The sequence below is a fragment of the Actinoplanes sp. NPDC026623 genome, assembly GCF_040638275.1.
GTDB lineage: Bacteria > Actinomycetota > Actinomycetes > Mycobacteriales > Micromonosporaceae > Actinoplanes.
Map to the genome: position 1 here is coordinate 1 of NZ_JBEZXZ010000002.1, position 54808 is coordinate 54808.

The 54808-nt window shown below is 70.5% G+C and carries 63 protein-coding genes (1 of these 63 cut by a window edge); 32 read left to right on the forward strand and 31 right to left on the reverse strand.

Features of this window, described 5'->3' with window-relative positions; all coding sequences use genetic code 11:
- The 17 genes from AB0F10_RS00675 to AB0F10_RS00755 all read left to right on the forward strand — a co-directional run.
- Positions 1–706: flagellar hook-length control protein FliK (locus AB0F10_RS00675; protein WP_360619520.1), on the forward strand; the 706-nt coding region annotated here is incomplete at its 5' end.
- 85 nt (positions 707–791) lie between these two features.
- Positions 792–1280 (forward strand): flagellar hook capping FlgD N-terminal domain-containing protein, encoded by a 489-nt coding sequence (locus tag AB0F10_RS00680; RefSeq protein ID WP_360619522.1) that lies wholly within the window; start codon positions 792–794, stop codon positions 1278–1280.
- 82 nt (positions 1281–1362) lie between these two features.
- On the forward strand, positions 1363–2562 hold the full coding sequence (locus tag AB0F10_RS00685) for a flagellar hook protein FlgE (protein WP_360619524.1): 1200 nt from the start codon (positions 1363–1365) through the stop codon (positions 2560–2562).
- A 188-nt stretch (positions 2563–2750) separates the two neighbouring features.
- Positions 2751–3056, forward strand: a complete 306-nt coding sequence (locus AB0F10_RS00690; protein ID WP_360619526.1) for a flagellar FlbD family protein — start codon at positions 2751–2753, stop codon at positions 3054–3056.
- Complete coding sequence (locus tag AB0F10_RS00695) at positions 3056–3847, forward strand: flagellar motor protein (RefSeq protein ID WP_360619528.1); 792 nt, start codon at positions 3056–3058, stop codon at positions 3845–3847. Before AB0F10_RS00690 ends, AB0F10_RS00695 begins: the two co-directional genes overlap by 1 nt.
- A gap of 2 nt (positions 3848–3849) precedes the next feature.
- A complete protein-coding gene (locus AB0F10_RS00700) occupies positions 3850–4863 on the forward strand; it encodes a flagellar motor protein MotB (RefSeq protein ID WP_360619530.1) in 1014 nt (337 codons plus the stop codon).
- 20 nt (positions 4864–4883) lie between these two features.
- Positions 4884–5348, forward strand: coding sequence for a flagellar basal body-associated FliL family protein (locus tag AB0F10_RS00705; RefSeq protein WP_360619531.1), 465 nt, complete (start codon positions 4884–4886; stop codon positions 5346–5348).
- Between the two features lie 110 nt (positions 5349–5458).
- Positions 5459–6394: a flagellar motor switch protein FliM gene (locus tag AB0F10_RS00710; RefSeq protein WP_360619532.1), complete on the forward strand. Its 936-nt coding sequence runs from the start codon at positions 5459–5461 to the stop codon at positions 6392–6394.
- On the forward strand, positions 6391–7131 hold the full coding sequence (fliN, locus tag AB0F10_RS00715; protein WP_360619533.1) for a flagellar motor switch protein FliN: 741 nt from the start codon (positions 6391–6393) through the stop codon (positions 7129–7131). Before AB0F10_RS00710 ends, fliN begins: the two co-directional genes overlap by 4 nt.
- A gap of 3 nt (positions 7132–7134) precedes the next feature.
- Positions 7135–7539 carry a flagellar biosynthetic protein FliO gene (locus AB0F10_RS00720; RefSeq protein WP_360619534.1) on the forward strand — a complete coding sequence of 135 codons (405 nt, stop codon included), beginning with the start codon at positions 7135–7137 and terminating at the stop codon, positions 7537–7539.
- Position 7540: 1 nt separating this feature from the next.
- On the forward strand, positions 7541–8389 hold the full coding sequence (gene fliP / locus AB0F10_RS00725) for a flagellar type III secretion system pore protein FliP (RefSeq protein WP_360619535.1): 849 nt from the start codon (positions 7541–7543) through the stop codon (positions 8387–8389).
- A 46-nt stretch (positions 8390–8435) separates the two neighbouring features.
- Positions 8436–9161: a flagellar biosynthetic protein FliR gene (fliR, locus tag AB0F10_RS00730; RefSeq protein WP_360619537.1), complete on the forward strand. Its 726-nt coding sequence runs from the start codon at positions 8436–8438 to the stop codon at positions 9159–9161.
- A 3-nt stretch (positions 9162–9164) separates the two neighbouring features.
- Complete coding sequence (locus AB0F10_RS00735) at positions 9165–10256, forward strand: EscU/YscU/HrcU family type III secretion system export apparatus switch protein (RefSeq protein ID WP_360619539.1); 1092 nt, start codon at positions 9165–9167, stop codon at positions 10254–10256.
- Positions 10257–10365: 109 nt separating this feature from the next.
- Entirely contained in the window at positions 10366–12408 is a 2043-nt protein-coding gene (gene flhA, locus AB0F10_RS00740; protein WP_360619540.1) for a flagellar biosynthesis protein FlhA, read from the forward strand.
- Positions 12386–13918, forward strand: a complete 1533-nt coding sequence (locus AB0F10_RS00745) for a hypothetical protein (RefSeq protein ID WP_360619541.1) — start codon at positions 12386–12388, stop codon at positions 13916–13918. Before flhA ends, AB0F10_RS00745 begins: the two co-directional genes overlap by 23 nt.
- Positions 13919–13921: 3 nt before the next feature.
- Entirely contained in the window at positions 13922–14161 is a 240-nt protein-coding gene (locus AB0F10_RS00750) for a hypothetical protein (RefSeq protein ID WP_360619542.1), read from the forward strand.
- A 110-nt stretch (positions 14162–14271) separates the two neighbouring features.
- Entirely contained in the window at positions 14272–15270 is a 999-nt protein-coding gene (locus AB0F10_RS00755) for a sulfotransferase (protein WP_360619544.1), read from the forward strand.
- A 79-nt stretch (positions 15271–15349) separates the two neighbouring features.
- Here AB0F10_RS00755 and AB0F10_RS00760 read toward each other — a convergent pair whose 3' ends face one another.
- From AB0F10_RS00760 to AB0F10_RS00805, 10 genes are all read right to left on the reverse strand, one after another.
- Positions 15350–15835 (reverse strand): hypothetical protein, encoded by a 486-nt coding sequence (locus tag AB0F10_RS00760; RefSeq protein WP_360619546.1) that lies wholly within the window; start codon positions 15833–15835, stop codon positions 15350–15352.
- A gap of 7 nt (positions 15836–15842) precedes the next feature.
- Positions 15843–16205 carry a response regulator gene (locus AB0F10_RS00765; RefSeq protein ID WP_360619548.1) on the reverse strand — a complete coding sequence of 121 codons (363 nt, stop codon included), beginning with the start codon at positions 16203–16205 and terminating at the stop codon, positions 15843–15845.
- Positions 16202–16681 carry a chemotaxis protein CheX gene (locus AB0F10_RS00770; RefSeq protein ID WP_360619549.1) on the reverse strand — a complete coding sequence of 160 codons (480 nt, stop codon included), beginning with the start codon at positions 16679–16681 and terminating at the stop codon, positions 16202–16204. Before AB0F10_RS00770 ends, AB0F10_RS00765 begins: the two co-directional genes overlap by 4 nt.
- A complete protein-coding gene (locus AB0F10_RS00775; protein WP_360220349.1) occupies positions 16678–17055 on the reverse strand; it encodes a response regulator in 378 nt (125 codons plus the stop codon). Before AB0F10_RS00775 ends, AB0F10_RS00770 begins: the two co-directional genes overlap by 4 nt.
- Positions 17056–17070: 15 nt before the next feature.
- Complete coding sequence (locus AB0F10_RS00780; protein ID WP_360619550.1) at positions 17071–17916, reverse strand: protein-glutamate O-methyltransferase CheR; 846 nt, start codon at positions 17914–17916, stop codon at positions 17071–17073.
- Positions 17913–19097, reverse strand: coding sequence for a chemotaxis response regulator protein-glutamate methylesterase (locus tag AB0F10_RS00785; protein WP_360619552.1), 1185 nt, complete (start codon positions 19095–19097; stop codon positions 17913–17915). Before AB0F10_RS00785 ends, AB0F10_RS00780 begins: the two co-directional genes overlap by 4 nt.
- Positions 19098–19113: 16 nt before the next feature.
- Positions 19114–19986, reverse strand: coding sequence for a hypothetical protein (locus AB0F10_RS00790; RefSeq protein ID WP_360619553.1), 873 nt, complete (start codon positions 19984–19986; stop codon positions 19114–19116).
- Positions 19986–20423 (reverse strand): chemotaxis protein CheW, encoded by a 438-nt coding sequence (locus tag AB0F10_RS00795; protein WP_360619554.1) that lies wholly within the window; start codon positions 20421–20423, stop codon positions 19986–19988. The genes AB0F10_RS00790 and AB0F10_RS00795 overlap by 1 nt, the downstream gene beginning before the upstream one ends.
- A 1-nt stretch (position 20424) precedes the next feature.
- Positions 20425–22752 (reverse strand): chemotaxis protein CheW, encoded by a 2328-nt coding sequence (locus AB0F10_RS00800; protein WP_360619556.1) that lies wholly within the window; start codon positions 22750–22752, stop codon positions 20425–20427.
- Positions 22753–22837: 85 nt separating this feature from the next.
- Positions 22838–23536 carry a response regulator transcription factor gene (locus AB0F10_RS00805; protein ID WP_360619558.1) on the reverse strand — a complete coding sequence of 233 codons (699 nt, stop codon included), beginning with the start codon at positions 23534–23536 and terminating at the stop codon, positions 22838–22840.
- Positions 23537–23721: 185 nt separating this feature from the next.
- Here AB0F10_RS00805 and AB0F10_RS00810 point away from each other — a divergent pair, with 185 nt between their 5' ends.
- Together AB0F10_RS00810 and AB0F10_RS00815 are read left to right on the forward strand one after the other, a co-directional pair.
- Positions 23722–24441 carry a HAMP domain-containing sensor histidine kinase gene (locus tag AB0F10_RS00810; protein WP_360619560.1) on the forward strand — a complete coding sequence of 240 codons (720 nt, stop codon included), beginning with the start codon at positions 23722–23724 and terminating at the stop codon, positions 24439–24441.
- Between the two features lie 114 nt (positions 24442–24555).
- Positions 24556–25077, forward strand: a complete 522-nt coding sequence (locus tag AB0F10_RS00815) for a CAP domain-containing protein (RefSeq protein ID WP_360619561.1) — start codon at positions 24556–24558, stop codon at positions 25075–25077.
- Between the two features lie 12 nt (positions 25078–25089).
- Here the strand turns inward: AB0F10_RS00815 and AB0F10_RS00820 are convergent, their stop codons facing one another.
- Positions 25090–26187, reverse strand: coding sequence for a UDP-N-acetylmuramate dehydrogenase (locus tag AB0F10_RS00820; protein ID WP_360619563.1), 1098 nt, complete (start codon positions 26185–26187; stop codon positions 25090–25092).
- Positions 26188–26244: 57 nt separating this feature from the next.
- Between AB0F10_RS00820 and AB0F10_RS00825 the strand changes: the two genes are divergently transcribed.
- From AB0F10_RS00825 to AB0F10_RS00835, 3 genes are all read left to right on the forward strand, one after another.
- The gene (locus AB0F10_RS00825) at positions 26245–27006 is read left to right on the forward strand and encodes a maleylpyruvate isomerase family mycothiol-dependent enzyme (protein ID WP_360619565.1); all 762 of its coding nucleotides are present in this window, start codon (positions 26245–26247) and stop codon (positions 27004–27006) included.
- 183 nt (positions 27007–27189) lie between these two features.
- Positions 27190–28617: a GH1 family beta-glucosidase gene (locus AB0F10_RS00830; protein WP_360619566.1), complete on the forward strand. Its 1428-nt coding sequence runs from the start codon at positions 27190–27192 to the stop codon at positions 28615–28617.
- Between the two features lie 4 nt (positions 28618–28621).
- Complete coding sequence (locus AB0F10_RS00835; RefSeq protein WP_360619568.1) at positions 28622–29638, forward strand: LacI family DNA-binding transcriptional regulator; 1017 nt, start codon at positions 28622–28624, stop codon at positions 29636–29638.
- A gap of 12 nt (positions 29639–29650) precedes the next feature.
- Here AB0F10_RS00835 and AB0F10_RS00840 read toward each other — a convergent pair whose 3' ends face one another.
- On the reverse strand, positions 29651–30454 hold the full coding sequence (locus tag AB0F10_RS00840) for an EI24 domain-containing protein (protein WP_360619570.1): 804 nt from the start codon (positions 30452–30454) through the stop codon (positions 29651–29653).
- Positions 30455–30495: 41 nt separating this feature from the next.
- Positions 30496–30942, reverse strand: coding sequence for a hypothetical protein (locus tag AB0F10_RS00845; protein WP_360619571.1), 447 nt, complete (start codon positions 30940–30942; stop codon positions 30496–30498).
- Between the two features lie 130 nt (positions 30943–31072).
- On the opposite strand from AB0F10_RS00845, the gene AB0F10_RS00850 reads away from it, so the two are divergent.
- Positions 31073–32107, forward strand: a complete 1035-nt coding sequence (locus AB0F10_RS00850) for a hypothetical protein (protein WP_360619573.1) — start codon at positions 31073–31075, stop codon at positions 32105–32107.
- A 52-nt stretch (positions 32108–32159) separates the two neighbouring features.
- Here the strand turns inward: AB0F10_RS00850 and AB0F10_RS00855 are convergent, their stop codons facing one another.
- From AB0F10_RS00855 to AB0F10_RS00890, 8 genes are all read right to left on the reverse strand, one after another.
- A complete protein-coding gene (locus AB0F10_RS00855) occupies positions 32160–32969 on the reverse strand; it encodes an alpha/beta hydrolase (RefSeq protein ID WP_360619575.1) in 810 nt (269 codons plus the stop codon).
- Positions 32950–33264 carry a DUF2516 family protein gene (locus AB0F10_RS00860; protein ID WP_360619576.1) on the reverse strand — a complete coding sequence of 105 codons (315 nt, stop codon included), beginning with the start codon at positions 33262–33264 and terminating at the stop codon, positions 32950–32952. Before AB0F10_RS00860 ends, AB0F10_RS00855 begins: the two co-directional genes overlap by 20 nt.
- Positions 33265–33333: 69 nt before the next feature.
- On the reverse strand, positions 33334–33786 hold the full coding sequence (locus AB0F10_RS00865; protein WP_360619577.1) for a hypothetical protein: 453 nt from the start codon (positions 33784–33786) through the stop codon (positions 33334–33336).
- Positions 33787–33789: 3 nt separating this feature from the next.
- Complete coding sequence (locus AB0F10_RS00870) at positions 33790–34284, reverse strand: helix-turn-helix transcriptional regulator (protein WP_360619579.1); 495 nt, start codon at positions 34282–34284, stop codon at positions 33790–33792.
- 69 nt (positions 34285–34353) lie between these two features.
- Complete coding sequence (locus AB0F10_RS00875; protein WP_360619580.1) at positions 34354–35289, reverse strand: asparaginase; 936 nt, start codon at positions 35287–35289, stop codon at positions 34354–34356.
- A complete protein-coding gene (locus tag AB0F10_RS00880; RefSeq protein WP_360619582.1) occupies positions 35286–36119 on the reverse strand; it encodes a 3-keto-5-aminohexanoate cleavage protein in 834 nt (277 codons plus the stop codon). Before AB0F10_RS00880 ends, AB0F10_RS00875 begins: the two co-directional genes overlap by 4 nt.
- A gap of 28 nt (positions 36120–36147) precedes the next feature.
- Positions 36148–37209, reverse strand: coding sequence for a folate-binding protein (locus AB0F10_RS00885; RefSeq protein WP_360619584.1), 1062 nt, complete (start codon positions 37207–37209; stop codon positions 36148–36150).
- A gap of 37 nt (positions 37210–37246) precedes the next feature.
- The gene (locus AB0F10_RS00890) at positions 37247–37672 is read right to left on the reverse strand and encodes a Fur family transcriptional regulator (protein WP_360619586.1); all 426 of its coding nucleotides are present in this window, start codon (positions 37670–37672) and stop codon (positions 37247–37249) included.
- 38 nt (positions 37673–37710) lie between these two features.
- On the opposite strand from AB0F10_RS00890, the gene AB0F10_RS00895 reads away from it, so the two are divergent.
- Complete coding sequence (locus tag AB0F10_RS00895; protein ID WP_360619588.1) at positions 37711–38520, forward strand: aminotransferase class IV; 810 nt, start codon at positions 37711–37713, stop codon at positions 38518–38520.
- A 2-nt stretch (positions 38521–38522) separates the two neighbouring features.
- Here AB0F10_RS00895 and AB0F10_RS00900 read toward each other — a convergent pair whose 3' ends face one another.
- Together AB0F10_RS00900 and mtfM are read right to left on the reverse strand one after the other, a co-directional pair.
- Positions 38523–39080, reverse strand: a complete 558-nt coding sequence (locus AB0F10_RS00900; protein ID WP_360619716.1) for an FABP family protein — start codon at positions 39078–39080, stop codon at positions 38523–38525.
- A 38-nt stretch (positions 39081–39118) separates the two neighbouring features.
- Positions 39119–39223, reverse strand: coding sequence for a small membrane protein MtfM (gene mtfM, locus AB0F10_RS00905; RefSeq protein WP_275410578.1), 105 nt, complete (start codon positions 39221–39223; stop codon positions 39119–39121).
- A 14-nt stretch (positions 39224–39237) separates the two neighbouring features.
- Between mtfM and AB0F10_RS00910 the strand changes: the two genes are divergently transcribed.
- Positions 39238–39612, forward strand: coding sequence for a DsrE family protein (locus AB0F10_RS00910; protein WP_360619590.1), 375 nt, complete (start codon positions 39238–39240; stop codon positions 39610–39612).
- On the opposite strand, the gene AB0F10_RS00915 is transcribed toward AB0F10_RS00910, so the two are convergent.
- From AB0F10_RS00915 to AB0F10_RS00945, 7 genes are all read right to left on the reverse strand, one after another.
- A complete protein-coding gene (locus AB0F10_RS00915; protein ID WP_360619592.1) occupies positions 39609–42431 on the reverse strand; it encodes an RICIN domain-containing protein in 2823 nt (940 codons plus the stop codon). The two genes, AB0F10_RS00910 and AB0F10_RS00915, sit on opposite strands and share 4 nt — an antisense overlap.
- Before the next feature lie 128 nt (positions 42432–42559).
- Positions 42560–43435: a hypothetical protein gene (locus AB0F10_RS00920; protein WP_360619594.1), complete on the reverse strand. Its 876-nt coding sequence runs from the start codon at positions 43433–43435 to the stop codon at positions 42560–42562.
- A gap of 96 nt (positions 43436–43531) precedes the next feature.
- A complete protein-coding gene (locus AB0F10_RS00925) occupies positions 43532–43861 on the reverse strand; it encodes a DUF1416 domain-containing protein (RefSeq protein ID WP_360619596.1) in 330 nt (109 codons plus the stop codon).
- A 2-nt stretch (positions 43862–43863) separates the two neighbouring features.
- Positions 43864–44712 carry a sulfurtransferase gene (locus AB0F10_RS00930; RefSeq protein ID WP_360619598.1) on the reverse strand — a complete coding sequence of 283 codons (849 nt, stop codon included), beginning with the start codon at positions 44710–44712 and terminating at the stop codon, positions 43864–43866.
- A 163-nt stretch (positions 44713–44875) separates the two neighbouring features.
- Positions 44876–45004: an Ms5788A family Cys-rich leader peptide gene (locus tag AB0F10_RS00935; RefSeq protein ID WP_360619600.1), complete on the reverse strand. Its 129-nt coding sequence runs from the start codon at positions 45002–45004 to the stop codon at positions 44876–44878.
- A gap of 24 nt (positions 45005–45028) precedes the next feature.
- On the reverse strand, positions 45029–45811 hold the full coding sequence (locus tag AB0F10_RS00940) for a DUF2993 domain-containing protein (RefSeq protein WP_360619601.1): 783 nt from the start codon (positions 45809–45811) through the stop codon (positions 45029–45031).
- An 80-nt stretch (positions 45812–45891) separates the two neighbouring features.
- Complete coding sequence (locus AB0F10_RS00945; RefSeq protein WP_360619603.1) at positions 45892–46914, reverse strand: hypothetical protein; 1023 nt, start codon at positions 46912–46914, stop codon at positions 45892–45894.
- Positions 46915–47245: 331 nt separating this feature from the next.
- Between AB0F10_RS00945 and AB0F10_RS00950 the strand changes: the two genes are divergently transcribed.
- The 6 genes from AB0F10_RS00950 to pstB all read left to right on the forward strand — a co-directional run bounded on the left by AB0F10_RS00950 (position 47246) and on the right by pstB (position 53271).
- Positions 47246–47962 (forward strand): response regulator transcription factor, encoded by a 717-nt coding sequence (locus AB0F10_RS00950; protein WP_360619718.1) that lies wholly within the window; start codon positions 47246–47248, stop codon positions 47960–47962.
- 13 nt (positions 47963–47975) lie between these two features.
- Positions 47976–48839, forward strand: coding sequence for a mycothiol synthase (gene mshD / locus AB0F10_RS00955; RefSeq protein WP_360619720.1), 864 nt, complete (start codon positions 47976–47978; stop codon positions 48837–48839).
- Between the two features lie 308 nt (positions 48840–49147).
- Entirely contained in the window at positions 49148–50236 is a 1089-nt protein-coding gene (gene pstS / locus AB0F10_RS00960; RefSeq protein WP_360619605.1) for a phosphate ABC transporter substrate-binding protein PstS, read from the forward strand.
- A 49-nt stretch (positions 50237–50285) separates the two neighbouring features.
- On the forward strand, positions 50286–51371 hold the full coding sequence (gene pstC / locus AB0F10_RS00965) for a phosphate ABC transporter permease subunit PstC (RefSeq protein WP_360619607.1): 1086 nt from the start codon (positions 50286–50288) through the stop codon (positions 51369–51371).
- 28 nt (positions 51372–51399) lie between these two features.
- A complete protein-coding gene (gene pstA, locus AB0F10_RS00970) occupies positions 51400–52482 on the forward strand; it encodes a phosphate ABC transporter permease PstA (protein WP_360619608.1) in 1083 nt (360 codons plus the stop codon).
- Positions 52483–52494: 12 nt separating this feature from the next.
- The gene (gene pstB / locus AB0F10_RS00975; RefSeq protein ID WP_360619610.1) at positions 52495–53271 is read left to right on the forward strand and encodes a phosphate ABC transporter ATP-binding protein PstB; all 777 of its coding nucleotides are present in this window, start codon (positions 52495–52497) and stop codon (positions 53269–53271) included.
- Between the two features lie 28 nt (positions 53272–53299).
- On the opposite strand, the gene AB0F10_RS00980 is transcribed toward pstB, so the two are convergent.
- Positions 53300–54085 (reverse strand): NUDIX domain-containing protein, encoded by a 786-nt coding sequence (locus tag AB0F10_RS00980; protein WP_360619612.1) that lies wholly within the window; start codon positions 54083–54085, stop codon positions 53300–53302.
- A gap of 87 nt (positions 54086–54172) precedes the next feature.
- On the opposite strand from AB0F10_RS00980, the gene AB0F10_RS00985 reads away from it, so the two are divergent.
- Positions 54173–54808, forward strand: partial view of a Gfo/Idh/MocA family oxidoreductase gene (locus AB0F10_RS00985; RefSeq protein WP_360619613.1) — the 5' portion only. 342 nt of this gene lie beyond the right edge of the window; the window shows 636 of its 978 coding nt (coding positions 1–636); its start codon is at positions 54173–54175; the stop codon falls past the right edge of the window.

The following is a 54808-nucleotide window of genomic DNA, read 5'->3' on the forward strand; positions in this document are numbered from 1 at the left end:
CGCGCAGCCCGCGAACGACCAGCCGGCGGAGGCTCCGGCCACCGCCGAGCGGGCCGCGACGACCGGCGGCGAGACCGGCACCGAGGGCGAACCGACCGGCCAGGGATCCGGCGGGCAGGGATCCGGCGCGAACGGCACGTTCACCCCGTTCACCGCCGCGGCGACACCGGGCACCGACGCGCCGATCGGCATGCCGCAGTTCGGCGGCGTCGGCGCGACAGCACCGGCCGCGCCGGCGGCCCCGGTCGCAAACACCGCGCCGCCCGCACCGCCGATGCCCGGTCCGCTCGCGACCCAGCTCGCCGCGCGGATCACGCCGCTGCGGCTGGACGCCGACGGTGTGCACCGGTTGACGGTCAACCTGCATCCGGTGGACCTCGGTCCGGTGCAGGTCATCGCCGAGATCCGCAACGGCGAGATCAACGTGCAGCTCTCCAGCTCGACCGACGCGGGCCACGACTCGCTGCGCGACGCGATGAATGAGCTCCGGCGCGAACTTCAGCAGGCCGGTTTCTCGAACACGTCGCTCGACCTGCGTCAGGGGACTCAGCAGGATCAGGCGCGCCAGCAGTTCGCCTTCATGGGCGAGAAGAACGGATCCCAGGCCGGGAACCGGGCGGGCGGCAACGCGGCCGAGCCGCCGGCTCCCGCCGAGCCGAGCCTCCCGCGTACCACCGGCAACAGCAGAATCGATGTCCGGGCATAAGCCGGAGATAACCGCTAAGTGAACCAGCGGACCGGCCGAACCTCAGTGCGAGGGCCACCGACACGCACTCAGGAGGACTTGTTAGATGACCCAGGAATTCGGTGTCACGAGTAAGACCCCGACGTCGCTGTACACGAGCAAGACCACGACGGACGTCGGCAGCAAGTCGGTCGCGGACCAGGACACGTTCCTGAAGCTGCTGGTGGCCCAGCTCAAATATCAGGACCCCAGCAACCCGGCCGACTCGACGCAGTTCCTCGCGCAGACCGCGCAGTTCACCCAGGTGGAGAAGCTCGGTCAGATCGCGGACATGCTGCAGGCCCAGCAGTTGATCGGCGCGAGCGCGCTGGTCGGCAAGCCGGTCACCTTCCAGGACGCTAACGGCAATACGCACACGGGCATCGTCGCCAAGACGAAGCTCAACGGAGGCAGCGAACCGACGCTCGTGGTCGGGAACATGGATGTGCCGCTGTCCAGGGTCACGGAAGTCCTGCACCCCGCCCTCGCGGCGCCGCCGGCGGCACCGCCCGCGGCACCCGCCGCGGACCCGGAACCCACGCAACTTCCGGCGTAGTCCACGCCTTCGGGCGAGGGCACCTGAACGGCGCACTCAAACCACATCCGATGATCCCGCTACAACGAAGGACAACTGACTTATGCTGCGCTCCCTTTTCTCCGGCATCAGCGGCCTGCGTGCTCACCAGCAGATGATGGACGTCACCGGCAACAACATCGCGAACGTCAACACCACCGGTTACAAGTCGAGCCAGACGGTATTCCAGGACACGCTGTCGCAGATGATCAACGCCGCCGGTGCACCGCAGAACGGCTCGGGTGGCACCAACCCCGCCCAGGTCGGCCTGGGCGTGCGTACCGCCAGCATCAACGCGAACTTCAGCCAGGGCGCCGCGCAGACCACCGGCAAGGCCGGCGACATGATGATCCAGGGCGACGGCTTCTTCGTCGTCAAGAGCGGCAACGAGTCCGTGTACACCCGCGCCGGATCGTTCACCTTCGACGCCAACGGCTCGCTGACCACCCCGAACGGCCAGATCGTGCAGGGCTGGGGCGCCGACACCAACGGCATGGTCAACACCGCCGGAGCGCCCGGCGACATCAAGCTGCCGATCGGCATCAGCCTGGCACCGGAGGCGACCACCAAGTTCACCCTGACCGGAAACCTCTCGTTTGAGGCACCGGTCGACGCGACCGGTTTGACCCCCGGCAGTTCCAAGGTGATCCCCATTCCGGTGATCGACGCGAACGGCGCCTCCGGCACCCTGAACGTCACGATGACCAAGACGGGTGTCGACGAGTGGACCGCGTCGACGCCATCCGGCTCGAGCGTCGTGATCAATTTCGTGAACGGCAAGCCCGAGGTCGGCGGCGTACCGGTAACCAACATCGCCCTGGACGGGCTCGACGTCGACATCACCGACGTCACCCAGTACAGCGGCAGCACCGAGGCCAGGGTCAGCGCGTCGGACGGTTCCGGGGCGGGCATCCTGAGCTCGTACACGGTGTCGAACACCGGTCAGATCGTCGGTGTGTTCTCCAACGGCCTCAAGCAGACCCTCGGTCAGCTCGCCCTGGCGAACTTCAACAACGTCAACGGCCTGGAGAAGATCGGCGACTCGATGTTCCGCAGCACCGTGAACTCGGGCCTGGCCCAGGTCGGCTCGGCCGGCTCGGCGGGCCTCGGCCTGATCACCAACGGCGCGCTGGAGATGTCGAACGTCGACCTCGCGCAGGAGTTCACCAACCTGGTCATCGCGCAGCGCGGCTTCCAGGCCAACAGCCGGATCATCACCACCTCCGACGAGATCCTCCAGGAACTCGTCAACCTCAAGCGCTAGCAGGTAGCAACACCGGTGTGAAGCCGGGACGGGCCGACAGCCCGCCCCGGCTTCGCTATATCCGGGCCACGCCGCACCCGTATGGCGACCAACTTGCGCTCAACGGCAACCGGCACAGGGCCGAAATGACATAGGACAGGCCACGGACGGTTCCGCCAGCCAGCTCTGACGCCCCAAGGACGGATGTCTTGATCCTCGTAACCCGCCTCAACGGTGCCGTGTTCGCACTCAACCCGGACCTCGTCGAGCGTGCCGACTGCACACCCGACACGGTCATCACGCTGGTGGACGGGACCAAGTACGTCATCGCCGAGTCCGTGCCCGAGTTCATCGACTCGGTGCGCCACTACCGCGCCTCGCTGATCGCACAGGCGAGCCGCATCGAGTCCGAGCCCGCCCTGCTGGCCGGCAACGGTACCGCCGACAGCGGGACCGACGACAACGACGACCAGAGCGCTGCGAACGTGCTGCAGCTGCACCGGAAGGACCGCTGATGGATATCGCCGCTCTCGTCGGTGTAATCGCAGGACTGGCCATCGTCTTCATCGTCCAGTTCCTGGACGGTGGCAGCGCCGCCTCGATCATCCTGATCCCGGCGATGCTGCTGGTGTTCGGTGGCGCCCTCGCCGCCGGCATGGCCGGTGGCGTCCTCAAGGACACGCTGGGCATCGGCACGCTGCTGAAGAAGGCGTTCCTGGCCAAGGTCACGCCACCGAACAAGCTCGTCGAGGACGTCGTCAAGCTCGCCGAGCGGGCCCGCCGCGAGGGCCTGCTGGCCCTCGAGGACGCGGTCAAGACGGTCGAGCACCCGTTCCTGAAGCGTGGCCTGCAGCTGGCCATCGACGGCACGGACCCGGAGGAGCTGCACGACATCCTGCACGCGGAGGTCGGCGCCAAGAAGAAGGCCGACAAGGCCGGGATGAAGCTCTTCGAGAGCATGGGCGGCTATGCGCCGACCATCGGCATCATCGGCACGGTCATGGGCCTGGTGCACGTGCTGGAGAACCTCGACAAGCCCGAGCAGCTGGGCCACTCCATCGCCGCGGCGTTCGTCGCGACCCTCTGGGGTGTGCTCTCCGCCAACCTGATCTGGCTGCCGCTGGCGTCCCGCCTGAACCGGCTCTCCTCCCTCGAGGTCGAGGAGATGGAGCTGGTCATCGACGGTGTGCTCGCCATCCAGGCCGGCTCCAACCCGCGCCTGGTCGCCCAGAAGCTCCGTAGCCTGCTGCCGCCGGACGCCGCCAAGGCCGCCGAGGCCGCCGCCGCGAACAAGAAGGCCGCTTAGTCATGAGCTCCGGGGGCGCGGGACGCCGTAGGAAGGGCCAGCACGAGGAGCACGAGGAGCACGTCAACCACGAGCGCTGGCTCGTGTCGTACGCCGACATGCTCACGCTGCTGTTCGTCCTGTTCGTGGTGCTGTACTCGATGAGCAGCGTCGACCAGAAGAAGTTCTCCGAGCTGGCCTCCGGCCTCTCGCAGGGCTTCGGCGCGCAGAACGCGGCGGTCACCGGCAACCTCTCGAACCTGGACGGCTCCAGCGAGGCCGCCGACATCGTGCCGATCGACCCGGGCCAGGACCCGGGCGACGGCGCGAGCGGCACGGACGGCATGACCAAGGGCAAGGTCGTGGAGGTGGACCGGGCGCTGCGGGCCATCGATCGCAAGAAGGCCGCGGAGAAGGCCCGGGCGGCCACCAAGGAGGCGGAGGACCTCGAGGCGATCGAGCACAAGATCGCCGACGCGCTCGTGCGGGCCAAGCTGCTCGGCCAGGTCCAGTTCACCATCGACCAGCGCGGCCTGGTGGTCACGGTCGTGACCAACGAGGTGGTCTTCGCGGGCAACCGCGCCGACCTGCAGCCCGGCGGCGAGGCGATCCTGAACGCCATCGCGCCGGCGCTGGCCAAGCTGCCGAACAACGTCGAGGTCGACGGCCACACCAACCAGCTCAAGGCGGCGACCACGTTCTACCCGAGCGGCTGGGAGCTGTCCGCGGCCCGGGCGTCGACGACGGTCCGGTACCTGATCGGGCACGGGCTGGCGAAGGACCGGATGAGCGCGGTGGCGTTCTCGGACACCAAGCCGCTGATCGACCCGCGCGACCCGCGGGCGGTGACCATGAACCGCCGGGTGGACGTCATCGTCCTGACCATGCTCCCCGCCGAGCAGGCCGCGCTGCTGCCGTCCGCCGCGGGCGACGAGTCGAAGCCGCACACCGGAGTGACCTCGGCGCAGGCGGCGGCCGCTAAGGCCAGGGCCGCAGCCGCCGAATCAACCGGCGAATTCGCAACTACGCACGGCTGACCACGACAGGAGGAGTTCCGATGAGCAAGGACGACAAGGACACTGCGGCGGATGCGCCGAAGAAGTCCAAGAAGATGCTGATGATCATTGTGCTCGCCGTCGTGCTGCTCGGCGCGGGCGGAGGCGCGGCCGGGTACGCCTTCCTCAACAAGGGCGACTCAGCTGCCGCGAAGCCGCCGCCGGAGCGGGGCGTGGTCGTTGCGATCGAGAACACGATGACCATCAACCTGGCCGACGCGCACTACCTCAAGCTCGGCTTCGCGCTGCAGATGACCAAGGACGCCGGCGAGGAGGAGATCGACACCGCCGAGGCGCTGGACCTGGCCATCGACCAGTACACCGGGATGAACATCGCGGCGCTGGAGACCGAGAAGGGCCGCGCGAAGGCCAAGGACGAGCTGCTCGCGAAGATCGAGAAGGCCTACACCGTGGATGACAAGCAGCTCGTGATGGGCATCTACTTCACCAGCTTCGTCACCCAGTGACCCGCGGGAACGGGCAGGTCCGGTCGACCCGGATCTGCCCATTTCCCGTAGATTAGGAAAAAACACCCTCTCCGGCTCAGCGGTCGTGCAACCGAGCCGATGAGGACGACGTGACCACATCTCCGCCCCGCTCCCCCGGGAAGATGTCCCGGCGCGGCAACACCGGCCCCACCTCGTACGACTTCCGCCGGCCGATCAAGCTGTCCCGCGAGCACATCCGCACGCTGCAGATCGCCTTCGAGACGTACGCGCGCAGCTGCGGCACCCTGTTCACCACCCGCCTGCGCGCGGTGAGCAGCGTCTCCCTGATCTCGATCGAGCAGCTGAACTACGACGAGTACGTCGCCACGCTCTCCAACCCGACGGTCATCGCCGTGGTGCACATCGAGCCGCTGAGCGGCACGGTGCTGATGGAGATCTCCACCTCGGCGGTCATGACCGCTATCGACCACATGCTCGGCGGCCCCGGCGGCGCCCAGCCGGAGCGGCCGCTCACCGACGTCGAGATGCCGCTGCTGCGCGGGCTGCTGGAGCGGATGCTCGGCGAGCTCCGGTACGGCTTCGAGACGCTCGTCGACATCAACCCGAAGCTCAAGGAAATCGAGTACAACGCCCAGTTCCTGCGCACCCACCAGCCGGGCGACGCGGTCGTCGTCGCCTCGTTCGAGGTGCGCATCGGCACCGAGGAGTGCGTGGCCAGCATTTGCCTGCCATTCGGCACGATCCTGCCGGTGCTCGAGATGCAGGAGACGATCGAGCTGACGGCGGCCGACCGGATGGTACGCGACGCCTCGCTCCGCAACCTCACGGCCGGGCTTTCCGCCGCGCCGATTGACGTAGCCGTCCGATTCCAGCCCATTCGCATGCGTACCGATGACATCGTGGAGCTACGGCCCGGCGATGTGCTGCCGCTGGGGCACCCGACCAGTGTGCCGCTCGAGGTAACCGTCAACGAGACCGTTTTCGCACACGCAGTTCCCGGCAACCAGGGTGCCCGGCTCGCCTGCCTCGTGGTGCCGTCGCCCAAGGAGGAAGAGCGCCGATGACCGCGCCCACGATCACCGTGCCGCAGCTGGCACTGGTCCGGACCGCCGCCGCGGCGGCGTTGGCCGTCCTGCCGACGAGCCGGGAACTCCTGGTCGGCGCGCCCGCCATGGCGAGCGCCGACATGCTGACCACCGGGCAGGCGGTCACGGCGAAGTTCAGCGGCGCGGCAACCGGCGAGGTCGTCGTCGTGGTCGGGCAGGACCTGGCGGACGCGCTGAAGGAGAGCCCGCTCGGCGAGCTGGACCTGACCGCGGCCGTACGCCCCGCGCTGGAGGCCGCGGCCCGCGCGTTCGGGCCGGTGATCCTCGACCCGGGACAGCTCATGGAGCCCGGGGTGGCGCTGAGCGCGATCGCGGCGAAGGACGAATCGGTCGCCGTGCCGCTGCTCGACGGCGGCGTGGTCCGCGCGGTTCTCGCGATGGTGCTCACCCCGTGGCCGTCGTCCGAGGTGGCGCCCGCCGTGCAGAGCGCCGGGCCGGTGATCCGCGGCGGCCTGGACATGCTGCATGACGTCGAGATGGAGGTCTCGGCCGAGCTGGGCCGGACCAGGATGAGCGTGCGGGAGCTGCTCTCGCTGATCCCGGGCGCCATCGTCGAGCTGGACCGTGCCGCCGGCAGCCCGGCGGACCTGCTGGTCAACGGCCGGCTGATCGCCCGCGGAGAGGTCGTCGTCATCGACGAGAACTTCGGAATCCGGATCACCGAGATCATCTCTCCCGGCAGTGAACGGGAGTAAGCCTTGTTCGAGCTCGTCCTGCGGATCGGCTTCTCGCTGCTGGTCGTCTTCGGCCTGATGTGGGGACTGGCCAAGGTGGCGCGGCGCGGCGGCATGGCCAAGCGCGGGTCGGGCAATCTGGCGCTGCTCAACCGGCAGCACCTGACCCGCGGCTCCTCCGTGGCGATCGTCCAGGTGGCGGACCGCGCACTGATCCTGGGCGTCACGGACACCCAGGTCAGCCTGCTGGGCGAGACGGACCTGGACGCGTTCGGCGCCGAGCCGCAACCGGTGCACGAGAAGCACGACGCGCTGCCGGCCCTGCCCGTCCTGCCGGAACACGGCGGCAAGCTCGACGGATCGATCCTGTCGCCGCGGACCTGGGGCTCGACGCTGGACTTCCTGCGCGACCGGACGACGAGGCGCTGACATGTGGCGGCGGACCCTGCTGATCCTGCTCTTCGCGCTGGCCGCGCTGGTGCCGGCCGCCGCGGCGCAGGCGGCATACCCGCAGCCGATTCCACAGCCCGCACCGGTCGCCGTGCGGTACGAGATGCCGAGGGCGCCGGGGCCGACCACGCCGGTGGCGCCGACCGTGTCACCCACCGCCGGCATCAGCGTCAACATCGACGGCACGAATCCCGACGGCAGCAAGCCGTCCACCGCGCTGGTGATCGTGCTGGGCCTGACGATTCTCTCGGTGGCCCCGGCGGTCCTGCTGCTCACCACGTGTTTCACCAAGGTCTTCATGGTCCTCGGCATCAGCCGGAACGCGCTGGGCCTGACCGCCATGCCACCCAACCAGGTGCTGGCCGGCCTGGCGCTGTTCATCAGCCTGTTCATCATGACGCCGACGCTGACGCAGATGAACGAGCAGGGCCTGCAGCCCTACCTGGCCGGGGAGAAGACCCAGTCGCAGGCGTTCGAGGACGGCATGGTGCCGCTGCGCAAGTTCATGCTGGAGAACACCCGCCCGGACGAGCTGGCATTGCTGATCAAGGTCGCGGACCAGGAGAAGCCGGCGAGCCCGGAGGACGTGCCGACGACCACGCTGATCCCGGCGTTCGTCCTGTCCGAGCTGCGGGCCGCCTTCATCATCGGCTTCGTCATCTTCATCCCGTTCCTCATCATCGACATGGTCGTCTCCGCGTCGCTGATGTCCCTCGGCATGATGATGTTACCGCCGGTAACAGTGGCGATGCCGTTCAAGCTCCTGCTCTTCGTGCTGGTGAACGGCTGGGGGCTGATCATCACGGCACTCGTGGGGTCGTACCAATGAGGCCCGGGTGAACTGGGACGTACCCGTCACGGAAATTGTGGCGATCATGCTTGGCGCCACCCGCTGCGGCGCCTGGCTGATGCTCTGCCCGCCGTTCAGCTCCAGGCTCATCCCCTCGCAGGTCAAGGTCCTGCTCTCGATCGGGCTGTCGCTGCCGATGGCGCCCTACCTGGTCGCGTCGACGCCCTCGATCGAGACCTGGTCGATCATCGCGAGCGCGGCGCTGCAGGTCTTCGTCGGCGCGACGCTCGGCTTCATCACCTATCTCTACTTCGCCGCGGTGCAGGCGGCCGGCGACCTGCTGGACGTCTTCGGCGGCTTCGCCCTGGCCTCGGCGTACGACCCGCTGTCGCAGAATCAGAGCTCGGTGTTCGGCCGCTTCTACAACCTCGTCGCGGTGACCCTGCTCTTCGCCAGCGACGGCCACCAGATGATCATGCGGGGCTTCCTGCAGTCCTACAAGACGCTGCCGCTGGACGCGACCTTCTCCACGGCGACGCTCAGCGAGGTGCTCACCGAGGGCGTCTTCGAGATGTTCGTGGCCGCCCTGCAGATCGCCGGCCCGCTGATTGCCGTCCTGTTCCTCACCGACGTCGCGTTCGGCCTGCTGAACCGGGTGGCCCCGGCGCTGAACGCGTTCCAGCTCGGCTTCCCGGCGAAGATCTTCCTGACCCTGACCCTTTCCGGTACGGCGATCGCGGTCCTGCCCCGAGCCCTGGAAGAACTGATCGACCAGGCGGTCGTCGCCGTCGTCAAGCTGACCGGGGGGTGATCCGTGGCCGGGGAGAAATCCGAACAACCGACAGCGCAGAAGCTGAAGAAGGCCAAGAAGGAAGGCCAGATCGGGCGCACCCCGGACATCGGCGCCTGGGTCGGCATGCTGGCCGCCAGCATCGTGCTGCCCCGGACCCTGGGCTCGGCGATGGACCACTCCCGGGAGCTGATGACGAAGATCCCGGACGTGATCGCCAACCCGGACCCGCAGATCGCGCTCGGCATCCTCAAGGACGGCCTCATGAGCGCCGGCTGGGCGGTGCTGCCGCTGGCGCTCACGATGATGGCGGTCGGCATCGCCGCGGCCGCCGCCCAGGGCGGGATCCGGGTCGCCACCAAGCTGTTCATCCCGAAGTTCAGCCGGCTCAACCCGCTGCCCGGCATCAAGAAGATGCTCGGGCCGCAGTCGCTCTGGGAGGGCACGAAGGCGCTGGTCAAGACCGGTGTGCTGGCCGCCATCCTGTACCTGACGATGAAGGACATCGTGCCGCTGCTGATGACCGCGGGGCGGCTGCAGATCGGCTCGCTGCTCGGCGTGATCAACGACGCCGTGCTGTCGCTGATCCGGGGCGCGGCCACGGCCGGCATCGTGATGGCCGCCGCCGACTACTTCGTGGTCCGCCGGCGCACCAACAAGCAGTTGCGGATGACCAAGCAGGAGGTCAAGCAGGAGCACAAGAACACCGAGGGCGACCCGCACGTCAAGGGGCAGATCCGGGCCCGCCAGCAGGCGATGGCCCGCAACCGGCAGATGGCCGACGTCCCGACCGCCGACGTGGTGCTGGTGAACCCGACCCATGTCGCCGTCGCCCTGCGGTACGACGCGGAGAAGGGCGCGCCCCGGGTGATCGCCAAGGGGCAGGGCGCCATCGCCCAGAAGATCCGCGAACTGGCCGCCGAGAACCGGATCCCGATGGTGCAGGACGTGGCGCTGGCCCGGGCGCTGGAGAAGAGCGTCGAGGTGGGCATGGAGATCCCGGCGGACTTCTACGGCGCGGTGGCCAAGGTGCTGGCGTTCGTGATGAGCCTCAAGTCGAAGGGCTCGGCGGCCGGCCTGCACCGCAACCCGAACCCGGCACCGGCGGCCGTCTGAGCCGCCAATTCGGTTGCCACCGCGAATTCGGGCGGCATGCTCTCAATCTAGGAGATTTCCTCACATCACACACCTCGCTGCGGGAGTATCGGCAGGTGGAGGGGGTGCTGTGAAGAACCGCAACCTCAGCAAGCTCGCCGTGCCCATCGGGGTCATCGGCATCATCGTCATGATGGTCGTGCCCCTGCCGACCTTCCTGCTCGACATGCTGATCGCGCTCAACATCACCGGCGCCCTGCTCATCCTGCTGATCGCGATGTTCGTTCAGCGCCCGCTCGACTTCTCCGTCTTCCCGGCCCTGCTGCTGGTCGCCACGCTGTTCCGGCTCGCGCTCAACATCAGCGCCACCCGGCTGGTGCTGCGCGACGGCGACGCCGGCAAGGTCATCCATGCGTTCGGCAGCTTCGTGGTCGGTGGATCGCTCGTCATCGGCCTGGTGATCTTCATGATCCTGATCATCGTGCAGATCGTCGTGGTGACGAAGGGCGCCGAGCGCGTCGCCGAGGTCGGGGCGCGCTTCACCCTCGACGCCATGCCGGGCAAGCAGATGGCGATCGACGCCGACCTGAACGCCGGGCTGATCGACGAGGCCGAGGCGAAGCAGCGGCGCGCCGACGTCTCCGCCGAGGCCGACTTCTACGGCGCGATGGACGGCGGCTCCAAGTTCGTCAAGGGCGACGCGATCGCCGCGATCATCATCACCGTCATCAACCTGGTCGGCGGCTTCGCGATCGGCATGATCCAGGAGGGCATGTCGCCCGCCGAGGCGATGAACCACTACAGCCTGCTGACCGTCGGCGACGGCCTGGTCTCGCAGATCCCGGCCCTGCTGCTCTCGGTCGCCACCGGTCTGATCACCACGCGCTCGGCGACCTCGGGCGACATGGGCAGCAGCGTCACCACCCAGCTGAGCCAGAACAAGCTGGCCCTGCGCATCGCCGGCGGCGCCGCGCTCGGCATGTGCGTCATCCCGGGCCTGCCCAAGGTGCCGTTCCTGGTGATCGGCGCGGGCGTGCTGCTGGTCGCCCAGCGGATCAAGGACCCGGTCCCCGAGGGCGAGGGCAAGCCGGTCGCCGAGATCGAACGCCCCTCGCCGGACTCCCCCGAGCAACTGCTGGGCGAGATGCGCGTCGACCCGCTCGAACTGGCGCTCTCCCCCGACCTGGTCGACCTGGTCGACACCAACGGCGGCGACCTGCTGGACCGGGTCCGCGCGCTGCGCCGCAAGATGGCGCTCGAGCTGGGCATGATCATGCCGCCCGTGCGCACCCGGGACGACCTCGACCTTCCGCTCTCCTCGTACGCGATCCGGATCAGCGGCGTCGACGCCGGCACCGGCCAGGCCCCGCCCGGCACCGTGCTGGCGATCGGCGACGGCCTGCAGGCGCTGCCCGGCCGGGCCGGCGTCGAGCCGGTCTTCGGCCTGGCGGGCAAGTGGATCCCGGCGGAGCTGCACTACCAGGCGGAGCTCTCGGGCGCGACGGTGGTGGACCGGGCGTCCGTGATCATCACGCACCTGGCCGAGATCGTCCGGCAGAACGCCAGCCGCCTGCTCGGCCGCGAGGACGTGCGGTCGCTGACCGAGATGGTCAAGCGCACCCACCCGGTCGTGGTCGAGGAGCTCACCCCGTCGGTGCTGAGCCTCGGCCAGATCCAGCGGGTGCTGCAGGCGATGCTGGACGAGAGCGTGCCGATCCGCGACCTGGTCCGGATCTTCGAGTCGCTGTCGCTGCGCGCCAAGGTCTCCGTCGACCACGACGGCCTCGTCGAGGCGGCCCGCGCGGCGCTGGGCCCGGCCATCGCCGCCCAGTACGCGACCGGCGGCCGGCTCACCGTCATCACGCTCGACCCGATGCTCGAGCAGAACCTGCTCGAATCCCTGCGGCCGAGCGAGACCGGCGCGTTCATGGCGATCGACGGCATGCGCGCCGAGGCGATGGTCACTGAGGCCGGCCGGCTCGTCGAGGCCGCCGAACAGCAGGGCATCACACCGGTGCTCGCCTGCTCACCGCAGTTGCGGCTGCCGTTGATGCGTCTCCTGCGCGCGGGTTCACGCCGCGTGCAGGTGCTGTCCTATTCCGAGATCTCTGGTTCTTCCGCACAGATCGAGACCATGGGGGTGGTGAACGGTGCCTACGCGGGTGCTGCTTGAGGGGCCGGCGATCGAGCCGTTGCTGGCGCAGGTGCGCGATGAGTACGGCTCATCGGTCCGCATCATCTCGGCCGACAAGGTCCGTACCGGTGGTTTCGGCGGTTTCTTCGCCAAACAGCGCTACGAGCTGTCGGTCGAGGTACCGGACGCCGATGAACGCGACGGGCCGCAGAATCGACCAAGGGCGGCCGAGGAGCCACCACGGACGCTGGAGCAGTTGCTGGCCCACGCCGAGTCCGGGGACCGGATAGCGCCGGATGCCGGCCCGGCCGACGTCGACCGCCGGACGGGCCGCGACGCGGGCATGGGCGACGCCGCCTCCGCCGTTGGCAGGCCCGGCTCCGGTGGCGGACGGGAGGTCGACGATCCGGGTGCCGCCTTCGCCGAGCTCATGGCCGGCCTCGACAAGGCGGACAGCGCAGCGTGGGCCCGGCCGCGGCCGCAGCCCGGGGAGCCGGAACAGGACGACAGCCCGACGGTACGGCCGTTCCGCCCGGCGAAGGCCACCGGCTCACCGGTCAACGGCGGCGCCACCGGCCCCGGTTCCGGGGTGAGACCGGTGCCGCCCGTGCCGTCGCTCGCCGAGCTCATGGGCGGCCTGGGCGTGAGCGGGGATCCCGCCGCTCCCGCGAACTACCCGGTGCCGCCCCGCACCGCGGCCGCGGCCTACGGCCTCGCGCCGGCCTCCACCGCCAACGACCTGGCCGAGACGCTGGCCGGTCTCGGTCTCGGCGCGCCCGGCAGCGCACCCCCCGGGACGCTGCAGGCGACGACCAGGGCCGGCGCGCAGCCGCCGGCCATGATGCGGCAGATGCACCCGGATCCGGTGCAGCGCAACCTGCTGATGGTGGGCATGCCGGAGGAGATGGTCGCGCAGGTCGTCGGCGGCGACACGTACGCGGGCGTACTCGGCGTGCTGGCTGCGCGCCCCGCGGCGCCGGGCATTCCGGACGCGCCCGGTGAGATCCTGGTGCTCTGCGGCGACCTGGACCACGCGCTGCCGCTCGGCAAGATGCTCTGCGAGCAGGCCGGCATCGACCAGGCGCACCTGCTGCTCGGCGGGCACTCCGCCGCCGGGACCGGGCTGCACTCGTCGCGGGTGCTCGGCGACCCGCCGGCCGCCGCGACCAGGGCGGACCGGATGCAGAACGCCGACCATGCCTGGATCGTGGTGGTCGACGCGAAGGTCGGCGGAACCGACCCCATCTGGGTCAGCGACATGTGCGACGCGCTCCGCGCCACCGCCGTGTGGGCGGTCGTCGACGCGACCCGCAAGACCGGGGACACGGCCCGGCACCTGCGGACGCTCGGCGACATCGAGGCGCTCGTGGTGCACAGCCTGGACCTCACCGCGGACCCGGCGACGGTGCTCGGCCTGGACCGGCCGATCGTCTCGCTGGACGGCAAGCCCGCCACCCCGCACACCTGGGCGGCGATGCTGTGCGCCCGGATCGCCTCGGACGTGGTCCCGATGGCCGCCCTGCCGCGGCGGCCCGCCCGGGGCCGGTAGCCCGTGATCCGGCCCTCCGTCCTGCTGTTCGCGCTGCTCATGAGCGCACCGGCGGTGTACCGCTACGTCGTCGACGAACTCGACCTCAGCCAGGTGCTGATCCGGTTCCTCATCGCCGTGCCGATCGCCGCGGTCCTGCTCGCCGGTTTGCGCTTCGTGACGGCCGGATACGGCAGGACGGAGGAGCAGGGCACCTCGGCGAACTCCACCCCGGCGGAGCCGGAGGCGGGCTCCGCGCCCTGAGGGGCATGTCCGCTTAAGGACGATTAGCGACACGCCTTGACAGTTCGTTAATAATTTACGATTCGTACGATATGTTACCGCTGGTGCGCGACTGCCCACCGGAGGTAACGGTGACCACTGACCGTCCGATCATCGTCGTCGGTTGCCCACGCTCTGGCACGACGATGCTCCAGCTCATGCTGCACGCACACCCGCGGATCGCGATCCCGCCGGAGACGCGGTTCATGCTCGCCGCGTACTGGGAACGGCGGAACTTCGGGGACCTGTCGGTGGCCGCCAACCGGCGCGCGCTGGCCGACTGGATCATCCATCGGCGCGAGACCCGCTTCTGCGACCTCGGGCTCGACGCCGACGACATCGCCGAGCGGATCACCGCCGGCCCGGGCACCCTCGGCTCCGCGCTGGGCACCGTCTTCCAGCGGTACGCGGCCCGTTTCGGCAAGCCGCGCTGGGGCGACAAGCGGCCGGCGTACCTGAACAACGTCGACATCCTGCTGCAGCTCTTCCCGGACGCCCAGTTCATCAACATCGTCCGGGACGGCCGGGACTGCGTGGCCTCGCTGAAGGAGATGTCCTGGCACCGCGAGGACATCTACGCGACCATCGCGGCCTGGTCCCGGGCCGTGGACGACGCCCGCCGGGCGGCCCGTCGCCTCGGCGCCGCGCAGTGGCACGAGGTGCGCTACGAGGACCTGGTCGCGGACCCGCACACCGTCCTCGCCGGCATGTGCGCCTACCTCGGCGAGGAGTACGACCCGGCCATGGCGCAGCCCTCGGCCGTGGCGGGCGTCGCGGTGCCGTCGTTCAAGACCTGGCACGCGCGTACGCACACGCCGGTGACGACGCAGCGGGTGCAGAGCTGGCAGACCCGGCTGACCGCCGAGGAGATCGCGCTCTGCGAGGCGGCCCTCGGGTCGCGGCTGGTGTCCCGCGGCTACGAGCTGTCCGGCACCGTACGCCCGGCCCCGGCGGAGCTGCTGCGGTACGGCCTGACGGCGGCGCCGCAGCGGTTCATCCCGGCGCGCCGCGGCCTGAGCCGGGCGGCGAACCGCCTGCGCGGCGACGACCTCGCCTACCTGCCGGGGCCGATCCCGCCCCAGCGCACCTGAACCTCGCGGGCAGATACGCCGAAGGGTGGAGGCACGGCGCCGTCCTCATCGCCGTGCGTCCACCCTCGAAGTATTTGCGTCAGACCAGCGAGAGCGAGAGCTTGCCCTTGCCGTAGCGGGCCACCTCAACGGTGAGATCGAGTCGCTTCCCGAGGGCGAGCAGATGCGCGCGCGCGTCGTTCGGCAGCTCCATGCCCGGATAGATCACCTGGTACAGCTTGACGTGCGGCGCGCCCTCCCGGTTGAGCAGGCTGGTCAGCACGTTGCACAGCTCGAAGACGTTCTCGGCCAGGTTCGGGAAGAGTTTCTCCTCCTCGATGCTGTCCTCCGCGGCGCCGGCCGGGAGCAGGCCGAGGGCGGCTCCGGCGTTGGCGGCCAGCGAGAGCTGCATGCCGAGCACCGCGTACAGCTGCTGGGAGGTGTCGGTATATACGGCGATCACACCGGTGGGCAGGTCCTCCGCGGTCATCGGGTCGCCCGAGGAGACGTTGACGTCCCTGCCGAGCAGGTCCTCGAAGAGATTGCGGACGGTGATGGAGGCGGGGATAACCGAGGTGTCAGACATAGCTATATCATCCCAAAATAGGTGAGAAGACCTCGTCAAAACGTTCGGCCGTGAACGGCTTCACGATGAAGAACGCCGAACCTGCGGCCTCTGCCGCCTGCTGCATCTCCGGCGTGCACTCCGACGTGACGAAGCCGAACTTCACGTCGTTGCCGGCCGCCCGCAGCTTGCGCAGGACCTCGATCCCGGTCAGCTCCGGCATGTTCCAGTCGGAGATGATCAGATCCGGCTTCTCCGAGTTCGCCTTGTCGACCGTCTCCTGGCCGTCGGCGGCCTCCACCAGGTCGTGATCGCCGAAACCCGCCTGCCGCAGGGTTCGAGTCACAATCTGCCGCATCACCCGGCTGTCGTCAGCGATCAGGATCTTCATGCTTTCGCCTCCTGCTTCACGCTCTGCCACATCGAGATCGACACCGGCTCGCCGTCCCAGACGCCGTAGAGGCCGGTGATCCGCTCGGCCGTCGGGTAGTACGACGCGGTGTCCGGCGCCAGCACCACCGTGGGCAGCGACAGGTAGCACCCGGCCGGCAGCATCGCCTTGACGTTGCCGCCGACGATGTTCGCCAGCTCACCGAGCACGTCGGAGAGATCGTCCTGGCTGACCTCGTCGGGCTCCATGGCGAGGAAGGCGGCGGCGGCCTTCTTCGCGGCGTCGCGCGTCGAGGCGAAGACCAGATGCCCGTGCCAGCTGCCGGTGATGGACACCGTCGAGTGCACCTCCGACAGCTGCTTCGCGTCTCCGTTCAGGACCAGCGGGTTGATGCCCTCCGGATCGAGATAGGAGACCCAGACCTGCTCCACCATCTCGGCAAGGTCGTCCTCGCCCACCAGGATTTCGGCACTCATGAGTTCGCTCCGGTCGGGACTAGGCCCAGGAGGGCCAGCTTTTCGATCATTGCCCCCTCGGTGAAGGGCTTGATCACATACTCGTGCGCTCCGGCGGCGAGTGCGCGGACGATCTGGCTTTGTTCACTCTCCGTCGTGACCATGACCAGCGTCATCTCACGCAGCCGCGGTTCGGCACGTACCTTGGTCACGAACTCGAGCCCGTTCATGTTGGGCATGTTCCAGTCGATGAGGGCCAGGTCCGGCACCTCGGTCATCGTGGCGAGCAGGTCGAGAGCCTCCTGACCGTCCCCTGCCTCGATCGCCTCGAAGTTCAGCTTGGCGACAATGCGCTTGAGAATCATGCGCATCGCGCGGGAGTCGTCGATCACCATGGCTCGCACCGCGGCTCACCCCTTCCTGGCGGCGCCGGCTGGCACCGCGCTACGCACTCGGTAGGCAGAGGTCCGGCCGGCCGCTACCCGTTCATAATTTTCGTCGATTCCGATGGTCGTCTCGGCCGCTCCGAGGAACAGCCAGCCGTCCGGTCGCAACAGCCGGGCGACGTTGTGCAACACCGACTTCTTCGTCGCGACGTCGAAGTAGATGAGTACATTTCTGAGAAAAATCACGTCGAACGGCGGCATCGACGGCAGCGGCGCGGTCAGGTTCATCAACCGGAACGAGACATTGCGCCGCAGCGCGGGGGTAATCCGCCAGTGCGCGCCCGCACGCTCGAAGTACTGGACCAGCTGCGCGGCCGGCAATCCGCGGTTGACCTCGACCTGGCTGTACTCGGCCGCCTCGGCCCGCTTGACCATCTCGGTGGAGATGTCGCTGCCCATGATCTCGTACGACCAGCCGGCCGGCAGGTTCTCCTGCAGCAGGATCGCGAGGCTGTACGCCTCCTGACCGCTGGAGCTCGCCGCCGACCAGATCCGCACCCGGCGGTTCGACGACCGGCTGCGCACCAGTTCCGGCAGCACCACGTCGGACATGGCCGTGAACGGCTCCCGGTCGCGGAACCACGAGGTTTCGTTGGTGGTCAGCGCGTCGATGATCCGCCGCTGGTCCGCGGGGTTCGGGCGGCGCTGCAGGTTCGCCAGGAACGCGGCGACGCTGGCCGCGCCGACCTGCCGGGCCACCGGGATGAGCCGCGCCTCGACCAGGTACTCCTTGCCGGGGGCGAGCACGATCGCCGCCTCCCGCCGGACCATGGCCGAGACGAACGCGAAGTCGGCTGCGGAGAGCGTCACCGGCTCACCGCCGTCGGCCGGGAGACGCGGCCCGTCTGGACCCGCTTGATCAGCACTGCGGCGATCCGGTCCAGGGGCAGAATCTCGTCGGCGAGACCCGCGCCGACCACCGCGCCGGGCATGCCCCAGACCACGGAACTGGCTTCGTCCTGGGCCATGATCTCGGCACCAGCCTCACGCAGCACCTTTGCACCACCCCGTCCGTCGTATCCCATGCCGGTAAGCACCGTGGCGAAAGCCGAGGCGCCGAAGAGGGCCGCCACCGAACGGAACATCACGTCGACCGCCGGACGGCAGGAGTTCTCCGGCGGCGCGCCGCTGAGCTGGATCACCGTCGCGGTGCTCCGGCGCTGCAGCACGAGGTGCTTGTCGCCCGGAGCGATGTAGACCGTGCCGGGGGCGAGTTCCATCCCGTCGCCGGCCTCGACCACCCGCAGCGGCGTGCTGCGGTCGAGCCGCTCGGCGAACATCTTGGTGAACACCGGCGGCATGTGCTGGGTGATCACGATCGGCACCGGCAGGTCCGACGGCAGCGCCTGCAGCACCTTGGTCAGGGCGTCGGGGCCGCCGGTCGAGGACCCGATCGCCAGGATGTCGACGCGTGCCGGCGGACCGCGCCGCACCGGGCGGGCCGGTCCGGTCACCGAGGTGCCGGGTCGTGACGACGTCAGGCCGGGGCGGCCGGGCACCACCGCGCCGGGGCGGGACCCGGGCGGCGGGGCCAGTCCCGGGCGGCCCGGGGGCGGACCGGGACGGGTCGGCGGCCCGGCCGGGGACCTGCGCCGGGCCAACGCGTGGATCTTGGGAATGAGCTGCTCGCGTACGGCCGCGATCGACTCCTGGATCGACCCGACGTTGCTCGGCTTGGTCACGTAGTCGGTGGCGCCGGCGGACAGCGCCTCCAGCGTCGCGCTCGCCCCGGCGGCCGACAGCGTGCTGAACATGATCACCGGGAGGTGCTTGTGCCGCTTGCGCAGCTCGCGAACCGCGGCGATCCCGTCCATCTGCGGCATCTCGATGTCCATCGTGACAACGTCCGGCTTGAGTTGATCGATCTTCGCCTGGGCGAGCAGACCGTTCGCGGCGGTGCCGACCACCTCGATGTCCGGCGCGCCGGTCAGCGAGTCGACGATGAGCCGGCGCACGACGACGGAGTCGTCGACGACCAGAACCCTGATCATTGCCTCACCCGGCCCTTCACCCGAGCCACGCCGGGCCGAGCGCCGCGACCACCGGCGCGAGCAACCGGTGGGCCGTGGCGGTGTCCAACAGATCCCGGACGACGAGTGCCTGCACCGCGCCGCTGAGCATGTTCCAGACGCCGCCCGCGCGGTCGGCCACCGGGATCGCGGCCGTGTCCATCGCCTGCACCAGCAGCATCTGTGCCGCCGCGGCGGTGCGCACCCGGTCCGACAGGTACGCGGCCCAGGACGCCGAGTGCACCGCCGGGGACCAGCCGCCGGCGTTGCGCCGCGCGTCCTCGGCGGATTGCAGCAGCCGGGTCAGGTCGTTGGCGCGCAGCGACCGGAGCCGGTCCAGCAGCGCGGACACCGCGTAGTGGTGCGGGCCCAGGTCGATCGGCTTGCCGGCGGGCAGCTTGCGAAGCGCCGACACCCACCCGGCGCCGAGCATCCGCCGGGTGGTGTCGTCCAGCACATCGCGCAGGTAGCTGGCCACGGCGGCGTCGCAGAGCAGCGCCGTCGCCGAGGCGGCGTCCTCGGTCTGCTTCGCGTCGCGGCCGGTGCCCTCCCAGGTCCAGGCCATCACGTCGTACCGCAGGCAGGTCAGCAGCGCGTCCACCGACCCGATCGGCGCCCGCTCCACCAGTGCGAGCGAGCTCGCCGGGTCGTCCGCCTTCATGCCCTTGAGGCTGGGCATCCGGCGTGCGGCACTCTCCACCTCGACCCAGAGCGGGCCGCGTACGCCCTCGTCGGGCAGCCGCTCGGCAAGCACCGGCAGGTCCCCGACGCCCATCCGCAGGGCGCGCAGCAGCACCTCGGCGGTGGCCGACCCGCCACCAAGGCGGGTGAGGTCGAAGCCGAGGACGGGGGCACTGACGAGGCTGTACATCAGGTGGTGGCTCGATAGGTGTCGACCGCCTGGTTGACGTCGAGGGCGAGCATCAGCCGCCCGTCCAGCTTGAACGTGCCGACCACGAGCTCCCGGGTCGGGCCGCTGAGCGTGTCCGGCGGCGGCTCGAACGCGTCGTCGTCGAGGTCGACGACCTCGCCGATCCGGTCGACGAGCAGGCTGACCGGCTCGCCGTCACCGCGCAGGATCACGTTCATCACCGGTCCCTCCATGGACTGCCGGGGCAGGCCCAGCTGCACCCGCAGGTCCACCGCGGCGATCACCTGACCGCGCAGGTTGAACAGCCCGCCGACGGCCGGCGGCGCGAGCGGCACCGGGGTGTACTCGTTGTACGAGAGCACCTCCTGGACCGTGTCGACCTCGACGCCGAATAGTTGATCTGCCACCTCGAACGTGGCGAACTGACGGCTTGCCATATCAGGCCTCCACCAGGATCTCGGTCGACTCGGTGTAGAAGTTCGGATCGGCGGCGAGGATGGCGCGGCGCACGTCGAGCAGCTCGGTCACCCGCTGCTGGATCACCGCGGTGCCGACCAGGCCGTCCTCCTCCGCCTCGCGGCGCGCCGTCGTCGAATTCTCGGCGATGTCGACGATCCGGTCCACGACCAGGGCGACGCTGCGCTGGCCCTCGCTGTACACGACCACGGACACGGTCTCGCTCTCCTCCATCTCGCTGTACGCCCCGAGCAGGTGGGACAGGCGCACGAGCGGCAGAATCTGCCCCCGGTACTGCACGACCTCGCGGGAACCGGCGTGCTCGATGCGCTCCCGCGGGAACTCCTCGAGCCGGGTGACCGCGTCCAGCGGAATCGCGACCCGGCGTTCGCCGACCGCGGTGACCAGCAGGCGCTCGCCCGTTCCGGCGCCGGCGGCGGCGCGCGACGTGCCGACCACGCTCTCCCGGTCGGACTCGGCCGTGAGGTGCGAGCGGCGGGCCAGCGAGGAGATGTCGAGGATGAGGCCGACCTTGCCGTCGCCGAGGATCGTGGCGCCGGCGTACAGGCCGATGTCCTTGAAGCGGCTGTTGAGCGCCTTGACCACGACCTCTTCGGTGTTGAGGACGCGGTCCACGACCAGCCCGAAGCGGCGCCCGTCGGCGTGCAGCACCATGATGTAGACGCCCTGGTCGCCGCCGACGTCCAGGCCGAGGGCCCGGTCCAGGCGGACCAGCGGCAGCAGCTTGCCGCGCAGCCGGTAGACCGGCGCGCCGGAGGCGTACTCGATCTTGGTGGACTGGCCGTCGATGAAGACCAGCTCCAGCACCGCGACCTGCGGCACCACGTAGCGCTGTTCGCCGCAGTCGACGGTCAGCGCCTGGATGATCGCCAGGGTAAGCGGGATGGTGAGGCGCCAGACCGTGCCCTCGCCCAGCGTCGAGTCGACGCTGACCGCGCCGCCGATCCGCTCGATGTTGGTCTTGACCACGTCCATGCCGACGCCGCGGCCGGACACGTTCGTCACCTTCGCCGCGGTGGAGAAGCCCGGCTGGAAGACCATGGCCATGATCTCGCGCTTGTCCATGGTGGCGACCTGCTCGGGGCGGAGCAGGCCCTTCTCGATCGCCTTCGCGGCGATCCGGTTCACGTCCATGCCCGCACCGTCGTCGGCCACGTCGACCGCGACGTGCCCGCCCTCGTGGTAGGCCCGCAGGGTCAGCGTGCCCTCCGGCGACTTGCCGGCGGCGACCCGCGTGGCCGAATCCTCGATGCCGTGGTCGACGGCGTTGCGCACCAGGTGGGTCAGCGGGTCCTTGACCGCCTCCAGCAGGCTGCGGTCGAGCTCGGTCTCCTTGCCCTCCATGACCAGCTCGACCTTCTTGCCGAGCGACTGGCTCAGGTCGCGGATGACCCGGGGCAGCTTCGACCAGATGTGCTCGATCGGCTGCATCCGGGTCTTCATGATGCCCTCTTGCAGCTCACTGGTGATCATGCCGAGCCGCTGGGCGCTACGGACCAGGCCGGAGTCGCCGGTGTCCATCACGCCGCGTACCAGCTGGTTGCGCGCGAGGACCAGCTCGCCGACCAGGTTCATCAGGCCGTCCAGCAGGTCGACGTCGACCCGGATCGCGCTGTCGGCGACGCTGCGCTTGGGCGCCTGCGCCTGCAGTGCCTCGGTGACCGCCGCCGGGGCGGCCTTGCCCTCCTCCAGCAGGATCGCGCCGAGCTTGCGCTCGTCGCCCTCGAGCTGCTGCTGCAGCGCGGAGCCGACGTCGCTGGGCGCGGCCGCGCCGGACTCGACGAGCATCTCGCCGAGCGGCTTGCGCTGCCCCTCGACGGGCTCGGGCGCCGGGCGTGCGGGCATCTCGGCGAGCGGTTCCGGCGCCTCGGCGGGCTTCGCCGGTGCGGCGACGGCCTCGCCTGGCGCGTTCATCTGGGCGTGCACCGCAACGATGATGGCGTCGACGTCGACTTCGCCCTCGTTGCCGTCCTGCTCGATCGACTCGAGCAGCGCGCGGACGCCGTCGATCGTGGCGAGCAGGGTCGTGATCGTGGTCGGCGTCACCGGCTGCACGCCGTCGCGCAGCCTGGACAGCAGGGACTCACCGGCGTGGGCGAGCGTCTCGAGCCGGGTGAAGGCCAGGAACCCGCTAGTGCCCTTGATCGTGTGGATGGCCCGGAAGATGCGTGAGATCAGGTCACGCGACCCCGGCTCCTGTTCGAGTGCGACGAGATCCCGGTCGATCTGATCCAGGTTCTCGTGGCTTTCCATGAGGAACTCGCCGACGATCTCACCAAGGTCTTCCACGGACTACCTCCTGCTCGTTTCCCACTGCCCTCATCGACCCACCGTCCCCTCATCTGAGGACACCCGGACTGCTACCTCGACCGGCTCAGGTGTCACCCCCCGCTCGCCGGTAGCGGTAGCCGAATCCACGGACGGACTCGATCGGTGACTCATCGGGATCCGACCAGCCGAGCTTGCGACGCAGGCGCAGGACGGCGAACTTGACCCGCTCCTGGCCGATGCCGGTCGGGTCGTCCCACGCCTGGGTGAGCAACTGGTTCGGGCTGAGCACCGCGCCCGCGTGCCGAACCAGGGCGTTGAGCAGCCGAAACTCGGTGGGAGTCAGCCGTTTCTCGTCTCCCTTGACGTAGACCCTGCGCTTGGTCGGGTCCAGGTGCACCAGCCCGTCGTCGTAGATCTGGCTGGCCCAGCTGTTCTGCCCGCTGGACGCGCGGCGCAGCAGCGCCTCGACCCGGGCGAGCAGCTCGTTGTTGGCGAACGGCTTGGTGAGGTAGTCGTCGGCGCCGCCGCGCAGGCCGCGTACCTTCTCGGCCTCCTGGCCGTGCGCGGTGAGCACCAGGACCGGCACGTCCGATACGTCCCGGAGCCGCTCCAGCACCTGCCAGCCGTCCATCTCCGGCAGGCCGACGTCGAGTACCACCAGGTCGGGGTGTTCGGCGTACGCCTCCTTGAGGCCGGCGCGGCCGTCGCCGGCGTGCGCCACCTCGTAGCCGGCGCGGCTGAACAGCAGCCGCAGGGCCAACGCGATGTCCGGGTCGTCCTCGACCACGAGCAGTCTGCTCATGCTCTTATCACCGTGACCCCCAAACGCTGCGTCGCCAGACGCGGCTGCCGGCCGCCGCGGCACGTGGGCGGCTTCGGTCAGCGTCTTGCCTGCGCCCCCCGCGAACGCGGGGGGCGAAAAGATGAAATGTCCAAAACCACGATAGCGTGGCGTATCCGTTCATATACGGAAAGTTATAGTTCAGCGTGCGCCAGACCCCCGCCCCTGATACGCCGCCGCAGACACTGTCGGGCGCGGCCCCGCAGGCCCGGTTCCTCGCGGTCATCTCGCACGAGTTGCGGACGCCGCTGACCACCATCGCGTCGTTCACCGAAAGCCTCGACACGGACAGCCTCGCGCCGGCCGAACGCTCGGTCGCGCTGGCGGCCGTGCGCCGCAACACCGACCGGATGCTCGCCCTGGTCGAGGACCTCATGGTGGTCAGCCGGCTGCAGACCGGCGATCTCGAGCTGCGGCGCACCGGCGTCGACCTTCCCGCGCTGATCGCGCAGGCCGCCGAGTTGCTGGCCAGCCGCGAGCCGTACACGGACGCGACCGTGCGGGCCGGCGCCGGGCCGGGGCTGGTCGCCGACGCCCCGCTGCTGCGGGACCTCTTCTATGCGGTGATCGGCACGGTGGCCAGCGGGGCCGCTGACCGGTCCGCCACGGTCCACGCCTCGGCAGGGCCGCAGGGCTGGACGGTGCGGGTGACCGCCCGGCAATCCGAGCAGCTCACGGACGAGCACCTGATGGCCGGGATGCTGGCCCTGCCCGACCCGCCGCATCGCCGGCGCAGCACCGCGGTGTGGATGCTGCTCGCCGAGGCGATCGCCGCACGGCACGGCGGCTCCGCACAACTGACATACGCCCCCGAGGAGGGCGCGGGTGCCGAGATCAGGCTTCCGCCCACCATCCCCACAGGCTAACAACTTACAGGGTCGATACGTTGTAAACAGTCAAACAAGGGACATACAGCCGAAAAGCCGATCCGATAACCATGCCGGGCGAACAGGCGCCCGACGTGGATCGGGAGGCTGTAAGTGTTCGGTTCCGTACGACGTCTCGCCCTTGTCGTGGCCGCGCCGGCCGCGCTGTTAGGGATCGCGGCGATACCCACGTACGCCGAGACCACGGTCCCGGCGGTCGCGGCCGCCAGAGGCGAAGCCGCTCCGGCCACTTACCCGGCGCTCGGCGACGAGGTGTTCGCGCTGACCAACGAGGAGCGGATCCGCAACGGCTGCGCCCCGCTCACCGAGGACGAGGAGCTGACCGTCGCCGCCGTCCGGCAGAGCCACTACATGGCCGCCACCGGCGACTTCGGCCACTTCGGCTGGCACGGCTCGACCCTTCGCAGCCGCTCCCGCGCCGCCGGCTATCACGCCGTGGCGGGCGAGAACGTCGCGCACGGCTTCACCGGGAGCCGGCAGGTCATGGCGGCCTGGATGGCCAGCCCGCCGCACCGGGCCAACATCCTCAACTGCGGCGTACGGGCGATCGGCGCGGGCGTGCAGCGCGCCGCGAACGGCACCTACTACTGGACCCAGGTCTTCGGCTGGCGCTAGCGCGGGCCGAAGCTAGAGGACGCAGTTGACCAGGACCGGTTCGGGATGCAGGACGACGCCGAACCGGTCCCGTACGCCGTCGCGGATCTCCCTGGCCAGGTCCAGCAGGGCCGCCGTCGTGCCGCCGCCGCGGTGGGTCAGCGCGAGCGTGTGCTTCGAGGAGATCGCCACGCCGCCGGCGCCGCCGTAGCCCTTGCCGAAGCCCGCCCGCTCGATCAGCCAGGCGGCCGGGACCTTGACCGTGCCGTTCGGCGCCGGCCAGCTCGGCGGCTCGCCCGCGTCGGCGAGCCGGTCCTGCACCGCGGCCCACTCCTGCGCCGACAGCACCGGGTTGGTGAAGAAGGAGCCCACCGACCGGGTGTCCGGGTCCTCCGGGTCGAGCACCATGCCCTTGCCCGCGCGCAGCTTCAGCACCGTCTCGCGCACCCGCGCCGCGCCGGCCCGGTCACCGACCTCGACCCCCAGCTGACGGGCCAGTTCGACGTACCGGACCGGGGCCGACTCGGCGGCGACCTCGAGGCGGAAATCGACCTCGAGCACCACCCAGCGGTCGCTGTGCTTGAAAATGCTCGACCGGTAGGCAAATCCGCACTCCGGCAGCGAGAGCGCCCGCACCTCGTCCTGGTGCCGGTCGTAGACGTGCACCGCCTCGATGGTGTGCGCGACCTCCTGGCCGTAGGCGCCCACATTCTGGATCGGGGTCGCGCCGGCCGAGCCGGGGATGCCGGACAGCGCCTCGAGGCCGGAGAGGCCCCGCTCGATCGTGTCCGCGACGAATTCGTCCCAGGGCTCCCCGGCGGCCACCCGCACGAGCATGCCGCGCGAGTCCCGGTCGATCACCCGCACCCCACGCGTGCGCAGCAGCAGCACCTTGCCGGGGAATCCCGCGTCACCGATCACGACGTTGCTTCCGCCGGCCAGGACGAGCACGGATTGCGCCTTGGCGGCGGCAGCCCGTACGGTTGTCACCACTTCGTCCGTTTCCGACAGCACGGCCAGAGCGCCTGCGGGGCCGCCGAGGCGTAGCGTCGTGTACGCCCCTAGCGAACTGGCATGCGCTGCGGATGCGGCGGTTGGGTGGTCAGCACTAACGTCAGGCACGACGTTCACCCTAGGCCGCGGGCCCGGGGTGTATTCCGGTGGTCCTCCTCGATCGGGAGAAGGCTGATGAACAGGCTGCACGCGACGAAGGACTTCTGGCTCGCCGCCCTGCGCGCCGACGGGCCGGCGTTCCAGGATGCCGTCGCCGAGACGGGCCCCGACGCCGCGGTGCCCCGGTGTCCGGGATGGACGGTGGCCGATCTCACCGAGCATGTCACCACCACCCTGCGCTGGGTGCGCGCGCTGGCGCCGCGCGGCGTGATCGACCGGCCCGACGACCCGGTGATCTTCGAGCCCCGCCCCGCCTGGCCCGAGGCGCTCGACCACCTGCGCCGGGAGATGACCGGCACGATCGAGACGCTCGACGCGCTCGACCCCGACCTGCCGTCCTGGACCTGGCCGGCGCAGGCCCGCAAGGCCGGCTTCTGGCAGCGCCGGATGGCGCACGAGATCTCGGTGCACCGCTGGGACGCCGAGTCCGCGGCCGGTCGCGCCCTGCCGATCGAGACGAAGCTCGCCGCGGACGGCGTCAACGAGGTGATCGACACCTGGCTGCCCGCCGGCCGCCGCAAGGGCCCCACCGACCTGCACGGCGTGGTCCACCTCATCGCCACCGATGCGAGCTATGAGTGGTTCGTCCGGTTACGCGGCGCCGGCATCTCGCTCCTCGACACCGGAACGATCCTAGATTCGGACGATCACCACCCGCGCGCGGAGGCTGCCGGCACCGCCAGCGACGTCCTGCTGGCACTTATGGGGCGAATCGATCCGGACAATCTAGTCGTTACCGGCGATCCGCGCCTGATTAGCGCGCTTCGCACCGGTTAGTCCCGTCCCATCATCCGGACGGTGTTCCGCAACTTTCGGATGGCTCCCGAGAACGCTATTGGCTCTACGCTGTACCGGTTAAGGGCGGTCATTTTCCGGCCGCCCGTCACAGTCCCGCCGCTGATCAAGCCGGTCGGCGCGGCCCGGCTCGGCAGCGGCGGATCACGCAGGGAGCGGTGAAGGATGACGGCAACCGTCTCGGTGGAGTCGAGCAACGAACCACTGGCACCGGGGGCGCGATTCCCGGACGGCTTCATCTGGGGCGCCGCGACGGCGTCGTACCAGATCGAGGGCGCGGTACTCGAGGACGGCCGGGGGCCGTCCATCTGGGACACGTTCAGCCGTACGCCGGGCCGGGTGCACGCCGGGCACACCGGCGACGTGGCGTGCGACCACTACCACCGCTACGTCGAGGACGTCGCGATGATGGCCGATCTCGGACTGGCCTCGTACCGGTACTCGATCGCCTGGCCGCGCATTCAGCCCGACGGCACCGGCCCGGTCAACACCCGCGGGCTGGACTTCTACGACCGGCTGACGGACGAGCTGATCGGCAAGGGCATCGACCCGGTCATCACGCTCTACCACTGGGATCTGCCGCAGAGCCTCGAGGACCGCGGCGGCTGGACCGTCCGCGACACCGCCGAGGCCTTCGCCGAGTACGCCCAGATCGTGCACTCCCGCCTCGGCGACCGGGTGCGCACCTGGACCACGCTGAACGAGCCGTGGTGCTCGGCCTACCTGGGCTACGGCAGCGGCCGGCACGCGCCGGGCGTGCGGAACCCGGCCTCGGTCTTCAAGGCCGTGCATCACCTGCTGCTGGGCCACGGCCTCGCCGCCCGGGCCCTGCGCTCGGCCGGGGCGCAGAGCGTCAGCATCACGCTGAACCCGGCCGCGGTGCTGCCGATGGACCCGGAGAACTCCGCCGACGTCGAGGCCGCCCGGATCGTCGACGGCCTCAACAACCGGATCTTCCTGGACCCCCTGCTGCGCGGGCAGTACCCGGACGACATGCGCGAGCACATGGCCCGCTTCGTCGACCTGTCGTTCATCCGGGACGGCGACGAGGCGATCATCAACGCGCCCATCGACGTGCTGGGCGTCAACTTCTACACGCCGACGTACGTGTCGGCGAAGCCCGGCACCCCCGCCGCGCTGGACGCACCGGGCACCGAGGGCGTCGCCTTCCGCGAGCCGGTCGGCCCGGTCACCGACATCGGCTGGCAGATCGAGCCGGCCGCGCTGACCCGGCTGCTGGACCGGATTCACCGGGACTATCCCGGCACCCCGATGATGATCACCGAGAACGGCGCGTCGTACTCCGACGGACCGGCCGAGGACGGCGCGGTCCACGACACCGACCGCATCGAGTATCTGGACGGGCATCTGCGCGCCTGTCTCGATGCCATTTCCCACGGCGTTGACCTTCGGGGATACTTCGCGTGGTCGTTGATGGACAATTTCGAATGGGCCGAGGGGTACGCCAAGCGATTCGGCCTGGTGCACGTGGACTACACCACGCAGCAGCGGGTGCCGAAGAACAGCGCGCGGTGGTACCAGGAGGTGATCCGGCGAAACGGTCTCACCGACCAGGGCCGGATCGGGGAGTGAGCTGATGGTGACGCGGGAGCGACCGACTCTTGAGGCCGTGGCCAGGCGCGCCGGTGTCTCGAGGGCGACCGTCTCCCGCGTCGTCAACGGGTCGACCACGGTCGCCGTGGCGATCCGTGACGCGGTCAAGCAGGCCGTCGAGGAGCTGGGCTACGTGCCCAACCAGGCCGCGCGCAGCCTGGTCACCCAGCGCACCGAGTCGATCGCGCTGATCCTGCCGGAGACGGCGAACCGGGTCTTCTCCGACGACCTGTTCTTCCCCGCGGTGATCCGCGGGGTGAGCATGGAGCTCGACGCGGCCGACAAGCAACTGGTGCTGATGATGGCGGGCTCGGCGGCCAGCCACGACCGGGTCGAGCGTTACGCGATGGCCGGCCACGTCGACGGCGTCATGTTCGCCTCGATGCACGGCGCCGACCCGCTGCCCGGCACGCTCGCCCGGCTCGGCATCCCGGTCGTCTGCAGCGGCCGCCCGATGACCCCGGCCGAGCTTCCGGTGCCGTACGTGGACGTGGACCACGTCGGCGGCGTCGGCAAGGCGGTCCGGCACCTGCTGAGCACCGGGCGGCGCAGGATCGCCACCATCGCCGGGCCGCAGGACATGATCGCCGGAATAGACCGGCTGACCGGATACCAGGACACGCTGCGCGACGCGGGGCTGGCCGAGCACGTCGCCGTCGGCGACTTCACCCGCGAGTCCGGTCTGCGCGCGATGCGCCAGCTGCTCGCCGACGACCCGGAACTGGACGCGGTCTTCGTGGCCTCCGACATGATGGCCCACGGCGCGCTGCAGGCGCTCAAGGACGCGGGCCGCCGGGTCCCCGCGGACGTCGCGGTGATCGGCTTCGACGACTTCGAGATCAGCCGGCTCAGCGACCCGCCGCTGACCACGGTCCGCCAGCCGATAGTCGACATGGGCCGGACGATGGCGCGTCAGATGCTCGGCCTGGTCAACGACCGGCCGACGGAGCCGGACGCCGTCGTCCTGCCCACCGAGCTGGTGGTGCGCGCCTCGGCCTGAGGCCGGAAGGCGTCAGAGGGACGGCAACGTCGTGATCTCGATGGGCAGCCCGAGGGACCTGCGGGCGAGCAGGGTGCCGCCGACCACCGCGGCCGGCATCACCAGCACGGCACCCAGCGGGATCAGGAAGCAGGCGAAGACCGCCACCCCGAAACCGAGGGCGAGCGGACGATGGCCGCGCAGCGCCGCCCGGCGGTGCCGCAGGCGCTGACCCCGCCGCTGGAACGGCACCCCGGTCAACTCGACGGCGAGCAGCCAGCCGCCGACCGCGCCGCCGATCACCGGGACCACCGTCTGGCCGACGACCGGGATGAAGCCGGCCAGGAACAGCGGGATGCCGAAGAGGACGGAGAGCCCGATCAGGCGCAACGAGTCCACCAGGCTGCGGGCCAGCGAGCGGGCCACCGACACCTCGACCTCGTCCCGCACGCCGCCGAGGCGGGATTCGACCAGGCCGGAGATCTTCTCGTAGAACGGGTCGCCGATCAGCAGCGTGACCGCGGTGAAGGTGAGCACGCCGAACAGGCCGCCGAACCCGATCAGGGCCACGCCGGCGAGCACCCGGATCAGGTCGCGCCAGGCGCTCGACCAGTCGTCGGCGAACCAGGTGACCGTCGCGGACAGGTCACCCACGTAAGCGATCAGGGCGGCCAGCGCGGCGGCGTACAGGATGCCGGAGATCAGGGCCGGGAGCAGGCCCAGGCCGAGCATCCGGGGGTTGCGCAGCACCAGGACCACGCCACGGCCGAGCAGGCCCGCGCCGGTGGCGAACTGGCGGACGGCGCCGCCGGTCGCCGCCGCCCCTTTTCCGGCCACGGACCGCAGCTGATTCGAGTTACTTCCCACGGTCCGCGAGCTTAGGACCCCCGGACCAGTCGCGCATCGCTGAGGCCGGAGACCTCCGGATCGGCGCTCTCGCTCGGGTCCGTCGCGGACGGGCTCGGCGGGGTGACGATCGCGGTCGGGGTCGGCACCGGCGGCAGCAGCGTCAGACCCGGCGACGGTGTGACCGGCACCACTATGGACGTCGCGGGCAGGCTGGGCAGCACGATGACGGCCTCCCGGGTGGCCAGGGTCGACTCCACGGCGACCGGCTTCGTGGTCGGCGGCGACCAGTCGGCGATCCGCCCGGACGCCGGTGACTTGGCCCTGGCGGGCGCGACACCGATGCCGCCGGCCCCGCCGGGCGCGCTCACCGCCGGCGTCATGGGTGCCGGCGTGCCGAGCGTCCAGCCGACGGTGACGGCGAACGGGAGGCCGAGGGTGATCAGGCCGAAAAAGATGGGTTTGGGGGAAAGCCGCACGTAATGAACACCGTTTCAGTACCCGAAAAGTTACGGCTCAAAGCGATCTACCCACTTGATCGATACCTCGCCGGCCCGGTACTGTCCATCGGCTCGCATCGAATGCGAACCATTTTCCACGGGGAGCGAAATGGATTCCGGACGACCGCGCGGTCTCGCCGCGCTGCTGACTCTCGCCCTGAGCGCCGGAACGGTGGCCGGTGCCGGCCTGCTCGGCTCTCCGGCCTGGGCCGCCGACCCGTTGACTGGCACGTTCAACCTCGACAGCACCAGCATCTGGACCGGGCAGCAGGTGACGCTGGCGCAGGTGGGCGAGGTCGCGAACGACCCCACCCCGGAGACGCCGGCCCAGGTCTCGATCAACTGGGGTGACGGCAACACCGACACCACCACCGCCGCGGACGCCAACAAGGTGAAGCACCACTACTCGGCGGTCGGCTCCTACCCGGTTGCGGTGACCCTGAGGGACACCCCGGGTGACGAGGCTCAGCCCGTCGCCGTCAGCACGGTGACCGTCGCGGCCGTGCCCGGCCTGTACAAGTTCGACCCGACCTGGAACTGGACCTGGGCCGGCGGCGGCCACAGCGCAAAGTTCGTGCTGAGCGGCGTGCCCGCGAACGCCACCCGGGTCTGGGTGAACTGGGGCGACGACGAGGTCAGCCTGCTGTCCAGGAGCACCCTCTCGACGACCCACAACTACGGCCCCGGCACCTTCACGGCGTACGTCACCCTGGAGAACGCGCAGGGCAAGTCGGAAGCGAAGCGGACCAGCACTTACCAGACGCGGGTCGACACCATCGTGCCCACGGCCACCCTCAAGGTGCCGAGCAGCCCGACCAAGGCCGCGTCCTGGAAGACGGTTCAGGGCACCGCCAAGGACGGCCAGATCGGCATGGACGCGGTCGGCGTGCAGCTGTTCAAGTGGAGCACCACGACCGACTACTACTACAACTTCACCACCAAGAAGTGGGTCAAGTACAACCCGGGCAGCACCACGATCCCGAACGCGGCCCTCGCCTGGCGCACTGTGGACTCGGCCGGCGTCTGGAAGGTCGCCGTGGCCGGCCTCTCGAAGGGTTACACCCTCGAGGTCGACTACTTCGCGCTCGACCGGGCCGGGAACGCCAGCCCCTGGAAGTGGAGGGCGCAGAAGCTCACCAGCTGAGCTCCTGAGCGGACAGAAAACAGCCCGGGCCCCGGCCCGGGCTGTTTCGCGTTCAGGCGGCGTTCAGGAAGGCGGACACTCGCTCGCGCAGGTCCTTGCGCTGGGTCCAGAGCACCGCCGGCCGGTCGTAGACGTGCAGCACGGCACCGGGCAGCAGCCCGGCGAGCCGTTCGGCGACGGGCGCGGGATGCACGTCGTCACCCACACACCCGATCACCAGCGCCCGGCCCCGGAACGCCGCCAGCGCCGACTCGTCCGGCACCGCCGGCTCGCGCCACAACGTGCCGAGCTCGCGGGCGAGCCCGTCAGCCGTCAGTTGCTCGACGCGCTGCCGCAGATGACTCCGGCCGCTCGGCGTGTTCAGCGCCGAGGGCGGCAGCTCGGGCTCGACGGCCCGCGCGACCAGCGCGGCCTCGCCCGACTCGACCGCGGCGAGCAGCCGGGCCAGTCGCGCCTCGGCCCGCGGCGGCCGCACGCCGTCCAGGGGCGCGGGCAGGAAGAGCACGATCCGCTCGAAGCGCTCGGGCGTGTCAGCGATCAGCCGGCAGAGCGCGCCGGCGCCCATGCTGACGCCGACGGCGCGGGTGGCACCGGACCGGTCGGCGACGGCGCGGAGATCGCCGGCGAGATCGGCGAAGCTCCAGGGGCCGGGCGGCGCGGCCGAGCGGCCGTGCCCCCGGAAGTGGAAGAAGACCCGGCGGCCGGCGACGCCGCTGCCGAGCGGGCGAGTGCCGGAGATGTCGCCGGCCAGGCCGTGCGCGAAGACCGTGACCGGCTCACCGGCGCCGGTGACCAGCTCCTCCAGCAGCACGCCGGGGTCGCCCGCGACCAGGCCGTCCGGCCTACCAGAAGCCGGTGCCATCCGAGAGGTCCTTGAGGCCGCGGCGGACGTCAAGCAGATAGATCAGCGCCGCGGCGATGCCGATCAGCGCGAAGAGCCGCAGCGGCCCCCCGATCAGCAGGGTCAGGATGAGGCAGCCCGCCAGGATGGCCACCCACGCACCCTTGGGCAGGGTGCCGATCGCCTGGAACCCGTCTCCGCGCTGCGTCACGCAATGGATCAGGGCCACGATCTGGACCACCATGGACATGATCAGGATCGCCAGGTTGAGATAGCTGACGGCGTACCCGTAGAAGATCGGCGCGGAATAGCCCATGAGAGGGAGTCTATGACGCGGGCCCCGGCAGATGCCGGGGCCCGCTGATCAAAAAGTCGCCGTGGCTACTTACTTGGCGGCCGGGCGGGTCGCGCGCTTGCGCGGCTTCGGCGTGGACTCCGCGGCGGCGGCCTCGACGGCCTTCGGCTCCGTGGTGGTCACCATGTCGGCGTTGACCACGTCCGCGGCCTCGACGACGCCGGTGCCGACGACCCGCTCGCCGTGGGCGACAAGCGAGGTGTAGACGGCGACGGCACGCTCCTGCGCGGCGTGAGCGAACGCGACGGCGCTGGCGGTGGCGGACTCGCGCAGCTTGTCGAAGTCGGTCTCGGCGGCCGTCGTCTTGAGCGAGGCGGCGGTGGTGTTCGCCGTGTCGTTCGCGGTCTTCAGCGAGGCCGCGGCGCGGTCACTGAGGTCGGTGATGACGGCCGGCAGCTTGCGGAGCTGCTGGTAGGCCAGGTCACCGGCGCCGGCGGCGGCGTAGAGGGGCGCGGGGATGCGGGTCTTGGTCTGCTCGGTCATCACTTACTTCTCCTCGGGCTGAGTGGTCTCGGGTGCGGGGGCCGCACCGTTTTCGGCGACTGCCACGTCGCGCATGACGTCGCTGAGCGCGTCATCGGAGTGGGTAGCCTCCGCGGGCGGGGCCGCTGCGGGTTCGGTCGCAGCCGGCGCCTGCCGCGCGGTCTCGTTTCGGAACGTCTCGTAGATCTGCGACAACGACTGCTTCTGGGCGATCGTCAGCTCGGGGTCGACCGCGATGGCGGCCAGCACGCCCTGCTGGCCCTCGCCGTCGAGCAGGCCGGCACGCAGGTACATCGCGGGCGTCGACACCCGCAGTGCGCTGGCCAGTTGTTGCAGCACCTCGGCGCTTGGCTTGCGCAGGCCGCGCTCGATCTGGCTGAGGTACGGGTTGCTCACGCCCGCCCGGTCGGCGAGCTGCCGAAGCGAGATCTTCGCGGTCTGCCGCAGGTCACGGATGAATCCGCCGATGTCCTGGGGCAGGTCCTTGGGTGCGGCCATGCATTCGAAGGTAGCCGGGAGTGCTAGCTCTTGCAAGCAAAACGCTTGCAAGAGCTAGCGTGAGTCGCGTCACCAGGCGGTGCGGATCTCGCCGATCCGTTCGCCGCCGCCCAGCACCGGCACCGTGGCCAGGTCGTCCATCACCGGCGCCGCGACGCCGAGCCGGCGCAGCGCCGACATCAGGACCGGCATCCGGGCCCGCATGCCACCGTCCTCGATCTTGAGGGCGACGGCACCGACACCCTCGATCGCCACCGCGACGACGCCCTCGGCCCCGCCCTTGGCCAGCAGCCCGGGCACGCCGCGCATCAGCAGGGTGTCGTCCTCGCCGGTTCCCGCGACCAGCTCCGGATCGGCGCGCATCGTGTCGGCCACCAGCCGCTCGAACGACCGGGGCGGCGCCTGGACCAGCCGCAGGAACCCGCGGGCCAGGGCGGTCAGCGAGAAGCCGAACACCGGTGCGCCGCAGCCGTCGATCCCGGTCGCGGCGATCGGCTCGCCGACCAGGTCGGCCACCGCGGCGGCGATCGCCACCTGCAGCGGATGCTTCGAATCCCGGTAGTCGTCAAGCGGCCAGCCGTTCGCCACGCAGGTGGCCAGCATCCCGGCGTGCTTGCCGGAGCAGTTCATCAGGATCCGCTCGGGGCCGCGGCCGTCGCGCAGCACGATGTCCCGCTCGTCCTCGGAGAGCGGCAGCGAGTCCGGGCAGCGCAGCGCGCTCTCGTCCAGCCCCGCGGCGCCGAGGATCTCGCGGACCCGGGCGACGTGGAACGGCTCGCCGAAGTGGCTGCCGCTGATCAGCGCGAGGTCGGCCGGATCGGCGGTGCGCAGCCCCGCGCGCAGCATGCCCACCGTCTGCAGCGGCTTGTTGGAGGACCGGGGGAACATGGGCGTGGCGACCTCTCCGGCCGCGGCGACCTGCCCGCCGGCGGCGTCGAGAACCACCACCGAACCGTGGTGCACCGACTCGACGAAACCCGAGCGCACCACCTCCGCCAGGATCATCGGGCCGGCACCCCGAGCAGCTCGCGGGCCTCGGTCGTGGTCAGCGGCGGGCGCTGGGCGAGCTGCGCGAAGCCGAACGCGCGGGCCACCAGCTGCATGTTCGACTCGACCGGCTGGCCCTTGCCGTACGTGATCGTGTCCTCCATGCCGACCCGCAGGTGCCCGCCGGCGGAGAGCGAGGCGAGCATGACCGGGATCGTGCTGCGCCCGATGCCGGTGGCCGAGAACGTGGTGCCCGCGGGCAGGTCACGGATCGCCTGCTCGCACGCGACAAGAGCCGCGGCGGTGCCCGGCATGCCGCCGGGCACGCCCATCACCAGGTCGACGTGCACGTGGCCGCCGAACGGAAGCCCGTGCTTGGCGAGCAGGCGCTGCAGGGTGGTCAGCTGCCCCAGGTCGAAGATCTCGTACTCCGGCACGATGCCCCGCTCCTGCATCCGGGTGTGCAGGTCGACGATGAAGTCCCAGCGGTTCAGGAACACGCCGTCGCCGAAGTTGACGGTGCCCATCGTGCAGGACGCCATCTCGGGCCCGGCGTCGAGCACGGCCAGCCGGGCGGACTCGGGATCGGTCACCGCGCCGCCCGAGGAGAGCTGAACGATCAGGTCCGTGGCCTGCCTCAGCGCGTCGACCGTGGCGCGCAGCCGGCCCTGGTCCAGGCTCGGCTCGCCCGCGTCGTCGCGGATGTGTACGTGCACGATCGCGGCGCCGAGCGCCTCGCACTCCTTGGCGGTGGCCACGAGCTCGTCGATCGTCACGGGCAGCGCCGGTACGGCTGCCTTGCTGCTCTCGGCGCCGGTGGGCGCGACTGTGATGAGTGTCCCGGTCATGTCCGCGATCCTGCCATGCGGGACGGGCTTACGAGACGTCGATGGCGGCGGCCGACTCCCCGACCAGCAGTGCGGCGTCGTCCGCGACGTTGCGCTTGAGCACGGCCAGGGCGATCATGCCCAGCTCGTAGTGGCGGGCCGCGGTGCCGACGAAGCCCACCGCGCGCCCGTCCAGCGTCACCGGGGTGCCCTGCGCGGGCGGCTGGTCGGTGGCGATCCCGTCGAGGTGCAGCAGCACCAGCCGCCGGGGCGGCCGGCCCAGGTGGTGCACCCGGGCGATCGTCTCCTGTCCCCGGTAGCAGCCCTTGTCGAGGTGCACGGCGGGCGCACCGAGGCCGGCCTCGGCCGGGATGGTCCGGTGGTCGGTCTCCCAGCCCAGCCGCGGCAGCCGGTTGGCGACCCGGACCGCCTCGTAGGCCCACAGCCCGGACCTCGGCACGTCGGCCAGCAGGCCCAGCACCTCGTCGAGGGCCGCCCGGGGCACCAGCAGGTCGACGCCGAGCGGCACCCGGCGGGCGAGCGCACCGGGCCCGAAGGCACGGACGTCGTAGAGGGCGGTCGGCTCGTCCGGCACCGAGCCGGCGGCGAACTTCGGGCCCGGCACCTCGAAGATCCGCGGCTCGGCCGGCTCGACGCCCAGGTGGGTGGCGGCCGCGGCGGCCGCCTGCGGCCCGACCAGCGAGAGCACGGCAATCTCGGCGGTCGCGTCGCGCGGCTCCACCCGGGTGAAGAAACGCATCATCTCGAGGTATTTCAGCAGGCCGGCGCCCGCACCGGGCTCGGTGTCCAGCCACGCGGTGGTGCCGTCCTCGGCGACCAGGGCGTGCTGCTCGACGTGGCCGTGCGGCGACAGCACCAGAAGCTCGGTGCCCTGCCCGGCGCGCAGGCCGCTGAGGTGCTGGGTGGTCAGGTTGTGCAGCCAGCCCGCGCGCTCGTCGCCCGGCACGGCGACGACGTCGCGGTTGGACCGGTCGACCAGCCCGACTGCGGTGTCGAGGACGCGCTGCTCGCGCATCGGGTCGCCGTAGTGCGCCGGCACGCCGGCGTCGGCCGACGCGGGTTCGAGCTCCTCGATGAGAACCGTGGTCACAGCCGGCCTCCTATGCCGTGTCGCCCGGTGCCGCCGGTCACGGCTGCCGCTCCCGGCAGTCGCCGCACTCGCCGAAGAGCGAGACGTGACCGACGTCGACCCGGAAGTCGCGATCCTTGTTGAGCTGTTCGGTCACGGGCAGCATCACCGCGGGATCGACCTCGTCGATCGAGCCGCAGTTGCGGCAGACGAGGTGGACGTGCTGGTCCTCGCCCGCCGGGTGATAGGTCGGCGAACCGTGCGACAGGTGGGTGTGGCTGACGAGGCTCAGGTCCTCGAGCAGCTCGAGTGTGCGATAGACGGTGGTGATGTTGACGCCGGCGGCACGCTCACGCACGGTGTGGTGGATCTGCTCCGGAGTCGCGTGCCCCAGCTCATGCACGGCCTCCAGGATCAGCTGGCGCTGCGGGGTGAGGCGCAGGCCGCGTTCCCTGAGCATCTCGGCAAGCGATGTGGCGGACACGTTACGAGCATAGTTCGCGCGGCTATACCCTCCGCGACGTGAGCGACAGCATTCTGGTGATCCCCGGCTCAGGCGCCGTGACCCCGGCCGACCGCGGCCTGCTCTACGGCGAGGGGGTCTTCGAGAGCCTGCACCTGCGCCCGTCCGGCCCCTGGCTGCTGGACCGCCATCTGGACCGCCTGCACCGCTCGGCGGCCCTGCTGGAGATGCCGCTCCCGCCCCGGGAGGACCTGGCGGAGCTGGCCCGGCGCGCGGCCCGGGCCGGGCCGGGCGGAGAGGCAGCGCTGCGGCTGATCGTCACCGCCGGCCCGGCGTCCGGCCCGCAGGCGGTCTACGCCACCGTCGGGCCGGTACCCGCCGCGGCGCTGCGCGAGCGCCGCGACGGCATCCGGGTGATCACCGCGGATCTGGGCGTCGGCCCGCGCCCGCCGTGGTCACTGGCCGCGGCGAAGACGCTCTCCTACGCGGAGAACCTGGCGGCGCGGCGCTGGGCCCAGCGCCAGGGCGCCGACGATCTCCTCTGGCTGACCCCGGACGGCCACGCCCTGGAGGCGCCAACCGCCAGCCTGGTCTGGCTCACCGGCGACACCCTGTGCACCGTCGCTCCGGGGCGCACCGGCATCCTCGCCGGCACCACGGCGGCGCACCTGCTCGACCGGGCGCCGGAGCTCGGCCTGCGCGCCGAGGAGCGCCTGATCACCGCGGCCGAGCTGACGGCGGCCGACGGCGTCTGGTTCGCGTCGTCGCTGCGCGGGCTGGCCGAGGTCCGCATTCTGGACGGAACGCACCGCGCCGGGTCACCCTGGACCCGGCGCCTGCTGGACCTGCTGGGCTTCGAGGTCCGGTGACCTCAGCCGCCGATGCGCAGCAGCCTCGCGGACAGGTGCGGTTGCAGGCTGTGCCCCATCGCCGACATCTCGTGCGCGTAGAGCAGTGCGCCGTCGACGATGCCGAAGAGCCGGTGGCCGGCGGCCACCTCCTTGGCGGACGGCGTGCGGACGACCGCGTCCGTCGCCATCTCCAGCCGCGTTCCGCTGACCCGCCCGAGGTAGAGCTCCATCACCCCGGTCGGCGGCATCATGGTGGCCTCCATCTCGTCGCCGGGCCGGTCGTCGACCAGCACCGGCCGCCACCAGCCCACCTCGCGCCCGGCCATCCGCACCGGCTTGGAGTCGGCGTCGAGCAGCCAGGCCCGCGACTCGTATGCCAGGAACGGCCGGCCGTCGTGGCTGATCCGGATCTCCTGCGCGAAGTCGAAGTCGTCGACCTCGGGGAATCCGCCCTGGCCCCGGCCGCGCCAGAGTCCGATGAACGGCAGCAGCCCGAGCAGCGCCGGGTGCAGATCCGGCCCCTGCCGCAGGTCGTGCGTGTCCTCGTACGGGTACGCGTCGACCGGCGGCGCGTTCATCCAGGGCGGTGGGCCCAGCGGGTTTTCCGTCTCACTGCTCACCAGCGTCCCCTTGCAATGCGCATCGCCAGATAGCCCAAACCGCCCGCCAGCCCGCCGAACCCGGCGACCAGCAGACTTACGAACCCGACCTCGGTAACCATGACCACGCCATCCTATGCTGACCGGCATGGCCCGTTTGCTCGTCGTCAAGGCAACCGCCGGCGCGGACTCACCGGAGCGTTGCTCGCAGGCGTTCACGGTGGCCTCGACCGCGGCCGCGTCCGGCGTGGACGTGTCCTTCTGGCTGACCGGCGAGTCGACGTGGTTCGCCCTGCCTGGCCGGGCGGCCGGGTTCGCCCTGCCGCACGCCGCTCCGCTGCCGGACCTGCTCGAGTTGCTGCTCGCGACCGGCCGGGTCACCGCCTGCACGCAGTGCGCCGCGCGCCGCGAGATCGGCCCCGGCGACGTGCTGCCGGGGATCCGGATCGCGGGCGCCGCCGTCTTCGTCGAGGAGATCATGTCCGACGGCGCCCAGGCGGTCGTGTACTAGCCGGGCACTATCCGCCAGCGCTGGCCGGCGAGGTTGAGATCCGCCCACTGCGTGACGGCCGCGCCGTCCGCGGTCGACTGCCCCGACACCTCCAGCAGCTTGCCGCTGTGCCGGGCGACGATCTCGAAGACGCCGGCCGAGACCCAGGTAAGCCGCCACTGCTGGTTGGCGCCGCCGACGTAGTCCCACTGGGTGACCCGCGCACCGTCCGCGGTGGAGACGCCGGCGACGTCGACGCACTTGCCGGTGAGGTTGCTGACGATCCGGAAGTAGCCGGCGCCCACGTCCTCGAACCGCCACACGTGGTCGGCGGTCCCGGTCGGCGGCCACTGGGTGAGCTGTGCGCCGTTGGCCGTCGACATGTCCTGGATGGCCAGCACCTTGTCGGTGTGGGTGACCTGCAGCTTGACGTTGCCGTCGGGGATCAGCCGCCAGTTGTGGTCGGCGGTCGCGTTGTCGGTGAACTGCACGACGTTCGCGGAGTCTGCCGTGGACATGCCGGACACGGCGAGGACCTTGCCGGAGTTGAAGTTGCGGATCCGCAGGTAGCCGGTGCCGTTGTCGAGCAGTTGCCACAGATGGTCGGCGGTGCCGCTGTCGTCGAACTGCACGACTTGCGCGGAGTCGGCGGTGGACATCCGGTCGACGCCGAGCACCTTGCCGGAGTTCACGCAGCGGATCCGCACGTACCCGTCGCCGTTGTCGACGATCTGCCACAGGTGGTCGGCCGTGCCGCTGTCGGCGAACTGCACGACCCGGGCGCTGTTCGCCTGCGACATCTGGTCGACGCCGAGCACCTTGCCGCTGTTCTGGTTCTGGATCCGGAACGCGACGCCCGGCTGCACCCACGGCCGGCCGGCGCCGATCGTGGGGAACGACGTGACCCGCAGCCGGGCCGCGCCCATCGGGATCAGCGCGACGGTCTCGACCGGCTCGGCCGACGGGGTCGGGCTGTCCTGCAACGGCGTGACGATCTGGTCGGAGTCGGCGGTCCAGGCCGGGATCCGGCGGGCCGGCGTGGTGATCCGGATCGGCGCGTTGGCGGGCGTGAACGGGTCGTTGGCGTTGCCGAGCCCGGTCGTCACCGCGAACGAGGTCGCGCCGTCGAGGCCGTAGTTCCAGGCCGATCCGGGCCGCACCTCGCTGGTCGGCCAGGCGTCCGTGCCGCCCTTGCGGGACCAGTTCTCGGTGATCGCCAGCGAGAACGTCAGGGCGCCGAAGCCGACCGAGACCGCGTTGTGGTTGCCGGTCCAGGTCTTCACCGCCGCCCGCATGGGCAGGCGCAGCACGATCCGGTCACCGTTCGCCCAGGTCCGGCTGATCTTCGAGTACGCCGGCCCGGGCGTGACGGCCGCGGCGGCACCGTTGACGGTGACGGCCGGCGCCGAACACCACCCCGGTATCCGCAGATACAGCGGGAAGGCCAGGGCCTTCGGGGTGCTGACCGTGTACGTGATCGTGTCGGAGAACGGGTAGGACGTGTCGGCGACGATCGTGACCGCCGTACCGTCGGCGACCTTGGCGGTGACCCGTGACGGGCCGTGCAGGTTCGCGACCAGGCCGCCGTCTGGGGTGGCCGCCCACATCTCCTCGACGTAGTAGGGCCAGCCCATGCCGTAGTTGTGCGGGCAGCACCGGTAGTTGTCGATGCCCAGCATGTAGGCCTGCATCGGGAACCCGTTCTGGAACTGAGCCTGACTGCCCGCGTGGTTCAGCAGCGCGACGCTGTTCGCGCTGGTGATGTAGTGGATGCCCCGCTGCTTCTGGTCCAGCGAGGCGGGCAGCGAGTTGAACGCCAGGTCCTCGACCCGGTCCGCCCAGACCGGGTCGCCGGTGATCCGGCTCAGCATCTCGTGGCTGGACATGAACTCGACGATGCCGCAGGTCTCGAACCCCTGCCGCGGGTCGCCGAAGCCGGGCCGGGCGTTCTCGTCACCGGCGAAGCCGCCGCCGGGGAACTGCCCGTAGGCGCTCATGATCCGGTTGTAGTCCTGGTAGCTGGCCTGCCGGTGCGCGGCGTCGCCGGAGAGCACCGAGTAGACGGCCGGCTCGCGGAAACCCTGCGCCAGGTTGACGTTGTGCAGCGACGGCAGGTTGTCGAGGTAGTTCGCCGAGTTGGCGTGGATCTTGCGGGCCAGGTCGAGCAGGAACGCGTCGCCGGTGCGGTTGTAGGTCCAGAACACCACCTCGAGCGTGTCGGCCCACCGGAAGCTGCCCCAGCTCTGCGAGAAGACGCTGGTGGGGCGGCCGTTGACGTACTGGAAGAAGCGGGTCAGGAACGGCACGATCCGGGTGTCGCCGGTGAACTCCTGGAAGGTGCGCACGGCGTGCAGCATCGGCATGTGTGGCCAGAAGTCCGGGCCGTTGTTCAGGCTGGTACGCAGGCTCGTCGGCCCGAAGAAGCCGTCGGATGCCTGGGTCGCCAGGACGCCGTCGATCCAGCGCCGGGTCTCGTTGATGACCCGGGTGTCGCCCGTGACGTAGCCGAGGCTGCTGAAGCCCTTGAGCCAGTACGGCAGCTCCTCCCAGCCGCCCAGGTTCGGGTGGATCCAGCCGGTGTTGTCGTACTGAAGGAAGTGCGAGATCTCGGTCATCCGGCCGTTGATGCCGTCCAGCTGGTAGCCGAGCTGGGTGGCGAGCCATCCGGCGGCCCTGGTCTGCCCGGGCGCGAGGCGGATGAAGGCGTCGGGCCGCAGCGGCGACCGGTTGACCACATGACCGGGCGCGGCGGCCTGCGCCGCCGTCCCGGTGATCAGTTCTGTTACCGCCGCGACGGCGGGCACGGCAACGGTTCCGGCCAGGAAAGTTCGACGGTCCACAGCAGCCTCCGGGGGCGCGCCAGGGCGTGCGCTCGTGGTGGATTATGTTCGAATCAGGTTGGTTACAGGATCGTAAAACACTGATTCACGCATGTAAATGGATTGCCACCGTCTATTTGCCAGGGTTGTTAACGACAGCCGGTGGTGGCGCTGACCCACGCCGTCCCGTCACCGTCGCCGACCACCACGGACACCGCGCCGTCGCGGTACGCCCAGACGTGCGGATCGGCCTGCACGACGCTCGCGCCGGACACCACCGCCCGCAGCGCACCGCGCAGATTCGCGGGGGCCGCGAGCCCGTCCGCGGTCACGGTCCGCGCCGTCGCGCCGCCGGCCGGGCAGGCCACCTCGCTGCTGGTGGCCCCAGCGCCGCTCGCGCCCAGCGCACCCAGCGCCGCACCGAAGGCCGGCGGCGTCTGCACCGCGGGCCGGGGCTCGGGCCCGAGGTCCACGCCGTCGGCGAGGGGGCGGCACCCCGTCGAGGCCCGCACCGTGAAGACGGTGGCGTCCGAGTCGATGGCGGCGTCCACGCCGACGAACGCACCGGCGTCGGCGCGCAGCGCGTACCGGGTGCGGGCGGTGTTGTGCCGCACGGCCGCGGCGTACCCGGGCGGCATCGCCCGCGCGATCGCCTCCAGCGCGGCGGGCGCCTGGCCGGCGCGTACCCGGACGGTGACGTCCCGGACGGCCTCGACGCCCTTCCGCACCGGGGTCAGGGCGCAGTCCCGCTCGAACTCCACCGGGCCGAGCGAGACGACCCGGTCGGGAGCGTCGGCGGCGGCGAACGCGACGCCGGTGGCCCGCTCCAGCACGGGCAGCGCCTCGGCGATGTTCCGCTGCTCCGGGACCGTCGGCGGGTCATGACGAACGGACCAGGCCGCGAAGCCGGCGATGGCCAGCGACCAGGCCACCACGATCGCGATCAGCCACCACCGCCGCTTGGGCCGCTCGTCGGCGGCGGGCGGAAGGGGCTGGTACCCGGGCGGCAGGTTCACGGCAGCCATGCTCGCATGCGCTGCGCAAACGCCGGGCGGCCGGTCACGGGAACGTTTACGGGCGGAACCCCGGATGGGTCCCGCCCGTAGACAACAGAGCGTGGGTCAGGCGGCGACGCCGAGGCCGACCTCGTTCACGCCGCGGGTGGCGTCCACCGTCAGGTCGCCGTTCCCGTGCCGGGACAGCGCCCGCAGGGTCCAGCTTCCCGGCGCCGCGAAGAAGCGGAACACGCCCTGCGGCGAGGTGACCACCTCGGCGGTGAACTCGCCGGACGAGTCGAGCAGGCGGACGTAGGCGCCGCCCACCGCGTCGCCCTCGGCGTTCGTCACGATGCCGGTGATGACGGTTTCCTTCTGGAGGTCGACGCCGGCCGGGATGGGAGCCGACTGGTCGGGCGCGGCGCAGCCGTCCGCGATGTTCGATGCAGAAGTCATGGTCAGGCCTTTCCGGGCTCGTCGCCGAGGGCGATCGGCACGCCGATGAGGGAGCCGTACTCGGTCCAGGAACCGTCGTAGTTCTTCACGTTCTCGTGGCCGAGCAGCTCCTTGAGCACGAACCAGGTGTGCGAGGAGCGCTCGCCGATGCGGCAGTAGGCGATCGTGTCCTTGCCGCCGTCCAGGCCCGCGGCACCGTAGATCTTGGTGAGCTCGGCGTCGGACTTGAACGTGCCGTCCTCGTTGGCCGCCTTGCTCCACGGCACGCTGATCGCGGTCGGGATGTGGCCGGCGCGCTGCGACTGCTCCTGCGGCAGGTGCGCCGGCGCGAGCAGCCGGCCCGCGAACTCGTCGGGGCTGCGCACGTCCACCAGGTTCTTCACGCCGATGGCCTGCACGACCTCGTCGCGGAAGGCGCGGATGGTCAGGTCCGGCGCAGACGCCTGGTACTGCGTGGCCGCGCGCGAGGGCACGTCCTTGGAGTAGGGGCGGGCGTCGAGCTCCCACTTCTTGCGGCCGCCGTCGATCAGCTTCACGTCGCCGTGGCCGTAGAGCTTGAAGTACCAGTACGCGTACGCGGCGAACCAGTTGTTGTTGCCGCCGTACAGAACCACGGTGTCGTCGTTGGCGATGCCGCGCGCGGACAGGAGCGCGGAGAACTGCTCCTGGTTGACGAAGTCACGGCGGACCGGGTCCTGCAGGTCGGCCTTCCAGTCGATCTTGACGGCGCCGGGGATGTGGCCGCCGTCGTAGGCGCTGGTGTCCTCGTCGACCTCGACGAAGACCACACCCGGAGTCTCGAGATTCTTCTCGGCCCAGTCGGCAGATACGAGCGCGGTGTCGCGACTCATCGGATTACTCCCTTGGTCAGGTGAGATGGGGGTGAGTCGACGCGCGGAGGAATTAGGTCGCACCCCGCGCGGGACCCTTGTTGGAACGGATCACGTTGGGTTGGGTGCGACGGCGCCACTGCCGGGCTGAGGGTTTAGATCCTGTGCAGCTGGAATGGCCCCGTCAGATGACGGGGCGACACAGGCAGGCGGCCACGCGGCACAGGTCGACCGCGCGCCTCTTGGTGAGCAACAGGCTCATGCCGCCGACCCTACCAGCGGTTCCAGACCCCGGAACACTGTCGACCACCATCCGGGAACGAGTCCGCCGTCACAGTCAGCCCGAACTCAATGACACATCGCTGGCCCCGGCGGTCACCACGAGACCCTCGGGGGTCGGCTCGACCTTCTGCACCTTCATGCCGAGCGGCAGGGCCGGCACCTTCAGATCCACCGAGAGCTGCTTGACGAAGCCGTCGACAAGCGAGCGCACGAACGGGAGGTTCGGCAGGCCCTCGGCGGTCACGTCGGCGAAGGTCACGCTGACCACGCCGTCCTTGACCGCGAGGTTCGCCGTGCCGCTGGCGTTGAAGGTCTGGCCCAGCGCCTTGATCGGCGCGGTGCCGACCAGCTTGCCGTCGCGCTCGCTGAGCACGAGGCCCTCCTGGCCGATCAGGTCGGCCAGGTTGGCGTAGGTGATCGTGCCGGCGCCGGTGACGGTGCTCGCGACGATGTCGCCGGTGCCGCTGCGGATCGTGTCCAGCGGCGCCTTCACGTCCTCGGCCCGGATATCGAGCACCTTCATGTCGATCTGCTTGCCGTTGCCGGCCGGCCCCGAGAAGTCGTCAAGCACGATCCGGATCTGCTGGTACTTCCCCGCCAGCACCTGGGTCAGGAACGGCACGCCCTCGATGGACACGTCCGGCTCCTGCGAGGTGGCGTGCTGGTCGTCCAGTTGCGCGACGACCCGGTCGCTGATCAGCCGCTCCGCGACCGACTTGCCGAACCGGTCCGCCACCACCAGCAGGCCGAGAATCAGCAGGAGCAGGACACCGATGGTGATCATCAGGCCCCGCCCGCGACGCTTACGCGGCTTCGTCGACCCGTACACCTGCGCCACAGCGGCCTCCCGATCACGTCAAGTGGCACGGTATATGCCCCGCGCCCGCGTTCCGGACACCCTCGGTTTCCGCCACCACATCAGGTGAGGAAGAAGACCGTCATCACGTACGCGGCCGGCAGCGCCAGTGCGAACGCGCCCAGCGGGCCCTGCATGTGCCGGGCCACCCAGAACGTCGGCGTCGAGCCGGCCATCCGCCGGCCCGCCTCGGAGTAGTTGACCGCGAGGTCGACGAGCTCGGCGATGCCGGCCACGACGAAGCCCAGCACGGCACCCTTCGCCGGGGTGAACGGCAGGACCAGCACGCTGCCGAGCATGGCCGCCGCGAGCGTGCCGAGCATCGCGCCGACGATGACGCCGGTCGCGCCGCGCGGCACCTGCGGCGCGATCCGCGGCTTCGGGAAGACCGCGTCGATCAGGTGCGCGACCATCACCGCGACGGCGATGGCGGTGAGACAGACCAGCACGGACTGCGTCCCGACCGGCTTGCGGGTGAGCACGATCAACTGGGCGAAGGACACCACGCCGGCGACGATGAGCAGCGTGCCGCTGAGCGCGTCGCGGAACTGCAGCCGGTCCTCGGACCGCAACTGCTGGCCGACGACCGCGAGCACGTAACCGACCGCCGCGACGGCCAGCAGCGGCAGGACGCCTGCCGGGTCGCGGGTGGCGGCCAGATAGTCGGCGGCGGCCGCGGCCGCCACGCTGACCCCGGCGACGGTGCCGGCCGCCGGCGGCCGGATCGCCATCGTGAAGGCCAGGATGTAGAGCAGCTGCACCCCGAAGATCACGATCCCGTACGACAGGCGCGCGTCCGGCCCGGAGGTCTGCGCCCCGAGGATCAGCCCGGCGCCCAGGAGCCCGGCGAAGCCGGCGATCGCCACCGAGAGCTGGCGGCGCACCGGTACGACCGGGATCTCCTCGTCGAACTCCTCCTCGTCGTCCTCTTCGCCCGGCTCGTCGCCGCGGTTGCCGATCCGCGAGGCGGGCTCGGGCGCGCCGGCGTAGAAGCCGGAGGAGGATCGGCCCGGCGCCGAACGGGCGATCTCCCGGGAGACGTCGTCGTCCCAGGAGTCGTTGTCGCGGGGCGCGGTAGGAGGCACGCCTGCGATCGTGCCAGACCCGGGCCATGGAGTACTCATCGCGGCCGGGTCATCCTCCCCGCCGTCCGGTCACGTCCCGGGTCCACATGCACCATCGTCGCGGGATGGGGGTCGGCTGAAAGGCCGGTAATGGTCCGGCTGTTCGGTTACCTCGGGGGCGTAGTTCACATCACTTGGTGATCCGGCCGGGGTATTCGAGCTGGCGGATCGGTTAAGGTACTCGCAGCCCACCCGTCGTTGACGCCGGGACAAATCCTTCCGGTGGCGCAGCTCTGAGCTGCGTGGACCGGGTCACCCGAGCGGTCTTCGCGCCGCAAGGATCGAGGTGAGTGTGGAAATCCTCCTGTTGGTGACGACACGTGCTGGTGAGCCGTCCGCCGTGTTGCCCGCGCTGGACCTGCTGCCCCACTCCGTGCGCACCGCCCCCCGGGATGTGCGCACTCTTGTCTCCGGGCCGAGCCCGGACGCCGTGCTCGTCGACGCCCGTTCGGAGCTCTCCGAGGCCCGCGCGACCTGCCGCATGCTGCACGCGACCGGCATCGGCGTCCCGCTGATGGCCGTGGTGACCGAAGCCGGCCTGATCGCACTCAACGCCGACTGGGGCGTCGACGACGTCATCCTGGCCGGCGCGGGTCCGGCCGAGGTCGAGGCCCGGCTGCGCCTCGCGGTCGGGCGCCTGACGAACGCGACCGCGGGCGCCGGCGGTTCGATCCGCGCCGGCGAGCTCAACATCGACCCCGACACCTACGCCGCCAAGCTCAAGGGCCGGCCGCTCGACCTCACCTACAAGGAGTTCGAGCTGCTGAAGTTCCTGGCGCAGCACCCCGGCCGGGTCTTCACCCGCGACCAGTTGCTGCGCGAGGTCTGGGGCTACGACTACTTCGGCGGCACCCGCACGGTCGACGTGCACGTGCGGCGGCTGCGCGCCAAGCTCGGCTCGGAGTACGAGTCGATGATCGGCACCGTCCGCCAGGTCGGCTACAAGTTCGTGGTCCCGCCGAGCAACCGCCAGTTGCCCGACAACGAGCCCGTCTCGCTGCCGGTCTGAGCGCTCCGCATTGCTGACCCAGGTCCGGTCGTCCGACCGGCTCTCCCCCGCCGAGGCGGCCGACGTGCTCGCGTTGGCCGCCGCGGCCGATGAGACCGACGGCGTCCACCCGCTCTCCGAGGACGGCGTCCTCGGCCTGCGCGGCGCCGACCGGGCCCACCTGCTCGCCTACGAGGGCGGGTCGCTGGCGGGCTACGCCTACCTGCGCGACGAGTCGGGTGAGCTCGTGGTGCACCCGGATCATCGGCGGCGCGGCCACGGCACCGCGCTGCTCACGGCCGCCGGCCCGGGTGCGAAGCGGTTCTGGGCGCACGGCGACGACCCGGCCGCCCGCGCCTTCGCCGAGCGGGCGGGCTTCGCCCGCGCCCGCGTCCTCTGGCAGATGCGGCGCCGCCTCGCCGGGCTGCCCGAGGTCGCGCTGCCCGACGGCGTGCGCGTGCGCACCTTCGTGCCCGGCGCCGACGACGAGGCCTGGCTGGGCGTCAACGCCCGGGCCTTCGCCCACCACCCCGAGCAGGGCCGCTGGACCGCGGACGACCTGCGGCTGCGCCTCGCCGAGCCCTGGTTCGACCCGGCCGGCTTCCTGCTGGCGGTCGACCCGGCCGACGACCGGCTGCTCGGCTTCCACTGGACCAAGGTCCACCCCGCCGAGGGCCGGGAGCCGGCGCTCGGCGAGATCTATGTGCTCGGCGTCGACCCGGGCGGGCACCGCCGGGGCCTCGGCGCCGCCCTCAGCGTCGCCGGGCTGCGTTACCTCGCCGGCCTGGGCCTGTCGGACGTCCTGCTCTACGTGGACGAGTCGAGCACCGCGGCGGTCGCCCTCTACCGCCGCCTCGGCTTCGAGATCCACTCGACCGACGTGATGTACAGCCGCTAGAAACGGGCCACCCGCGACGCAACGACGCCGGTGAATCGCCCATCGCGCCCCCCGCTTCTCTCGCCGGGGTTCTCCGCGCCAAAAAGAACGCAAGATAACGCCCATATCGGACACGCGGCGCTGAGTTCACTTAACAGACAACCCTTCCTCAGTCAAAGGCAACCGCCCGGCGTTTACGTGTTCACCCTGCGTTCACTCTTGCCCGGGAAGCCGGTCACCTGGCACTCCTAGTTTTCCGGGTGTGCCGATGAGAGTTCGGCCGGCCGGGACCTCGGAGCCCGGAGATGCGTTCTATGAAAGGGACCCCCGTGAAGCTCCAGCGGTACTACGTTGCCGGCATTGCCTTGACCGCCACGCTCGCGCTCACCGCGTGCGGCTCTGACAACACCGACTCGCCCACCGGTGACGCCTCCGTCGCGCCCGGCAGCTGTACGGCGGGTCAGCTCACCGCACAGGGATCATCTGCGCAGAAGAACGCCATGGACGAGTGGATCAAGACCTACCAGGGCCAGTGCGCGGACACCAAGATCGGATACGAGGGCACCGGCTCCGGCGCCGGCATCCAGGCGTTCATAGCCGGCACCGCCGACTTCGCCGGCTCCGACTCGGCGCTGAAGGAGGAGGAGCAGCCGCAGGCCACCGCCAAGTGCCCGGGCGGCCAGGCGCTCAACCTCCCGATGGTCATCGGCCCGATCGCGGTCGTCTACAACCTCGAGGGCGTCGACGGCCTGCAGCTGTCCTCCCCGACCCTCGCCAAGATCTTCTCGGGCAAGATCACCAAGTGGAACGACGCGGCCATCGCCGCCGAGAACTCCGGCGCGAAGCTGCCGGCCACCACGATCGCGTCCGTGCACCGCTCGGACGAGTCGGGCACGACCGACAACTTCACCAAGTACCTGAGCAAGACCGCCGAGAAGGACTGGACCTACAGCAACGCCAAGGCGTGGAAGGCCCCGGGCGGCACCGGCGCGGCCAAGTCGGACGGCGTCGCCAGCGCGGTCAAGAGCACGGCCGGCTCGATCTCCTACGTGGAGCTCTCCTTCGCGGAGAACAGCGACCTGCAGAAGGCCAAGATCAAGAACGGCGCGGGTGAATACACCGAGCTGACCGCCGAGAGCGCCGGCAAGACCATCGCGGGCGCCAAGGTCGCGGGCACCGGCGACGACCTGAAGCTCGACATCGACTACGCCACCACCGAGGCCGGCGCCTACCCGATCGTCCTGGTCACCTACGAGATCGCCTGCAGCAAGGGCAGCCCGAAGGCGGCCCTGATCAAGGGCTTCCTGACCTACACCTCGAGCACCAGCGGCCAGTCCGCGCTGGGCGAGCTGGGCTACGCCCCGCTGCCGGAGACCGTCCGCAGCAAGGTCGAGGCCTCGGTCGCAAAGATCTCCTGACCCGGCGCACCGCACACAATCTCCCTCCTAGACGACTGCGAGCGAGCGAATGGGTGACTACCCCTCCCGCTCGGCGAGTGTCAGGGCCGGCGCATCGGGTGTGACAGGACGTCACGCCCGGTCCGCCGGCACCGGCGTATCGCCGATCCCTCCCGATGACTTCGACGGCCGCCGCCCGCCGCTCGGTGGCGGGGGCGCCCTACCCAGGAAGTCCCGGTTCTCGGTGGAGACCGGCTTCCGGGGACTCAGCACGGCCGCCGGCGCGATGGTGCTGGTCATCATCGTCGCCATCGCGATCTTCCTGATCTCGGAGGCGAAGCCCGCCCTACAGGCGAACACCGAGAACTTCTTCACCTACCAGGCCTGGTTCCCCAACGACGCCGATCCGCACTTCGGCATCGCCGCGCTGGCCTTCGGCACCCTGCTGACGTCGCTCATCGCGCTGATCCTCGCGGTGCCGATCGCCCTGGGCATCGCGCTCTTCCTCTCGCACTACGCGCCCAGGCGGCTGGCCACGCCGCTGGGCTTCGTCGTCGACCTGCTCGCCGCAGTGCCCAGCGTCGTCTTCGGACTCTGGGGCCGCGACGTCCTCATGGTTCCGGTGCAGGAGCTCTCGGTCTGGCTCAACAAGTACTTCGGCTGGCTGCCGATCTTCGGCGGCGACGGGCCGTTCGGCCGCTCGATCCTGCTCGGCAGCCTGGTGCTGGCGATCATGGTGCTGCCGATCATGACCTCGCTGTCCCGGGAGGTCTTCCAGCAGACCCCCGCCATGAACGAGGAGGCGGCGCTCGCCCTCGGCGCCACCAAGTGGGAGATGATCCGCACCGCCGTGCTGCCGTACGGCAAGCCCGGCGTCATCGCCGCGGTCATGCTCGGCCTGGGCCGCGCGCTCGGCGAGACCATCGCCCTGGCCATGACCCTCGGCATCGTCTTCAACATCTCGTTCAACCTGATCGAGAACGGCGGCAACAGCATCGCCGCCAACATCGCCAACACCTTCGGCGAGGCCAACGACACCGGACGCGGCGCACTCATCGCCTCCGGCCTGGTGCTGTTCGCCATCACGCTGGTGGTCAACATGGCCGCGCGGGCGATCATCTACCGCCGCCGCGAGTTCCGGGACAGTGCGGCATGACCGCGTGCATGCCGAAGGGAAGCCGAGCATGAGCCTGCTGGAGAGTGAAGCCGCCGGCGTGGCGATGACGCCGGACAACATTCGCAGCCGGCGGCTGCCGCTGCTCAACAACCTCGGCGTCGTCGTCGCGGCGCTCGCCGTCGCCGCCGTGATCGTGTATGGGTTCGGCATCGGCGGCTGGGTGCTCGTGGTCGTGCTCGGCACCGTGTTCTACCTGGCCGGGCTCTACGTCGCGGCCTCCCGGGTGGAGGGCCGCCGCTCGGCCCGCGACCGCATCTGGAAGACGCTGATCTACACGGCCTGCATCCTGGCCATCCTGCCGCTGGCCGCGGTCGTCTGGACGCTGGTGACGAAGGGAATCGCCCGCCTCGACGGCAACTTCTTCGGCACCTCGATGAACAACATCGGCGCCCGGGACCCGGACGGCGGCGCGTACCACGCGATCGTCGGCACGCTGCTGCAGGTCGGGCTCGCCACCCTGATGGCGGTGCCGCTCGGCGTGCTCGGCGCGATCTACCTGGTCGAATACGGCCGCGGCCGGTTCGCCCTGACGGTCCGCTTCTTCGTCGACGTCATGACCGGCATCCCGTCGATCGTCGCCGGCCTGTTCATCCTGGCGTTCTGGGTGCTCAAGGTCAGCCCGATCTTCAACAACGGCACCCCGCGCTACTCCGGCTTCGCCGCCTCGCTGGCGCTGACGGTGCTGATGCTGCCGACGATCGTGCGGTCCACCGAGGAGATGCTCCGCCTGGTGCCCGGCCCGCTGCGCGAGGGTGCGTACGCGCTGGGTGTTCCGCAGTGGAAGACGATCCTCAAGGTCGTGCTGCCCACCGCGCTGCCCGGCATCGTCACCGGCGTCATGCTCTCGGTCGCCCGCGCGGCCGGCGAGACGGCACCGGTCCTGCTCGTCGCCGGCGGTGCCGCGGCGATCAACTTCGACCCGTTCGCCGGCAACCAGTCGTCGCTGGCGCTCTTCGTCTACCAGCAGGCCGGCGACGCGTCGAAGTACGCGCCGCAGCGGGCCTGGACGGCGGCGCTGACGCTCGTCGCCCTGGTGCTGGCCCTGACCATCGCAGCCAAGCTGCTCGCCCGCCGCAACCGGCTGTCCTGAGAGGTGTCCCCCATGGCCAAGCGCATCGAGGCGAGCAACGTCTCGTCCTACTACGGCTCGTTCAAGGCGATCGACAACGTCTCCATGACGGTGGAGCCGAAGACGATCACCGCCCTGATCGGCCCGTCCGGCTGCGGCAAGTCCACCTTCCTGCGGTCGGTCAACCGCATGCACGAGGTGCTGCCCAACACCCGCATCGAGGGCCGGCTGACGATCGACGACCAGAACATCTACGACGCCGACGTCGACGTCACCGCCGTGCGCCGGATGATCGGCATGGTCTTCCAGCGCCCCAACCCGTTCCCGACGATGTCGATCTACGAGAACGTGGTCGCGGGCCTGAAGCTCAACGGCGTCCGCAAGAAGGCGCTGCTGGACGAGGCGGCCGAGAAGTCGCTGCGGGCGGCGAACCTGTGGGACGAGGTCAAGGACCGCCTCGCCCGCCCCGGCGCCGGCCTCTCCGGCGGCCAGCAGCAGCGCCTCTGCATCGCCCGTACCATCGCGGTCGAGCCGCAGGTCGTGCTCATGGACGAACCCTGCTCGGCGCTCGACCCGATCTCGACGCTGGCGATCGAGGACCTGATGTTCAAGCTGAAGGACCGCTTCACGATCATCATCGTCACGCACAACATGCAGCAGGCCGCCCGGGTCAGCGACAAGACCGGCTTCTTCTCGATCGACAAGACCGGCGACCCCGGCCGCCTCATCGAGTACGGCGACACGCAGAAGATCTTCAGCAACCCCGCCGAGAAGAAGACCGAGGACTACATCACGGGCCGCTTCGGCTAGGTCCTTTCGCCATCCATGCGAAAGGGACCTAGGGCAGGTGCAGGACGGCGCCGCCGTCGGTCAGCTCGACCCGGGGCATGACCGGCTCGGCGGCGTCGCGGCCGGCCGAGGCCGCGACGACCCCCTCGATGCCTTCGTACGCGGACAGATCGTTCAGCATCACCCGCGTAGGTGGCAGCATGGTCAGGCCGTTGGCGGCCGCCGGGCTGATCCAGGTGGTCCGGTCAGCCTCGCCGGACACGTCCCGGGCGGTCTGCGACTGCGGCAGCAGGGCGACGAAGAACCAGGTGTCGAAGCGCCTCGGCTCGAACTCCGGCGTGATCCACCGGGCCCACGGCAGCAGCAGGTCGTCGCGCAGCAGCAGGTCCCGGCTCCGCAGCAGGTCGGTCATCGTCAGCTCGCGCCGCTGCACGGCCGCGCGTTCGGCCTCCCACTCCGGCCCGCTGACATCACCGACGGTGCGGTCCGGCTGCTGCCGCGGGCCGGCCAGCAGGACGCCGGCCTCCTCGAAGAGCTCGCGGGCCGCCGCGCCCACCACCGCCCGGGCCTCGTCCTGCGGCACGCCCAGGCGCCGTGACCAGTCCTGCTTGATCGTCTCGGGGCGGTCGTTCGCGTCGACGCCGCCGCCCGGGAACGCGTACACGCCGCCGAAGACCATCGTGGTGGCGCGGCGCAGGACGTACACCTCGAAGGCCTCGTCGGCCGGCCGCAGCAGGACGACGGTGGCCGCGGGGCGGGCGGACGCCGGGGTGCCGCTGAAGTCGCGGGCCCGCTGCACCATGGCCGCCGGCAGCGGCATCGATTCGCTCACCATCTGATCCTCCCCCATCCGACCGCCCCACCCACCACCCGAAGTCAGGCTGAAGGCGTTATTCGCCGTAGGGGCGATACGGTGACGATCATGACCGAGAAAGCTGTCCGCTGGGGCGTCCTTGGCACCGGCGGCATCGCCGCCACGTTCGCGGCCGACCTTCCGCTCGTGCCCGGCGCCGAGCTGGCCGCCGTCGGCTCCCGCACCCCCGAGGCCGCGGCGGCGTTCGCCGGCCGGCACGGCTTCGCCCGCTCGCACGGCTCCTGGGCGGAGCTGGCCGCCGACCCCGACGTCGACGTGATCTACGTGGCGACACCGCACGCGGCGCACTTCGACGCGGCGATGACCTGTCTCGAGGGCGGTAAGGCGGTGCTCTGCGAGAAGCCGATGACCCTGGACCTGGCCTCGTCCACGGCCCTGGTGCAGGAGGCGCGTGACCGCGGCGTGTTCCTGATGGAGGCCATGTGGATGCGCCTCAACCCGGCGATCCGCCGCATGGTGGAGCTGATCCACGCCGGCGCGATCGGCGAGGTGACGAACATCCACGCGGACTTCGGCCTGCAGGGCCCCTTCCCGGCCACCCACCGGCTGCGCGACCCCGCGCTGGGCGGCGGCGCGCTGATGGACCTCGGCGTCTACCCGATCAACCTGGCGCACCTGATCCTCGGCGCGCCGGCGGCGGTGCACAGCTGGGCCCGGCTGACCCCGGAGGGCGTCGACGACAAC

What these genes read in the sequence shown, in the direction of transcription:
- AB0F10_RS00920 (WP_360619594.1), bottom strand. Translation starts at nt 43,435, where the DNA reads ATGGCTGCCGTGAACCTGCCGCCCGGGTACCAGCCCCTTCCGCCCGCC.
- AB0F10_RS00685 (WP_360619524.1), top strand. Translation starts at nt 1,363, where the DNA reads ATGCTGCGCTCCCTTTTCTCCGGCATCAGCGGCCTGCGTGCTCACCAG.
- AB0F10_RS00850 (WP_360619573.1), top strand. Translation starts at nt 31,073, where the DNA reads ATGGATTCCGGACGACCGCGCGGTCTCGCCGCGCTGCTGACTCTCGCC.
- AB0F10_RS00865 (WP_360619577.1), bottom strand. Translation starts at nt 33,786, where the DNA reads ATGACCGAGCAGACCAAGACCCGCATCCCCGCGCCCCTCTACGCCGCC.
- AB0F10_RS00795 (WP_360619554.1), bottom strand. Translation starts at nt 20,423, where the DNA reads ATGGCAAGCCGTCAGTTCGCCACGTTCGAGGTGGCAGATCAACTATTC.
- fliN (WP_360619533.1), top strand. Translation starts at nt 6,391, where the DNA reads ATGACCGCGCCCACGATCACCGTGCCGCAGCTGGCACTGGTCCGGACC.
- AB0F10_RS00825 (WP_360619565.1), top strand. Translation starts at nt 26,245, where the DNA reads ATGAACAGGCTGCACGCGACGAAGGACTTCTGGCTCGCCGCCCTGCGC.
- pstB (WP_360619610.1), top strand. Translation starts at nt 52,495, where the DNA reads ATGGCCAAGCGCATCGAGGCGAGCAACGTCTCGTCCTACTACGGCTCG.
- AB0F10_RS00770 (WP_360619549.1), bottom strand. Translation starts at nt 16,681, where the DNA reads ATGAGTGCCGAAATCCTGGTGGGCGAGGACGACCTTGCCGAGATGGTG.
- fliP (WP_360619535.1), top strand. Translation starts at nt 7,541, where the DNA reads ATGTGGCGGCGGACCCTGCTGATCCTGCTCTTCGCGCTGGCCGCGCTG.
- fliR (WP_360619537.1), top strand. Translation starts at nt 8,436, where the DNA reads ATGCTTGGCGCCACCCGCTGCGGCGCCTGGCTGATGCTCTGCCCGCCG.
- AB0F10_RS00760 (WP_360619546.1), bottom strand. Translation starts at nt 15,835, where the DNA reads ATGTCTGACACCTCGGTTATCCCCGCCTCCATCACCGTCCGCAATCTC.
- AB0F10_RS00680 (WP_360619522.1), top strand. Translation starts at nt 792, where the DNA reads ATGACCCAGGAATTCGGTGTCACGAGTAAGACCCCGACGTCGCTGTAC.
- AB0F10_RS00935 (WP_360619600.1), bottom strand. Translation starts at nt 45,004, where the DNA reads ATGGTGGTCGACAGTGTTCCGGGGTCTGGAACCGCTGGTAGGGTCGGC.
- AB0F10_RS00830 (WP_360619566.1), top strand. Translation starts at nt 27,190, where the DNA reads ATGACGGCAACCGTCTCGGTGGAGTCGAGCAACGAACCACTGGCACCG.
- AB0F10_RS00875 (WP_360619580.1), bottom strand. Translation starts at nt 35,289, where the DNA reads ATGATCCTGGCGGAGGTGGTGCGCTCGGGTTTCGTCGAGTCGGTGCAC.
- AB0F10_RS00855 (WP_360619575.1), bottom strand. Translation starts at nt 32,969, where the DNA reads ATGGCACCGGCTTCTGGTAGGCCGGACGGCCTGGTCGCGGGCGACCCC.
- AB0F10_RS00980 (WP_360619612.1), bottom strand. Translation starts at nt 54,085, where the DNA reads ATGGTGAGCGAATCGATGCCGCTGCCGGCGGCCATGGTGCAGCGGGCC.
- AB0F10_RS00705 (WP_360619531.1), top strand. Translation starts at nt 4,884, where the DNA reads ATGAGCAAGGACGACAAGGACACTGCGGCGGATGCGCCGAAGAAGTCC.
- AB0F10_RS00835 (WP_360619568.1), top strand. Translation starts at nt 28,622, where the DNA reads ATGGTGACGCGGGAGCGACCGACTCTTGAGGCCGTGGCCAGGCGCGCC.
- AB0F10_RS00695 (WP_360619528.1), top strand. Translation starts at nt 3,056, where the DNA reads ATGGATATCGCCGCTCTCGTCGGTGTAATCGCAGGACTGGCCATCGTC.
- AB0F10_RS00930 (WP_360619598.1), bottom strand. Translation starts at nt 44,712, where the DNA reads ATGAGTCGCGACACCGCGCTCGTATCTGCCGACTGGGCCGAGAAGAAT.
- AB0F10_RS00900 (WP_360619716.1), bottom strand. Translation starts at nt 39,080, where the DNA reads ATGAACGCGCCGCCGGTCGACGCGTACCCGTACGAGGACACGCACGAC.
- AB0F10_RS00790 (WP_360619553.1), bottom strand. Translation starts at nt 19,986, where the DNA reads ATGTACAGCCTCGTCAGTGCCCCCGTCCTCGGCTTCGACCTCACCCGC.
- pstC (WP_360619607.1), top strand. Translation starts at nt 50,286, where the DNA reads ATGGGTGACTACCCCTCCCGCTCGGCGAGTGTCAGGGCCGGCGCATCG.
- pstA (WP_360619608.1), top strand. Translation starts at nt 51,400, where the DNA reads ATGAGCCTGCTGGAGAGTGAAGCCGCCGGCGTGGCGATGACGCCGGAC.
- mtfM (WP_275410578.1), bottom strand. Translation starts at nt 39,223, where the DNA reads ATGGTTACCGAGGTCGGGTTCGTAAGTCTGCTGGTCGCCGGGTTCGGC.
- AB0F10_RS00785 (WP_360619552.1), bottom strand. Translation starts at nt 19,097, where the DNA reads ATGATCAGGGTTCTGGTCGTCGACGACTCCGTCGTCGTGCGCCGGCTC.
- AB0F10_RS00925 (WP_360619596.1), bottom strand. Translation starts at nt 43,861, where the DNA reads ATGACTTCTGCATCGAACATCGCGGACGGCTGCGCCGCGCCCGACCAG.
- AB0F10_RS00870 (WP_360619579.1), bottom strand. Translation starts at nt 34,284, where the DNA reads ATGGCCGCACCCAAGGACCTGCCCCAGGACATCGGCGGATTCATCCGT.
- AB0F10_RS00765 (WP_360619548.1), bottom strand. Translation starts at nt 16,205, where the DNA reads ATGAAGATCCTGATCGCTGACGACAGCCGGGTGATGCGGCAGATTGTG.
- AB0F10_RS00860 (WP_360619576.1), bottom strand. Translation starts at nt 33,264, where the DNA reads ATGGGCTATTCCGCGCCGATCTTCTACGGGTACGCCGTCAGCTATCTC.
- AB0F10_RS00880 (WP_360619582.1), bottom strand. Translation starts at nt 36,119, where the DNA reads ATGACCGGGACACTCATCACAGTCGCGCCCACCGGCGCCGAGAGCAGC.
- AB0F10_RS00805 (WP_360619558.1), bottom strand. Translation starts at nt 23,536, where the DNA reads ATGAGCAGACTGCTCGTGGTCGAGGACGACCCGGACATCGCGTTGGCC.
- AB0F10_RS00775 (WP_360220349.1), bottom strand. Translation starts at nt 17,055, where the DNA reads ATGGTGATCGACGACTCCCGCGCGATGCGCATGATTCTCAAGCGCATT.
- AB0F10_RS00700 (WP_360619530.1), top strand. Translation starts at nt 3,850, where the DNA reads ATGAGCTCCGGGGGCGCGGGACGCCGTAGGAAGGGCCAGCACGAGGAG.
- AB0F10_RS00910 (WP_360619590.1), top strand. Translation starts at nt 39,238, where the DNA reads ATGCTGACCGGCATGGCCCGTTTGCTCGTCGTCAAGGCAACCGCCGGC.